Raw genomic sequence first — 55,248 nt, 5'->3', positions numbered from 1 at the left:
GAACCAGCGAGCGGCCGGCTTCGACGGCAATGCCGGCAAGTCCGGCGGCATGCGTCGCCTCGATCGTCTGTGGGCCGATGGAGGGCAGGTCCGCGCGCAACTCCTGGCCGGGCTTGGCGCATTTGACCAGGACGCCGCGCGTTCTGCCGGCAAGTCTGCCATGGCCGCGCAACTGCCTTGTTCGATCAAGCAATCCATCGGTGCCCTCGACGCCCTCCAGCGCGATGGCGCGGCCGCCGATCGCGACAGCTGCCTGGCCGATATCCAGCGCACCGATGGCCTTTGCCGCCGCATGTGCCGCTTCGATGTCGCGCCAGTCGGATTTGCGCGGCGCTGCCTTGGTCAGCGTCCCTTCGGCCGCGACCAGTTCCGGCACGATCTCATGGGCGCCGACGACCTTGACCCCACGCGCCTCCAGAGCCCGCGTCAAAACCTTCAACAGACCGTCGTCACCACGGGCAAGCGCCATGACCACCGACGGCGCCACAGCCAGCAAGCCGAGGCTCGGGCGCATGTCGATCAGTCTCGGCCGGCGCCTGATCTCGCCGGCAAGGACGAGATGGCTGATCCGTCGACGCCTCAGTAACGAAGCCAGCGAACCGATGTCTTCCAGAGCGAGGCTCTCATGCTCGTAGCCGCTGAGGTCGGACTTGCGGTCGACTTCGCCCTCGATCAGGATAATGACGGGCGGGTAGCCTTGTCCGGCCAGGCTGATCGCAACTTCGACCGGCAAACTGCCGCCGCCGGCGATGATGCCTACCCTGGCATCTGGCGCAAGATCAAGGCCCGTCCGGGTGGCCTCAATCTTCGTCATCTGCATCGTCGCCGTCGCCACCCCTAAGCGACGGGACGGCATAGTGCCGTTTGCCGCGACTGGCGATGAAATCGATGATTTTCATGGCGGTCGGTGACGAGGCGAATTCCGCCTTGGCGAACTCGACGTTTTCGCCGACGGTTCGGGAGCGATCGAAGATCGTCCTGTAGGCCTTTCGCAGCGTATGGATCTCGGAGCGCGGCAGGCCGGCGCGCTTCAGGCCGATGATGTTGAGGCCGCGAAGTTTGGCGCGATTGCCGACGGCGATGGCGTAGGGAATGACATCGCCTACGATTGCCGAGCAACCGCCGAGAAAGGCGTTGTCGCCGACGCGGACAAACTGATGAACGGCGGTGAGGCCACCGATATAGACGTTGTCGCCGATCTCGCAATGGCCGCCCAACGTCGCTCCATTGGCGAAGGTGGCGTTATTGCCGACGATGCAGTCATGGGCGATGTGGGCGTAGGCAAGGAAGTTGCCATTGTCGCCGATCGTCGTCTCGCCGCGGCTGGAATCGGTGCCGAGATGCATGGTCACGCCTTCGCGGATCGTGCAGTTCTCACCGATGACCAGCGTGGTGCGGCCGCCCTTGTGCTTGGTGTTCTGCGGCGGCGCGCCCAGTGTCGCCATCGGATAGACCTTGGTCGACGCGCCGACGGTGGTCGCGCCCATTACCGAGATATGGCTGACCAGTTCGACGCGGTCGCCGATCACTGCGTCGGCGCTGATGTGGCAGAACGGCCCGATGCGGACGCCTTCGCCGATTTTAGCGCCTGCCTCGATGACCGAAGATGGATGGATCACTGTCTGGATTTTCATAAGCATTCGATCGTCAGTCGCTCGTAACCATCATCGCCGAGATCTCGGCTTCCGCGGCCTTGACGCCGTCGACCAGAGCCTCGCAGGCGAATTTGAGAAGGTTGCCGCGTTTCTTGATTTTCTTCACATGGATCTTCAACTGGTCGCCGGGAACGACCGGTTTGCGGAATTTGGCGTTGTCGATGGTCAGGAAATAGACCAGCGACGGTTTTTCGGTGCCAAGGCTGCGGATGCAGATGGCGCCGGCCGTCTGCGCCATCGCCTCAACGATCAGCACGCCGGGCATAACCGGCTGGTCCGGGAAATGACCCTGAAAATGCGGCTCGTTTATGGTCACGTTCTTGATGCCGATAGCGGACTCGTCGCCATCGATGTCGATAATGCGGTCGATCATCAGGAACGGATAGCGATGCGGCAGGAGCTTCATCAGCCCCAATATGTCGACCGCCTCGAGCGTCGTCGCCGCCACCATCTCAGCTATTCCCTCCGTCGCCGGATTTGCGCGCCCTGGCCAGTCTTCGCAGGGCCGCGATCTCCCGCATGGCTTCCGCCATCGGCTGTGCCGGATACCCTCCCCAAATCTCGCCCGCAGGGACGTTGCTCATGAACCCGCTTCTTGCGGCAAGCTTGGCCCCTGTCCCTATGGTCAGGTGATCCGCAAGGCCGACACCGCCACCCATGGTGACGTTGTCGCCCACCGTTACGGAACCGGAAATACCCGAAAGGCCGGCGATTATGCAATTGCGGCCGATGCGGACGTTATGGGCGATCTGCACCAGATTGTCGATCTTGGTGCCCTGGCCGATGATCGTGTCGGACATGGCGCCACGATCGACCGTGGTGTTCGAGCCGATCTCGACATCGTCCTGGATAACGACCCGGCCGATTTGCGGGACGCGCTCCGGGCCCTTGGCGCCGGCCACGAAGCCAAAACCGTCCTGACCGATGCGGGCGCCGCCATGGATGATGACGCGGTTGCCGATCAGGGCGTATTGGATGCTGGCGCCCGGACCGACATAGCCATCGCGGCCGAACTGGCAGGAGGGGCCGATAACGGCATGAGGAGCAATGACGCTTCCGCTGCCGATAGAAGCGCGGGGGCCGATGATCGCGCCGGCCTCGATGATCGCGCCGGCCTCAATGTGCGCCGAAGGATCGATATGGGCATGCGGTGAGATACCGGTTTCACCGGTCATCGGCGCCGGTGTCGCGGCAGCCGGGAAGAGAAGACGTCCGACCATCGCGAAAGCCTGTTGCGGGCGCGGATGGACCAGAACCGCGATGCCCGCCGGCGCCTTGCCGGCAAATTCGGCGGGACAGAGGACCGCCGCCGCCCGCAGCGATTGCATCAGCGCGAAGTTGCGTCTGCCGTCGACGAAGACAAGGGCATGCTCGCCGCCTTCGCTCGCCGGCGCCAAGGCTTCGATCGATATGTCGGACTGGCCGGAATCGACAAGCACCGAGCCGGTCAGATTCGCGACTTCGCCAGCCGTATACCGGCGTGAGGGCGCGAAGAACACCGGATCGGTCATTCCAGAAGCTATATCCAGCTAGCGCATGACCCGGAAAATCGGAATCGATTTTCGCTGGGGATCATGCGCAAAATCAAAGTGCTACAGCGTTCTTTGCGCGTCCAAGAGGACGCGCGGCGCTGTAGTGTCGGATCACTCTCTTCCGGGCCCCAACGGCCCGGAAGCATCGTTGCCGCCGATCAGAAGCGGGTCGATATGCCGAAGTTGAATTCCTGCACGTCGTCGGTGTCTTCCTTGAGGACCGGGATCGCATAGTCGATGCGGATCGGGCCGAACGGCGACGCCCACATCAGACCAACGCCGACCGAGGCGCGCCACTGCATGTCGGTTGTCGATTGATCGACCAAATCAGCACTGACCTTGCTGCCATAGAGCGTTGCCGCATCGGCGAAGACCGCGCCGCGCAGGCCGAAGCTCTCCGGAATGACCGGCATTGGGAACTGGGCTTCCGCCGAGGCGTTGAAATAGGTGGTGCCGCCGAGATGGTCATCAAATCCGTCCGAGTCGACGGGGCCGATGCCGCCATAGGCAAAGCCGCGGATCATGCGGTCACTGCTCTGGAAATGATCGAAGATGCGCAGATCGCCGCCGCCGAAGCCTTGGACGTGGCCTGCCCCGCCCGAAACCAAGCCGACCAGATCAAGCTGCTCCGACAATGTCTGGTAGACGCTGCCACGCGCCGTCACCTTGACGAACTTGGCGTCACCGCCGAGCCCGGCCACCTCCGTGGTGACATTGGCGTAGATGCCCTCATGCGGGTTCTTCATGTCGTCGATGGTGTTGTAGACCAGGCCGAGACTGACCGACGACTTGAGCCACGGGCTTTCCTGAATACCTTCAAAGATTGCCTCAGAGACGTCGCAGCCGGCGTCGGGCTCGCCATCATTGTCAACATCGCAGTCGTCATCGAGCTTATACTTCTCCTGCGAGATATTATACGCAAGCTGCGTCGAGATGTTGTCGGTGATCGGCAGGCCGAAGCGCACTGTCGCGCCTATCGTCTCGCTCTCGTATTCGTCGTAGTTCCTGGTCCGGTTGAAGACATCGAAACCGGCAGCGATACGCCGCCCAAGGAAATAGGGTTCGGTGAAGGAGAAGCTGTAGTCGCGCGAATTCTTGCCGCCGCCCGCCGACAACTTGATGAACTGGCCGCGTCCGAGGAAGTTGCGCTCGGTGATCGAGCCTTCGATGGATGGGCCTGACGTGTCGCCGCCGGTCGAATAGCCGGCGCCAACCGAGAACTCGCCGGTCGATTTCTCGACCACGTCGACCACGAGCACCACTTGGTCTGGCTCAGAGCCGGGCACGGTGGAAACCTCGACTTTTTCAAAGTAATCGAGCGCTTCCAGCCGCTTCTTCGCGCGCTGGATGAGAACCTGGTTGAAGGCATCGCCCTCACTGACGTCGAATTCGCGACGAATGACATAGTCGCGTGTCCGGTCGTTGCCGCGAATCTCGATGCGTTCGACATAGGCCTTGGTGCCTTGGTCGATCGTATAGACCACCGAAATGGTGTGGTTCTCGAAATTGCGGTCGCCGCGCGGCGTCACCTGAGCGAAGGCATAGCCGGAACCGGCAACCTTCTCGGTCAGCGCGATGATGGTGTCTTCAACGTTCTTGGCGTTGTAGACATCGCCCTTGTGGGTCTCGACCACCGACTGCAGCGACGCACCGTCGACCTCGGGAATCGTGCTCTCGACGCTGACGTCGCCGAATGTGTAGCGATCGCCCTCCTGCACGGTGATGGTCACCGTATATTTGTTGGTGGTCTCGTCGAGTTCGCCGACCGCGGAAACCACCTGGAAATCGGCATAGCCGTGATTGTAATAGAAACGGCGCAGCAGCTCCTGATCGGCGCGCAGCTTGTCGTCGTCATAGACGTCGTCGCGCAGCACGAACGAGAGGAAGGTCGAGCGCTTGGTCGAGATGACGTCGGACAGGCGACGGCTTGAATAGGCGCTGTTACCGACGAAATTGACCGCGGCGATCTGCGTGCGGCCGCCTTCGTTGATGTTGAAGACCACGTTCACGCGGTTGTCGCCGAGATCCATGATCTGGGTGGTCACGGCGGCGTCGTCGCGACCGATACGCCTGTAGGCGGCCTTGACCGCCTCGACATCGGCATCGAGCGCCTGCTGCGAGAATGTTCCGCGCGGCTTCAACTGAACCGCGGCCGCAAGGGCGTTGTCCTTGAGCTTCTTGTTGCCTTGGAACAGCACCTGGTTCACGACCTGATATTCGGAAACCTTGACGACCAGCGACGAACCGACCTGGTTGATCTGGACGTCCGAGAACAGCCCGGTGCCGAACAGCGCCTTGACCGCATCGTCGATATCGGCGCTGGAAAAGGCCTTGCCGGGCTTGATTGTGATGTAGTTGCGGATCGTGTCGGCGTCGACACGCTGATTGCCGCTGACTTCAACTCTTGAGACAACAGCGGCCTCGGCCGCCGATGTGGCAACGAATTGCACTGCGAGCGCACCTGGCACGACCAGAGCGGCGGACAGGGCCACCGCGGACGCGGCGCTCAAAAACTTGGATGCTGCCTTCATCGGGCTTTTGTACCTTTTCTCGAAGTCCCCACGGCGAGAAAACCGGACGTGCGGTAATTTCCCCTACCGTATTAACCGGATTTTCCCTACACGCAAGGCTCCTGGTTAATTTGTATTTACTTAACCCTGTTGCGTGGCTTTCGCGTCACGCATATCCCCACGCATGGTAAACGGCGTCTCAACGTTGGCTGTGCCGAAGCCAAATTTCTTCATGATTTCAGCACCCAAACAGATCGTTCCAGAAAACGAACCCCATGAAGCCCAACACGAGCATGAAGCCAGCCCTATAGCCCATCTCCATCATCCGCTCCGACACCGGTCGCCGAATGACGGCCTCCACGCCGTAGAATAGGAGATGGCCGCCGTCGAGGGGGGGAATCGGCAAAAGGTTGAGAATGCCGATGCCGACCGACAGCAGCGCGACAAGTTGCACAAGCCAGTCGAAGCCCAATTTCGCCGCCTGCCCCGACATCTTTGCGATCTTGATTGGGCCGCCCAGCTGGCATTTGTCTTCGCGCCCGACGACGAAACGCTGCAGGAACTGACCGGTGCGCTGAATGATGTATCCCGTCTCCTCGACCGCCGCCCCTACCGCTTCGATCGGGTTGTAAGTGACTAGCCTGGGTTGGCCGAATTCCTGATTGTTGACGACGCCGATCACGGCCACTTTGACCTTGTTGCCCAGCCCATCTTGCTGCTCCATCAGCTCCGGCGTCGCCGTGGCGGTGATCTCCTTGCCGTCGCGCAGCATGACGAAGGTGATAGCATCGCCGCCGCGGCCCGAAACCAGGCGCTGGACGTCGGAGAACGTCTGGACCTTGCTGCCGTTGACGCTGACGAATCGGTCACCGGGCAGGATGCCAGCCCTGGCGGCCGGACTGCCGGCGGTGACTTCAGCCACCATTGGCTCCATCACAGGGCGGCCATAGGCGGAAAACAGCACCGCAAAGACGGCAATCGTCAGCAGGAAATTGAACAGCGGGCCGGCCACCACAGTCGCCGCGCGCTTCCAGACCGGCTGCGTGTGAAAGGCAATCTTGCGTTCGGCAGTGGTCAGCGATTCGAGCTCCTCCGAGCTGGGCTGGCTCGATGTGGCATTCATGTCGCCGACGAATTTGACATAGCCGCCAAGCGGAATGGCGCAGAGTTTCCAGCGTGTGCCATGGCTGTCATTGAAGCCGAAGAGTTCCGGGCCGAAGCCAATCGAAAAGGCCTTTACGCCGATGCCGCACCAGCGGCCGACGAGGTAATGGCCCATCTCGTGGACGAACACGACCACGGTCAGCACGAACAGGAAAGGCACCAGCGTGCCGAGGAAAAAGCCCTCCGTGCTGAAAACCGCGTGAAGAATCTCGTTCAACTCATGTCCTCAAAACTCGTCCGCAGCACGGGCGTACCGCGACTGTGACATCAATCCAGGCGAATCCATGGCGCATCCTGCGCAAGTCAAGACACAATGCCGATCAAGCTGGAAACAGCCCCTGCGCCGGATGGTCGGCGGTCGCCGAAATCCAGCCGATGACGTACAGGGCGAAGGCCGCCGCGACAAGCCCGTCGACCCGGTCCATGACACCGCCATGGCCAGGTATCAGCGTGCCCGAATCCTTGCGGTCGTGGCGGCGCTTCACCCATGATTCGAAAAGGTCGCCGGCCTGGGCGACGATCGAAAGCACGAGCGCAACGACGCCAAGCACTGCGAGATTGCCGGCTCCGGCCGCGGCGGCCAAAAGCAGTCCGGCAACCACGCCGCCGACCGCGCCGCCGAGTGCCCCGCTCTGCGTCTTGCCGGGCGAGATCGACGGCGCCAGTTTCGGGCCGCCAACAGCGCGGCCGACGAAATAGGCTGATATGTCGGTCGCCCAAACCACCGCGAACAGGAAAAGAATGGCGACGAGGCCGGGATGATCGCCGTCGCGCAAAAGAGCAAGCGACAGGCCAGAAATGGCGGCATAGGCAAGGCCTGACGGGTCCCACTGTCCCGTTTGGCGCATCGAACCCACGACCACGGTGACAACGACCATCACTGCTCCAAGAAGCAGCAGCCAGGACGCAGGCAGGCCGGCAACCAAGGCGACGACGAAGACCAGAAGCAGCGCATCCGGCAGAAGACCAAGACCCGTGGCGGCGACCGGGCGGCACATTCGCGTCCATTCATAGAAGATCAGGATCGACATGGCGGCGCAAAGCAACCGGAAAGGCAGTCCGCCGAGCCAGGTCAGACCAAGCGTGACGACGGCAAGCACGATGGCGGAAATAACACGAAGCTGGAGGTTGCTCATCCCTTGGCCGTCACGGCGACGTCTTGAGAGCCAAGCCCGCCGAAACGGCGCTCGCGGCCAGCGAAATCGCGCAATGCGTCGGCCAAATGCTCGCGGCTGAAATCGGGCCAGTAGCAAGGCAGGAAGACGAGCTCGCTATAGGCCGCCTGCCACAGAAGAAAATTCGACAGCCTGAGTTCGCCGCTGGTGCGGATGACCAGTTCAGGGTCCGGAATACCCTGGGTATCGAGAGAGCCGGCAAAGGATTCGGCCGTGATCGCCTCGCTGTCGAGCTCGCCGCGCGCCACCGCCGAGGCAAGCTTGCGCGCCGTGCGCACGATCTCGTCACGCCCGCCATAGTTGAAGGCGATGACCAGGGTCAGCGCCTCGTTGCGCATGGTCAGCGTTTCGGCCTCTTCAAGCAGGGTCCTGATATCAGGCTGCAACCCTGCCCTGTCGCCGATGATCCTGACCCGCACGCCGCTCTGGTGCAGTTCGGCGAGATCGCGGCGGATGAAGATTTTCAAGAGGCCCATCAGGTCGCTGACTTCGGACTTCGGTCGCGACCAGTTTTCCGACGAGAAAGCGTAGACGGTCAGGAAGGAGATGCCGAGGCCAGGAGCGGCGCGCACCGTGTTGCGCAGCGCCTCGACGCCGGCACGATGCCCGGCAAGCCGCGGCATGCCGCGCGCTTTGGCCCAGCGTCCGTTTCCGTCCATGATGATCGCGACATGCGCGGGGCTTGTCATAGTTTCGCTTTCGGGTCGGACCCTTAAACCTGCATGATTTCGGCTTCCTTATCGGAAAGCAGATGGTCGATGGTGCCGATCATCTCGTCGGTGAGCTTCTGGACCTGGTCGGACCGCTTGCGCTGATCGTCCTCGCTGATATCGCCGTCCTTTTCCGCCTTTTTGAGAAACTCCATGCCGTCCCGGCGCACGTGGCGCACGGCGATGCGGGCATTCTCGGCATAACCATGCGAGATCTTGACCAGCTCCTTGCGGCGCTGCTCGTTGAGCTCGGGCAGCGGAATTCTAAGATTGGTGCCGTCGACGATCGGATTGAAGCCGAGATTGGATTCGCGGATGGCGCGATCGACCGCGCCGACCATCGACTTGTCCCAGACCGAAACCGAAATCATGCGCGGCTCCGGCACCGACACGTTCGCCACCTGGTTGATAGGCATGGTGGTGCCATAGGCCTGCACCTGGATTGCGTCGAGCAGGTTGCTCGAGGCGCGGCCGGTCCGCAGCGAAGCCAGATCGTGCTTGAACGCAGCGATCGCCCCGTCCATACGCCGTTTGAGATCATCGTATTCGCCACTCATCATCGTCTCCTCGACCCGTTAGCCCGGGTTCACTGTTCAGGGATAACCCCGTGTTCGAGCCTCAATCCGAAACCGGCTCCCGCTTTTCGCTTACGCGGACCCTCGGTTCGGGATAGTGCTCCCGATCAGTCGTCCGCGACGACCGTGCAACGGCCGCCGCCCCTCAGAATATCACCGAAACCACCCTTCTCGTGGATCGAATAGACGATTATCGGAATGTTGTTTTCGCGCGCAAGTGCAATCGCGGCTGTATCCATGATCGAAAGACCGCGTTTTATGACTTCGCCATGGCTGATGCGCTCGAAGCGTGTAGCATTCGGGTCCTTCTTGGGATCGGCCGAATAGACGCCGTCGACCTGCGTGCCCTTGAACAGCGCATCGGCGCCGATTTCCGCCGCGCGAAGCGCCGCGGCCGAATCGGTGGTGAAGAACGGATTGCCGGTGCCGCCGGCAAAAATGACGACCTTGCCCTGGTTCATGTAGGCGGTCGCCTGGCGCTGCGAAAAGCTCTCGCAAAGCTCTGGCATGGCGATTGCCGACAGCACCACTGCGTCGACGCCGATCTTGTTCAGCGAAGTGCGCAGCGCCAGCGAGTTGATGACGGTGGCGAGCATGCCCATGTGGTCGCCGGTGACCCGGTCACCGCCCTTGGACGCAACCGCCACGCCGCGAAAGATGTTGCCGCCGCCGATGACGACGCCGACCTCGATGCCCAGGGCGCGGGCCTCGGCGATGTCGGCAGCGATGCGATCGACCACCGATACGTCGATGCCGAAATGCTGTTCACCCATCAGCGCTTCGCCCGAAGCTTTCAGCAAGACACGTCGATAGAGGGGCTTCACCGTCATCTGGTCCTCATCATTATGCGTGTGACGCGTCTGGGGCGGCTTCCCCGCGCAGGCGCTGCCCCGAAACATTGGCGTTCCGATACACGAAGGGCGCCGCGATGTCACGCGGCGCCCGAGCCGGAAAACTCTCTTCCCCTCTTAGCTTACGCCAGCAAAAGCACCTTGCATGAGCAGATCCGGCAGATAGCCAGCCGGCTTATCGCCGACCGCCTGGCCTCCCGTAAGGCCGCCCTGTATTTCCGAGCCGAAGAACGAATACGGAAAGGGTGTGATTGGTCGGCTCACCGCATCGAGCCGTGCCCGAAGCTCCTGCGGAATGTCGAAATCGAGCGCGCCGAGATTGTCCTTGAGTTGATCCAGCTTCGTCGCACCGATGATCACCGACGCAATGCCGGGCTGGGTCGCGGCCCAGTTCAAGGCGACCTGAGCCATGCTGCGGCCGAGCTGACTTGCGACCTTTTCCAGCTCGGCGACGATCTCCCAGTTGCGATCGTTGAATTTCTGAAACCCAGGATTGGTCGAGCCGCGCATCGTCTCCAGCCTGCCGCCTGCCTCATTCACTGTATCGGAACGATATTTCCCGCTGAGCAGACCGCTGGCCAACGGGCTCCAGACCATTATACCCGCACCGTAGCGCGTGCCGAATGGCACGAACTCATGTTCGATGTTGCGCTCCGCCAGCGAATATTCGAGCTGAAGCGCCGAAACCGGTTCATAGCCGCGATGCTCGGCAACCGACTGGGCCCGGCTTGCGTACCACGCCGGCACGTCCGACAGGCCGACATGGCGGATCTTTCCGGCGCGGACCAGATCATCCAGCGTCCGCATCACCTCCTCCGGAGGCGTCAGCCTGTCCCAGGCATGCAGGATGTAGAGATCGATATAATCGGTGCCGAGGCGCTTCAACGAGCCTTCGACCGCGCGGATGATGTTCTTGCGGCCGTTGCCTCCGGCATTCGGATTACCTTCTTCGAGGTTCATGCTGAATTTGGTGCTGATCACCGCCTTGTCGCGCAGCCCACGCTCGGCGATGAATTCGCCAAGCCAGGTTTCGGATGTGCCTCCGGTGTAGGCGTCGGCCGTATCGAAGAAATTGCCGCCTGCCTCGACATAGGCATCGACCATCGCGCGGGCCGTTTCCTTTTCGGTGCCCCAGCCCCATTCCGTGCCGAAGGTCATAGTGCCGAACGCGAGTCGGGTGACACGCAGCCCGCTGTTGCCGAGCGTGTAATAGGACATGGTCATTGGTCGTCTCCTTGCTGCTTACAGAATTGGTGTTCAATGCAGCCTAGATGCGCCTCCTCTGTCCGATTGATAAGTTTGCATTATTAGCATGGACTATGCGATATTGTTCATGAATGGATCGAGACCTGCTCAGCCATCTTCCTGTCGTCGTCGCTGTGGCGCGGCGCGGCGGCTTTGCCTTGGCCGCCGCCGAACTCGGCATGAGTCCGTCGGCAGTCAGCCATGCGGTGCGGCTGGTGGAGGAGCGGATCGGCCAACCGCTGTTTGCCCGCACCACGCGCAGTGTCGCTCTGACTGAGGCCGGCGAGGCGCTTGTCGCGGCAGCGGAGCCGGCGCTGGAAGACATCGCGGACCGGATGGAGCGTATCCGCTCGGTCAAAGGCAGAGCGAGCGGGCTGCTCAGGATCAACGCGCCGCGCATTGCGCTGCCTCTGGCCCTGATGCCCATCCTGTCGGCAATGGCGGAGCGTTATCCCGACGTGACGGTGGAGATCGTCACCGACGAACGCTTGAGCGACATCGTCGGCGAAGGTTTCGACGCTGGCATCCGGCTTGGCGAGATGATCGCCGAGGACATGGTGACGGTGCGGCTGACCCAGCCTTTCCGCACCATCGTCGTCGCCTCTCCGGCCTATGTCGGCCGTCATGGGCAGCCACGGACGCTGGCCGATCTCTCGGCGCACAACTGCATCGGATACAGGCTCCTGCGATCGCGTGCTCTCTACCGCTGGGACCTGAACGACCAGGGCAAGGATATCAGCGTCGAGACGCGCGGCAGCGTCGTCCTCACCGATCCGCTTTCGGCGCGAGATATGGCGCTGGCCGGCATCGGCCTCGCCTATCTGTTCGAGCCGCTTGTCCGGGCTGACGTAGAGGCCGGCCGGCTGGTAGAAGTCCTGCGCGACACCTCGATCGATGAACCGGGGCTGTTCCTCTATTTTCCACGCCGGGCGGCGATGGCGCCGAAGCTCAGGGCCTTCATCGACACCGCGCAAGAAATCGGCCGGGCATCCTCGCGGACACCCGGCCGTAAAGTCTTTTCAGAAAGATAGAGTGCGGTTTACTTCTTGACCGCTGCCGCGACTTCCGCCGCGAAATCGGTCTCTTCCTTCTCGATGCCCTCGCCGAGCGCGAAGCGCAGATAGGCAGTGATCTTGGCCGGTGCGCCGATTTCCTTTTCGGCGTCCGTCAGCGCCTTCTCGACGGTGATGTCGGGATTGAGCACGAAAGCCTGCTTGAGCAGCACGACCTCTTCGTAGAACTTGCGCAGACGGCCCTCGACCATCTTCTCGATGATCGCCTCTGGCTTGCCGGACTGGCGCGCCTGGTCGGCGAAGATCGCCTTCTCGCGCTCGACCGCGGCCGGATCGAGCTGTTCCGTCGTCAGCGCCATCGGGTTGGTGGCGGCGACATGCATGGCGACTTGGCGGGCAAAAGCGTTGGCTGCCTGCGCGTTGCCTGTTGTTTCGATGGCGACCAGCACGCCGAGCTTGCCAAGGCCGTCGGCAACCGCATTGTGGACGTAGGTCGCAACAGCGCCGTGTTCGACGGTGAGCTTGGCCGAACGGCGGAAACCAAGATTCTCGCCGATCGTGCCGACAGCGTCCTTGATGGTCTCGGTGACCGACTTGTCCGAACCCGGATACGGCGCGGCTGCGACGGCCTCGGTCTTGCCGCCATAGGCGAGCGCGACCTTGGCGACCTTGGCGACGATCTCCTGGAAGGCAGCGTTGCGGGCAACGAAGTCGGTCTCGGAATTGACCTCGACGACTGCCGCCTCGCGGATACCGGAATCGACGCCGATGAGTCCCTCGGCCGCGGTACGGCCGGCCTTCTTGTCGGCCTTGGAGATGCCCTTCTTGCGCAGCCAGTCGACGGCCTCTTCCATGTTGCCGTTGGTCTCGTTCAACGCCGCCTTGCAATCCATCATGCCCGCGCCGGTCAAGTCGCGGAGTTCTTTGACCTGTGCAGCCGAAATGCTCATTGTCGCCTCTTTGTTTTAAAATGCACCGACGCACCACCGGTCCTCGATGATGCGCCTGGCGCCAGCGCTCAGCGCGCCAAAATATGAGAAAGATGAAGGCCGAAACCGGCCTTCGCTGTTACGCTTCCGGTGTCTGGGCAGCCGGTGTCTCGGCGGCCGGCGTCGGCTCGAGCGCCGGCTCGACCGGAGCCTCGGCCAAAGCGCCGACATCGACGCCGAGCGCGCCCTGCTGGCGGGCGATGCCGTCGATTGCAGCCTTGGCGATCAGATCGCAATAGAGCTGGATGGCGCGGGCAGCGTCGTCATTGCCCGGAATCGGGAAATCGATCTTGTCCGGGTCGCAGTTGGAATCGATGATGGCGACGACCGGGATGCCGAGACGCTTGGCCTCGAGGATGGCGATCGCTTCCTTGTTGGTGTCGATCACGAACATCAGGTCGGGCGTCGAGCCCATGTCCTTGATGCCGCCCAGCGCCTTGTCGAGTTTCTCGCGCTCGCGATCAAGGTTGAGGCGCTCCTTCTTGGTGAGCCCCTGGGCCTCGCCTGCCAGCATCTCGTCGAGCTTGCGCAAGCGCTGGATGGAATTCGAGATCGTCTTCCAGTTGGTCATCATGCCGCCGAGCCAGCGGGAGTTGACATAGTACTGGGCCGAGCGCTGCGCGGCGTCGGCGACGATGTCGGACGCCTGACGCTTGGTGCCGACGAACAGCACGCGGCCACCCTTGGCGACGGTGTCGGAAACCTGCTTCAGCGCCTGGTGCAGCAGCGGCACCGTCTGTGAGAGGTCGATGATGTGGATGTTGTTGCGGGCGCCATAGATATAGGGCGCCATCTTCGGGTTCCAGCGGTGGGTCTGGTGGCCGAAGTGAATGCCAGCTTCCAAAAGCTGACGCATGCTGAAATCAGGCAGAGCCATTCTCGAGTATCCTTTCCGGTTAGCCTCCACGGACACAGGCATTTCTGGACTTTGTCCTCGAACGCCACCGGAGGTTTCAGCCGGATTTCTCCCGGGCAGACACCAAAGTCCGTGTGTGGAATGAGCGCGCATATAGAGGGGATGCGCGACAAACGCAAGCGCTGCGGTGTCTTGCGGCTCAGCGTGCGGCGATCAGCGCACCGGTGCCGATCATGGCGCCGCCAGCAAACCTGTTCATCAAGCGCATCCGCCTCGGCGTTTTGAACCAGCTCGAAGCCTGCCCGGCAAGCACCGCATAGACGCCCATGGTGATAATGTTGACGCCGATCACGACCGCAACCACGAGCAGCCCCTCAGCGAGGCTCATCGTGTTGAGATCGAGGATCAGCGGCATAATCGAGGCGTGGAACAGGATCGCCTTGGGATTGCCCAGAGCAATGGAGATGCCGAGGAAAAACGATCGAGACAATCTTGCCTGCGTTGCCTGCAGTCCGCTCGATCCCGCCGAAGCCGATCGCCACATCCTGATGCCAAGAAACATCAGATAGGCAGCACCCGCATATTTCAGGATGAGAAAAACCCATTCGAAGGTCTGTGCCAGTGCCACGAGACCGAGCAGCGCCAAAGTCACCAGCACCGCGTCGCCGGCGGCGATGCCGAGACCAGCCAGGAAAGCGCGAACGAACCCACGCGAGACGCCGTTGGCGATAACCGTGAATACCGCGGGGCCAGGCGTGGCGGCGGCAAATGTGATCGCGGCGCAGTAAGCCAGAAATACCGTCAATGTCATGGCCGTATCTTCCCCTTCGGCACGCGGACACGCCGGAAAACAGCAACGATCTCCTCGCGGCTGCATTCGATGGCGCCTAACCGCACCGCGCGGTCGCGCTCGAAGCCGGTTATGTCATAATGCGGCGCCGATGTCTTCGGCGGCCCCTGATAGGACGAACGCTTGACGCCGAGCTGTGCTGCAAAACGGTGCAGCTCGTCGGTGTCGTCGGCCAGCAGGTGACACCAGCGGTGGCCGACCCATTTCCAGATCGCCGCGTCGACATAGACCGCCATGAGGCTTGCCGCACTCCTTCATCTTGCGCCCCAGCGGAGCTGGCTCACATGGAGCCAAGATCCGATGTTAGCGATGATAGAAGGGATTCGGATAGAAAATGAAGCCGCCAGCGGCTTCGAGCTCGGTCACGGTCCTGGTGACGGCCTCCTGCATGCGGCCGTGCAACTCCGCAAGCGCGTCGATCGAGCCCGGAAAGGCGTGCAATCCCAACGGCTCCGGCACCCGGATATGAGCGCAGCGCGGCCCGGCCGGTTGCGGCACGAAGCGGTTGATCGTGTCGCGCAGCGTGCCCTTGCAATAGTCGTTGCGAATGCGCTTCAGATGTTCCGCGATCTCCTCCTGCGTGATGCGCGGGTTGGCTGAGGCCCACGGTCCGACGCGTTGGAGACGCTGGATCGTGTCCGCCAGCGCTCGGACCTGTTTTTGCCGTTCGGTGTCGCCGGTGTCTTCCCGCAGCCAGCGGCGCGACCTGCGCAAAAGCTCGGCGATCTCGTTGGCGCCGGGATCGGCCGAAATACCCTCCCCCAGGCGCCGGCTCAATTCGAGCAGCAGTTGCTTCTGACGCGCGGCATACGAAGCCCGTTCGTCGGGCACCATGCCACAGGCAATCTCATCGCGTGACAGCAGCGCCGCATAGATATGGTGGACGCGCTCCGGCAGCGTATCGGCGGCACGGCGTTCGATCTTCAGGCTTTTCTCGACATAGGCGCATTCCTGCGCCAGCGCCGGCTCGACATTTTTGGTGAAGGCGAGCTTCCAGACAACCGGCGCGATCCAAACCTTGGAATCCTGATCCGTGGAGCGACCGCGCTTGAGCGCTTCGAACCCCATCTCGACAGCGCCTGGAAGAAGCGGACCGACGACATTGGCATGCCAGCCGACGCCGCCTTCGGGATGCAAGAGCACACCATGCCCTTTCAGCGCCCAGGCGATCGAGTGTTCCTTGGCAGCCCCGCTGTTGCCGGGAATCTGGGCGATCAGATTGTTGGCCAGCCAGAATTTCTGCATGATCCGGCCGAGGCCGTTGACGACGCCATGCGTGGCCCAGGATGCCGCGAGTGGACTGACCTGCGAGACGATCTCCTTGTCGATCATCCAGTCGGTAAAGAATTCCGGATGGTTGGGCGTGACGAACGTTGCCTTGCCTGCGCCGCAACAGGCCTTCAGCCGCTGCCGGTCGTCGTCGGGAAAGTCGATATGGCGAACATTGGCGACGCCGCGCAATCCGGCCAGGCGGTTGAACGGCAACAGATCGCGAAACCCGGGAATGCCGTGCAGCATGACAACCCGGTTGACGACGGTCATGATCCTGATCAGCGCCGGATTAGGCCTCGGCGCCACGAACACATCGATTCTGCTCAACCCACCCCCCGATCGACCCGTCGGCGTAGAGGTTGAGACGCAAATGCGGCGTGTTCAAGTCATTCGTCGCCGCCTTGCGGCGTGGTTGACCTGAAGCCTTATTTCGGCGGACAGGCCTTCGACTGATCGAACAACGACAAATTGACCAGCTTGCCGGTCATCGAGAACTCGCCGTAGTCCATGACGAGGTCGCGCGTGATGCCGTTCTCATGCAGCTTGAAGCTGATCCGGTACTCCGGCACCTCCTCGCCTGTCTTGTCGGTGCCGTCGAAATAGGCGATGTCGACTGGCCAGTATTTGTCGGCGGCGAGTTTCGCCAGTGCCGGCGCTTCCGGATCGGTCTTGTCGGCTTCGGCTTTCTTGCCGACGACAACGGTGGTGGTCATCACCTTGTCTGCATCTTCCGAGCCGTCGAACAGGTTGGTTTCGTAGAAATTTTCGCCCTTTTCGGCCTTGTCGATCAGTTCGACCAGATGCTGGGTCGGAAACTGGGTGGCGGCCAGTTCGAGGCTGTTCTTCTCCGGTTTGTCGATGTCGACCTTGAGGCCCTTCGTCTCCTTCGTCGCCGTGCCCTTGACCTCCTTGTCGAGGTTCTGGTCGACGAAGGATTTTGTCACGAACGAGAAGGTCTTGCCTTCGGCGTCCTCGAAAGTGGTCGTCTGCTGGTCGGTCAGCTTTGTTGTATTGTCATTGGTGGCGATCTGGGTGACGAAACGGAACTTCACCGTGTATCCTTCGCAAGGCGAGCCGTTGAACTCATAGACCATGCGGCCGGAAATGCCGGTGATGCCCGAGCGATCGGAAGCCTTGTCCAGGCTCAGATCGTAAACCGCGCGATGCGCCTGCAGTGCCGGTACGGCAAAAGCCGGCGCCATCGAGAACACCGCTGGCAGCAGGACTGCATGGAATGCGAGGCGTGTTGCGCGCATGAGGGGCTCCGATCATCGCGCCTGATGGCAGGCCGCAGGGAAAGATGGTCCAGCTTAAAAAAAGTCGTGGCGGAAGCGAGGCAAAAATAGCAATTTCGGCCCGACCTGCGCGACGTCATCAAGCAATAGGGAAATACCATGAATGAAACAATCGAAAAGCGGCTAAGCGATCTAGGCGTGACGCTTCCGATCGCCGCCGCGCCCGCCGCCAACTACGTGCCCTATTCCAGGTCAGGCAATCTGCTGTTCACCGCCGGACAGCTGCCGCTCAAGGATGGCAAGCTGCAGGCGAGCGGACTGCTCGGCCACGACGTAGACACTGCAACCGGCAAGGAAGCAGCAAAATACTGCGCGATCAACATATTGGCGCAGGCCAAGGCAGCACTTGGCGATCTTGAGAAAATCCGCCGCCTCGTGAAGATCACCGTCTTCGTCGCCTCGGCGCCGGATTTTGTCGAGCAGCATCTGGTTGCCAACGGCGCCTCGGATTTTCTAGTTGCAGTGCTCGGCGATCACGGCAAACATGCCCGCTCCGCCGTCGGCGCCGCCTCCCTGCCGCTTAATGCCGCAGTGGAAATCGAAGCCATCTTCGAAGTCGAATGAGCCAGACATGACCGACCTTTCTTGGCTGACCGCCCGACCCGTCGCCCATCGCGGCCTCCACGACATGAACAAGACGCGCTGGGAGAACACGCTTTCCGCCTTCGCCGCTGCAGCCGAACGCGGCTATGCGATCGAATGCGACGTGCATCTGTCGTCTGATCGCATCCCGGTCGTCATCCACGATGGCGATCTGAAGCGGCTGACCGGCCGGGAGGGTTTCGTCTGGCAGCGCACCGCAGCCGAGATGACGGCACTCAAGATCGGCGGCACATCGGACCATCTGCCAACACTGGAGCAGGCACTCGATCTGGTCGACGGCCGCGTGCCGATAGTGGTCGAGCTGAAAGGGGCTCCCGGACATGACGAAGGCCTGGTGGAAAACGTCGGCAAGATGCTCAAGCGCTACAAGGGCAAGGCGGCGATCATGTCGTTCGACCATTGGCTGATCCGCGATTTCCCGAAACACGCGCCCGGCATTCCGGGCGGGCTGACCGCCTATGGCAAAGACACACCCCTGATCGAGGCGCATTTCGCCATGCTGGCGCATGACATCGCCTTCACCTCCTATGCCGCCGGCGACCTGCCGAACCGGTTCGTCTCCTTCGTGCGCGAAAGGCTCAAAATGCCGGTAATCACCTGGACCGTGCTCGACCAACCGGCGGTCGACCTGACCTTCAGATATGCCGATCAGATGACGTTCGAAGGATTCGAACCCGATCTTATACAGGTCGCTTGAACCGGGCTTGCATGGACCGGCATGGAGCTTAAATAAGCCCAATGGATCAAGGCGATGAAGGCGACGGGCAAACGGCGAATGGAGAGTATGCGATCCGGGTTGCCTCCGGCATCGGAGCCTTTACCTGCGCGGAATGGGATGGCCTCGGCGGCACCACCCGCAGCGATACAGAAAACGGCTACAACCCACTCGTTTCATTCGCTTTTCTGAGTGCACTCGAGGATTCCGGCTGCGCCGTGCGGCGCACCGGCTGGCAGGGCCATCATCTCAGGCTGGAGACGGCGCAGGGAAAACTGCTCGGTGCCGTTCCCTGCTACCTGAAATCGCACAGCCAGGGCGAATATGTTTTCGACCACGGCTGGTCGGACGCGTTTGAGCGCGCCGGCGGGCGCTATTATCCAAAACTGCAATGCGCCGTGCCGTTCACGCCGGTCACCGGCCCTCGCCTGCTGGCCAACAAGGGCGAGGACAGTTGCGCAGTGAAAGCCGGCTTGGCAGCAGGCCTGAAGGCGGTGACGGAAAAGCTCGGCGTGTCTTCCGCGCACGTGACCTTCGCGCAGGAAAAAGATGTTGGGGCATTGGAAGCGGCGGGCTTCCTGCACCGCACCGACCAGCAGTTCCACTTCTTCAATGAAGGTTTTTCGACCTACGACGATTTTCTCGCCACTCTGGCATCGCGTAAGCGCAAGGCGTTGAAGAAGGAGCGGCGCGAGGCGCTCGCTCACGGCATCTCGATCGACTGGCTGACCGGCAAGGATCTGACCGAAAGGGTCTGGGACGACTTCTTTGCCTTCTACATGGATACCGGCAGCAGGAAATGGGGGCGGCCCTATCTCAGCCGCGAGTTCTTCTCGATGATCGGCGAGCGCATGGCCGACGACATCCTGCTGGTGATGGCCAAGCGCAATGGGCGCTACATTGCCGGCGCCATCAATTTCATCGGTTCCGATGCGCTCTACGGGCGCAACTGGGGCTGCATCGAAGACCATCCTTTCCTGCATTTCGAGGTCTGTTATCATCAGGCGATCGACTTCGCGATCGACCGTAAGCTGAAAGTGGTCGAGGCGGGCGCGCAAGGCGAGCACAAGCTGGCGCGCGGCTATAGGCCGGTGACCATGCATTCGGCGCATTACATCGCGCATCCCGGCTTGCGCAATGCGGTCGCCGACTATCTCAGACGCGAGCGGCGCGAGGTCGAGCGGATGGGCGACTATCTCGAAGAACACACTCCGTTCCGCAAGGATCTGGCGGACGATTAGAGCGACGTGCATCCAATTGGACGCACAAAGTACGCTCTAACACTTTGAACCTCCTCATCGTACTTTCCGAAAGTCGATTCCGATTTTCGGGTCGATGCGGTAGAGCAAGGCACAATCGGGAGCGCACGCCATGGCCGACCCCACCTACGACAGCAACAATATCTTCGCGAAAATCCTGCTCGGTGAAATTCCGTCGCATCGCGTCTATGAAGATGACGCAGTTGTCGCCTTCATGGATGTAATGCCGCAGGGGCCGGGTCATACACTGGTTGTGCCGAAGGCGCAGTCGCGCAACCTGCTTGACGCGGACCCGGCAGTGTTCGGCCCGCTCTTCGCAAATGTCCAGAAAGTTGCGCGGGCAGTGAAAAAGGCCTTCGATGCCGATGGCGTCACCATCATGCAGTTCAACGAGCCTGCTTCAGGCCAGACCGTCTTTCACCTCCATGTCCATGTCATTCCACGCTTCGAGGGCACCCCTTTGAAGCCGCATAGCGGGCAGATGGAGAAGCCGGAAGTGCTGGCTGAGAATGCTGGCAAGATACGAACCGCGCTGGGAAGCTGAAGCCGAGCGGCGCGCACAACGCCTTCGGCCACTCTTTATCCAACAAAAAAGCCCCGTTCCGGGGCTTTTTTCAGCTTTCAGGGCCATCACGCCTTGCGGGGCAGTTGCGGCACCAGGCTGCGCTTACTGCCATCCTTGCTCTTAGGCCCCGCCTTCTGCGCTATCGCCTTTTTCGCGACGGGCTTCTTGGCGGCAGCCTTCTTGGGCTTCGGCGTGTCGTCCGGTTCTTCCTTCTTCGGCTTGACCGGCGCCTCGTCGGCGAGCGACTCGAGCTTCAGGCCGGTCTCGCCGGTCTCCTTCTTCTCGACGGTGACACGCACCGTGCCGCCCTTCTTGAGCTTGCCGAACAGCACCTCGTCCGCCAGCGGCTTCTTGATGTGCTCCTGGATGACGCGGCCGAGCGGCCGTGCTCCCATGCGCTCATCATAGCCCTTCTCGGCCAGCCAGGCGATCGCCTCCTGCGACAGGTCGAAGGTGACGCCACGCTCGGAAAGCTGGGCCTCAAGCTGCATGACGAACTTCTGCACCACCTGGTGGATGACCGGAACCGGCAGCGAGCCGAATGGGATGATCGCATCGAGACGGTTGCGGAATTCCGGCGTGAACAGCCGGTTGATCGCCTCGACGTCGTCGCCTTCGCGCTTGGTCGAGCCGAAACCGATCGCCGCGCGCTGCGCATCCGAGGCGCCCGCATTGGTGGTCATGATCAAGATGACATTGCGGAAGTCGATCTGCTTGCCGTTGTGGTCGGTCAGCTTGCCATGGTCCATGACCTGCAACAGGATGTTGAACAGGTCCGGATGCGCCTTCTCGACCTCATCCAGCAACAGCACGCAATGCGGATGCTGGTCGACGCCGTCGGTCAACAGGCCGCCCTGGTCGAAGCCGACATAGCCGGGAGGCGCGCCGATCAGCCGCGAGACGGTGTGGCGTTCCATATATTCTGACATGTCGAAGCGGATCAGCTCGACACCGAGCGAAGCGGCGAGCTGCTTTGCCACTTCGGTCTTGCCGACGCCGGTCGGTCCCGAGAACAGATAGGAGCCGATCGGCTTCTCCGGCTCGCGCAGGCCCGCCCGGGCCAGCTTGATCGCCGAGGTCAACGCCGTGATCGCGGTATCCTGACCGTAGACGACGCGCTTCAGCTCAACATCGAGACCGGCCAGCACCTTCTCGTCGTCGGCGGAAACCGTCTTCGGCGGAATGCGGGCGATAGTGGCGATCGTCGCTTCGATCTCCTTGATGCCGATGGTCTTCTTGCGCTTGGCCTCTGGCACCAGCATTTGCGAGGCGCCGGTCTCGTCGATCACGTCGATCGCCTTGTCCGGCAGCTTGCGGTCGTTGATGTAGCGCGCCGACAATTCGACCGAAGCCTTGATCGCCTCAGCCGTATAGCGAACCTTGTGGAACTCCTCGAAATACGGCTTCAGGCCCTTCATGATCTCGATGGCGTCCTCGATGGTCGGCTCGTTGACGTCGATCTTCTGGAAGCGCCGCACCAGGGCGCGATCCTTCTCGAAGAACTGGCGGAATTCCTTGTAGGTGGTCGAGCCGATGCAGCGGATCGCGCCGGACGACAGCGCCGGCTTCAACAGATTCGACGCATCCATGGCGCCACCTGACGTCGCCCCTGCCCCGATCACCGTGTGGATCTCATCGATGAACAGGACCGCGCCCGGATAATCCTCGAGTTCCTTGACGACCTGCTTCAGCCGCTCCTCGAAATCGCCGCGATAGCGCGTGCCGGCCAGCAATGTTCCCATGTCGAGCGCGAAGATGGTGGCGTTGTGCAGCACTTCCGGCACGTCGCCCTCAACGATGCGTTTGGCAAGGCCTTCGGCGATCGCCGTCTTGCCGACGCCGGGGTCGCCGACGTAGAGCGGATTGTTCTTGGAGCGGCGGCACAGCACCTGGATGGTGCGGTTGATCTCGGACTCGCGGCCGATCAGCGGATCGATCTTGCCGGCCTTGGCCTTGTTGTTCAGGTTGACGCAATAGGCGGTAAGCGCGTCCTGCTGCTGCTTTTTCTTGCCGCCTTCCTCCTGCGGCTCGGCGCCGTTCTGACCGCCCTGCTCGTCATCGGCACCGCGCGGCGACCGCGTCTCGGATGCGCCGGGGCGCTTGGCGATGCCGTGCGAGATGTAGTTGACCGCGTCATAGCGGGTCATCTGCTGTTCCTGCAGGAAATAGGCGGCATGGCTCTCACGCTCGGCGAAGATGGCAACGAGCACGTTCGCGCCAGACACTTCCTCGCGGCCGGACGACTGAACATGGATCACCGCGCGCTGGATGACGCGCTGGAAACCGGCCGTCGGCTTGGAATCCTCGTCGTATCCGGTGACGAGATTGTCGAGCTCGGTGTCGATATAGGTGAGAACCGTATGCTTCAGCTCGTCGAGATCGACGTTGCAGGCGCGCATGACCGCGGCCGCCTCGGTATCATCGATGAGGGCGAGCAGCAAATGTTCAAGGGTTGCGTATTCGTGGTGCCGCTCGTTGGCGAGCGTCAGCGCCTGGTGAAGCGCCTTTTCCAGGCCTTGGGAGAAAGCCGGCATGTTACCTCACTTCTTCTCCATCACGCATTGCAGCGGATGCTGATTCTGTCGGGCGAAATCCATGACCTGAGACACTTTGGTCTCGGCCACCTCGAATGTATAGACCCCGCACTCGCCAACTCCATGATTGTGAACATGTAGCATGATGCGTGTGGCGGCTTCACGGTCCTTCTGGAAAAAACGCTCTAGCACGTGAACCACGAATTCCATGGGTGTGTAGTCGTCGTTGAGAATGAGGACCCGATAAAGGCTAGGCTTCTTGGTCTTGGTTTTAGTGCGCGTGATAACAGCCGTGCCGCGACCGGCCTCGTTGCCGTCGCTGCCGTTTTGCATACGCACCACATCTCCTGTGGCAGTCAAACCTGTAGTCACGTAGTCCTGCCTTTTTCGAATCCCCAAGCGAGTTCGACATGTAGGTGTTCGATGGACGATTTTAAGCCCTTCTGTTTAGCTGACAATATGGCTAGGTGGCCAAACTTGGCCGATTTTCGAAATCGTGAAGGCGGCAGAGCCCCTAATTTCAAATTGCCACGAAAAAACCCGGCCGCGCGTTCGCGACCGGGTCTGTCTTGCAGGCCCGAGGGCCATCTTCACATTTTATAGCGAGATTACTTCGCTTTTGCGACGATTGATTCGAACGGCTTGTAGGCTTCTTTGGCGAGCTCGGCATAGAGATCGCCGATCTTCGTCGCTTCGGTGACGAAGGATTCGTAGGACTGCTTGGCAAAATCGGACTGGATCTCGATCGCCTTCTCCAGCGACTTGGCCGACAAAAGTTTCTCTGCTGCTGCACTGCCGGCTTCGAAGCTCTTCTTGGTGTACTCGCCCGCCTCGGTGGCGATGGCCTGCGCACCCTTGGAAAGGGATGCGAAGCTCTTCAAGCCGGTGTCGGCAAACTCCTTGCCGTATTTGCTGAAATCTTCATAGGTCTGGGTCATTTCACGCTCCCTTGACGGTTGCCCTTGAACGGCGGACGCGCCCTGTCCGGGCCGCGTTGTGCAATGCAAGCAATATATTGTGCAATGCACAAAAAGTCAATGTTCGCCGAGTGCGACGCCAGCACGCCGGCCCGGCACATCGACCCGGTCGCCGGCCCAGGCACTAGCGGTGGCTAAAATTCGAATAAAGAGAAGCTCAAACCCGAAGAAAATGGTGAACGTGGCGGTTACCATAAACGGATTGGTAACGCTGACCGCGATAGCTTGGCTGGAAGTGAGGCAGGAACCTTTGCCGCCTCCAGGGCAACAAAAAATCCAAAGGAACCATCGGTGCGTCAGGCGTTGTCGGGCATTCTCTCCAAATCCTCTTTGAAAACGATCATGATCCTCGCTTTGGCGATGACATTCGTCGTCGCCGACGCTGCTTCGTCCATGGCGGCGAGGTCGGCGGCCATCGTCATCGACGCCAAGACCGGCAAGGTGCTTTATTCTTCGAATGCGGATGGTCGGCGCTATCCCGCCTCGCTCACCAAGATGATGACGCTTTACATGGCCTTCGAGGCCATGGCGAAGGGCAAGATCAGCAAGAACTCCCGGGTCGTCTTCTCGGCCAATGCTGCTGCCGAACCGCCGACGAAACTCGGCGTCAGACCGGGCGGCGCGATCACGGTCGAGACCGCGATCCTGTCGATGGTGACCAAGTCGGCAAACGACTCGGCAACGGCGCTCGGCGAGCTTCTCGGCGGCAACGAAGCCAATTTCGCCCACATGATGACAGCCAAGGCGCGTGCACTGGGCATGAAGGGGACCGTTTTCCGCAACGCCCACGGCTTGCCAAATCCCGGTCAGTTCACGACCGCGCGCGACATGGCGGTGCTCGGCATCGCGCTACGGGAGCATTTTCCCCAATACTACGGCTATTTCTCACAACGTTCATTTCTCTACGGCCGCAAGCGCATCAACGGCCATAACCGCCTGCTTGGGCGCATCAAGGGGGTCGACGGCATCAAGACGGGTTACACCCGCGCCTCCGGCTACAATCTCGTCTCCTCGGTCGACGACGGCGATCGCCGCATCGTAGCAGTTGTCATAGGCGGGAAATCCGGCGGCAGCCGCGACAACCAGATGGCCGAATTGATCAACACCTACATGCCGAAGGCGTCGTCGCGCGGCAGCGGCATGCTGATCGCCAAGGCAGGCGGCGGCAATCCGATCACCGCGCTGGCAAAAGTGTTCCTGCCCAAGCGCGATGCGCCGACGCCGGACAGCAGGCCGGACGACGACGTCATTGCCTCCCTTGTTGAGGAAAGCGAGCCGGTCGTCGAAGAAACCACCCCCGTCGTTGAGACCAGGAAGGTCAAGACAGTGGCCGTGGCCACGGCGGACGATGTGGCGACCGCACGGGTCGCAGCAGCCTACGCCGAACCCGCGGCGGTCGACCCCGTCAACACGGCATCGGTGCCGTCCGGCTGGGCAGTCCAGGTCGCCTCTTCGCCAAAACAGTCCGAAGCTCAGGCTCTCCTGGACGAGACTAGCAAGCAGGCGCCTTCGATCCTCGCCGATGCCACAGGTTTCACCGTCGCCTTCGAAAAGGACGGCGTCACCTACTACCGCGCCCGGTTCGGCTTTGGTTCAAAGACTGCCGCCTGGAAAGCCTGCAACGCCCTGAAGAAAAAGAAAATCGAGTGCTACGCCGTCCAGCAGTAGACGACGTCGAAAACATCTCCCGGAAAAATTCTGCGTCGAAGGAGAACTAGTTGTGATTGGAGAGCAAGACGTCCTTGGCTTCATTGATCCGCGCCGCCAGAAAAGACGTGCCGCCGATATCGGGGTGCAGGCGCTGCATCAGGCGGCGGTGCGCCTTGCGGACATCCGCCGCGGCGGCCCCCGCTTCAAGACCAAGGATCTTGTAGGCCTCCTCCTTAGTCATGGCGCCCGAACCTGGCGAAACACCCAGCCCTTCGCCACCATTCGCCTCAGCGTCTTTGCGCCAGATGGGAAATCTGCCGTCAAGATACGTCTCTAGCAGCTGGCGGCTCTCCGGGTCGCCGGCGAGTTCGCGATAAAGCTGCTGCAATTCCGCAAGGCTCATGGTGCCGAGCATCTTGCCTTCATGCCGGCCGGCAAGCACCAGCCCCTCCAGACTGCCGGTATCGTGATCAAGCTCCATCTCAAGTGCCGCGGTACGCACCGTCGAATGCTTGCCCGGCTCCAGTTTCGCCGTCGGCCGCTTCATCCGCATGGAGCCATACCAGGCGAGCGCCGCCGACAGGATCAAGCCGCCGATGCCTTCGCGTCCGACCAGGAGCACGGCGACGCCGATCAGCGCCAACAGGACGGGCCCAAGCGTCCTCATTCCGCTGGCGAGTTTGGCAGGGTCGGCGCGGAGAAAGACCGTGACCACGCCGAGCAGCACCAAAAGCAACGCCACGAATGCGATAATCGCGCCCATCATTTCCTGCCGCCCCGCAGATGCTCGATCATCAGCCGGTCTTCCGCCCTGCCCCTGGCCTCCAGTGCCTTCAGCCCGCCGGTCGCAAACACGGCGACCGCCGAGAGCAGGCTGGCCAAGGTTGCGCCAGCCCGTCGATCAAATCGGAACCAAGCTCCTTTGGACAGCCGCGCAATTTCCTTGAACGCCTTTTCTGCGCCGGAATCATGGCCCTCCTGAAAGACGAAGACAGGAACGCCGTGCAGGCCCAGGCTGCCGGCCTTTTCCGCCAGATCGTCTATATTTTCTTCCATCGCATCGCCGATATAGACCAACGCGTTGACCTTGGCCGCAGCAGTCTGTTTCAGCGTATGGGCGAGGACCTTGCCGATCTGGGTGTGTCCGCTGCGGCAATCGATCCTCGTCATCAACTGTTTCAGCGCCTCCGTATCGCTGACGAATGCGGATGAGCGGCACTCGCCAAGGCCCCGAAAATAGACCAGTTGAACCTTGAGCGCTCCGGCCTTGCCGACCGCGTCGAACATCTCGCCCTGCAGCGCACAGGCGAGATCCCAGGTCGGCTGACGGCTCATCGTCGCGTCGAGTGACAGAATGAGCCTGCCAGAACCGGTCGCGGATGCTGCGAGCGTTTTTGCCTGACGGATAAAGGCGTCGATCTCGCCGGTGCTCGATTGGGGCTCGACCGGCGCAGGATTGGCCTTGGCGGGCACGGGCTGCTTCTTGTCGCTCATGACATTCAAGATGTGGCGTTGTCGCACAGCTTGCAAGCCCAGATGAGGCGACCTGGAGGGCCAGCGGCAGCTTTGAATTTGGGCCTTCCTAGAGAAGGCCGAGATCGGCAAGCTCGCGCCTGAGTTTCGGCGGCATCTCGACCAGCCCCGCTTTGCCCTTACCGAGATCGGCCGGTGCGTCCGACGGTTTCAGGTAGCGCCAGCCTTGAAAGGCCCGGCGCGGCTGCCAGTCGGTGCGCACGACCACAGGATCGAGCATCAGGTGACAGCGGCCAATGCCGTCATCATCGGTGAAAGGGCGGATTTCGGTGATCAACTGGCGGCACTGCACATTGCCCTTGATCACCCAGTAGAGGGAACCGCCATCGGTGACCTCGGCGCCGCGCGTCGGCATCATGCGTGTGGTGTGGTAATGCTCGGCCGGCTCGCCGGCGCGCCGCCGTTCGTCGAGGCGGAAGGCGATCCACTCTTCGAGATCTTCGACGCTGTCGCAGCCGACACAGAGCTTTATGATATTGAGAGACATGGATTAAGGTTTAGTCCTGCGCGCGAAGGCGTCAACGGCCTGGTCGACTTTCTCCACAGTGCCAATCCACGGTGCAAGGTTGGCTCAGCACTCCACGATATTGACGGCCAGTCCGCCGAGGCTGGTTTCCTTGTATTTCTCGTTCATGTCGAGGCCGGTCTGGCGCATGGTCTCGATCGCGGCATCAAGCGGCACGAAATGAACGCCGTCGCCCTTGATGGCCAGCGACGCGGCAGTCACCGCCTTGACGGCACCGAGCGCATTGCGCTCGATGCAAGGCACCTGCACCAGTCCGCCAACCGGATCGCAGGTCATGCCGAGATGATGTTCGAGCGCGATCTCGGCGGCGTTCTCGACCTGCTCCGGCGTGCCGCCCATGACGGCGCACAGCCCCGCCGCCGCCATCGCCGAGGCCGAACCGACCTCGCCCTGGCAGCCGACTTCGGCGCCTGAGATCGAAGCGTTGGTCTTGATGATGCCGCCGATCGCCGCCGCGGTCAGCAGGAAATCGCGGATACTTGGTTGGTCGGCCTCGGGATGGAAATGCAGCCAGTAGCGCAGCACCGCGGGCAGCGTGCCTGCAGCACCATTGGTCGGCGCGGTGACGACGCGCCCGCCGGCGGCGTTCTCCTCGTTCACCGCCATGGCATAGATCGACAGCCAGTCATTCGCGAGCAGCGGGTTGGGCCGGTTCTGCCGCCACTGCTCTTGCAGCTTGTCATGCAATTGCCGCGCGCGTCGGCGCACCTTCAGTCCGCCCGGCATGATGCCGTCCTGCGACAGGCCGCGTTCGATGCAGCTCTTCATGGCGCTCCAGATGCCGTCAAGACCGGCGTCGAGCTCCTCGCGCGACATCTGCGTCTCTTCGTTGACGCGCTTCATGTCGGCGATGGAAAGGCCGCTTTTCGCAGCCATCGACAGCATCTCGACGGCATTCTTGAAGGGGTATGGAACCTTCTTGCCTTCCGTCGTCACCGAGCCCTTCGCCTTCATACGCTGCAGCTCCTCCTCCGAAACCACGAAGCCGCCGCCGATCGAATAATAGATACGCTTGAGCAGCAGCCGGTCGTCGGCATCATAGGCGGAGAAAGCCATGCCGTTGGCATGGCCGGAAAGCGGCGTCTTGCGATCCAGCACCAGATCCGTTGCCGGGTCGAAGCGGTAGGAGGGATGGCCGGGCGGTGAAATCCGCTTCTCGGCAGCGATGCTGGCGACGATTCCATCCGCCTGATCGGGGTCCACCGTCTGGGGCGTCTGGCCGGCAAGGCCGAGCACAACGGCACGGTCGGAACCATGGCCGATGCCGGTATAGGCGAGCGAGCCGTGCAGGCTGGCGGCGATGCGGTCGACCCGGGCGCCGGCCGGGCGCGGCCAGTCATCTCCCGCGATCTCGTCGAGGAAACGCCGCGCAGCCGTCATCGGTCCCATCGTGTGCGAACTCGATGGTCCAATACCGATCTTGAACAGGTCGAAAACCGAAAGGAACACGCGCCGCTCTCTCCTATTGGAATTTACATATAGGAATTCCTGTGATGTTTCCGCTCTTTCGAAGATCGCGGCGCTGCACCTGCCGACCTTGTTTGCTCCGGCAGCGACATCGTTGCGCTCCGCCATCGAAGCGGCACCACCGCTTGTGGTAAAAGGGTCGCATGGGCGATTCCTTCCATTTGTCGACGGCAGACCTCGTGGCGCTGGCCTTCTTCCTTTTCGTATGGGTGCTGCATACGCTCGCCTCCGACGGAAAGCTGGTCAGCCGCATGTCGCTGACGACGGCGATGAACGTGCAGCGTGAAGCCTGGATGCGGACCATGGCCGAACGCGAGATTCGCATTGTCGACACCGCCATCATGGCAGGTCTTCAACAGGGAACCGCCTTTTTCGCCTCCAGCTCGCTGATTGCGATCGGCGGCTGTTTCGCCCTGCTCGGTGCCTCCGATCAGGTTGTTTCGGTGCTGAGCAACCTGCCGCTCGGCGCGACATCATCCCGCTCCGCCTTTCAGATGAAGGTGTTCGGATTGGTGCTGATCCTGGCCTATTCCTTCTTCAAGTTCGGCTGGGCCTACCGGCTGTTCAACTACTGCTCGATTCTGATCGGCGCGGTGCCGATCCCGCATGGCGAAGCCTCACGCAACCCGATCAGCGAGACGGCGGTATGGCGGGCGGCGCGCATGAACATGCTGGCCGGAAAACACTTCAATTCCGGCATGCGCGGTGTGTTCTTCTCGATCGGCTATCTCGGCTGGTTCGTCGATCCAAGTGTGTTCGTGCTGTCGACGCTGTTGTTGCTGGCGGTTCTGGTACGTCGCCAGTTCTTCTCAGCGGCGCGGCAAGCCGTGATCGGTCAGCCGCCCGAACCGACACCAGGTCCGGGGAAAAGCCGATCGATGCGGCCCGACAGCCAATAGGTGACGAGCCCTATCCATTCACGGACCGCCGTGGTGGTGACCTCCAACCCGTTGTAAGGGGGAAGCGTGGCTATGTTTTCCTTACCGGAGGTCATGTAGTCGACCGGCCACGCAACGGTCGGAAAACCTGCTTTGTCGAACAGCGCCGTGGCCCGCGGCATGTGGAAGGCCGAGGTCACCAGCAGCCAGGTCTCGCCCGGTTTCGGCGTCACCAATTCCCTGGTGAAGATTGCGTTCTCGTAGGTGTTGCGGGATTTGTTCTCTAGGACCAGCCGATCGGCCGTCACGCCAAGCGCAGTGAGCAGGCGCGGGCCTGTGTCCGCATCGCCCTCACCTGCGGTCATCATCTCAACGGTGCCGCCGGAGATGACGATTTTCGCAGTCGGAAAACGCCGTGCCAGTACGGCCGCCTCGACGATCCGGTCGCCAGCGCCATTGATTTCATAGCCGCCACGCACGGCATTGATGGGGCTCTCCAGACCGCCGCCCAGCACAATGATACCATCAACCTTTTCCGGCAGCGGCGGCTTGGGGAAGCGATCTTCCAGCGGACTGATCATTATTGCGCCGAGCTCCGTCCATGTCGAAAGCGCAAGAATGAGAACGGCAAGGACGGTGCCGGCGGTCGCCCATCGCCGCCGTCCGAACATCGCCGCCACCAGCCCCGCCAGCAACAGGAAGATTGCAAAATTCAACGGCTGGACAAAGAACCAGAGCAATTTGGAAAGATAGAAGAACATCCCTCACCCCCACATCGGCCCAAATCGGAATCGATTCTCGGAAAGCACGATGCGCAGATTCAACGTGCTAGAGCGTACTTTGTGCGTCCAAGTGGACGCACGTCGCTCTAATGCATACCGCTCCATAAGCACGTGGCGCTTTTAGAGTAACAACATGCATAAACCAGGACCAAAGCGCCCCGCATCATTCAAATGCGATGCCTAAGGGACGACACTACCACCACTTTTCCGGCTGGAACGTACCCGCCGCCTGTTCGATGACGTGGGCGGTCTGGAACAAGGTTTCCTCATCGAAGGGCCGGCCGATGAGCTGCAGGCCGAGCGGCAGGCCCTTGGCGTCAAGCCCTGCGGGCACGGCGATACCCGGCAGTCCGGCCATGTTCACCGTCACCGTAAAGATGTCATTGAGGTACATTTTGACTGGGTCGGCGGCCATGTCCTCGTCGGCGATGCCAAAAGCCGCCGACGGCGTCGCCGGCGTCAGGATGACGTCGACGCCCGCCGCGAATGCATTTTCGAAATCCCGCTTGATGAGGTTCCGCACCTTCTGCGCCTGCAGATAGTAGGCATCGTAGTAGCCGGCGGAGAGCACATAAGTGCCGATCATGATGCGGCGCTTGACCTCGCGGCCGAAGCCGGCGGCGCGGGTCCTCTCGTACATGTCGACGATGTCCTTGCCCGGCACCCGCAACCCGTAGCGGACGCCGTCATAGCGGGCGAGGTTCGACGAGGCTTCGGCAGGCGCAACGATGTAATAGGCCGGCAGCGCATATTTCGTATGCGGGAGCGAAATGTCGACGATCTCGGCGCCGGCATCTTTCAGCCAGGCAATACCCTTCTGCCACAGCGCCTCGATCTCCTCGGGCATGCCGTCGACGCGGTATTCCCTGGGGATGCCGATCTTCATGCCCTTGATCGGCTTGCCGATCGCCGCCTCGTAATCCGGCACCGGCCGGTCGACCGAGGTGGTGTCCTTCGGATCGACCGAGGCCATGGATTTCAAGAGGATCGCGGCATCACGCACATCGCGGGCGATCGGTCCGGCCTGGTCGAGCGACGAAGCGAAGGCGACGATGCCCCAGCGCGAGCAGCGGCCGTAGGTCGGCTTGATGCCGACCGTGCCGGTGAAGGCGGCGGGCTGGCGGATCGAGCCGCCGGTGTCGGTGGCCGTGGCGCCGGCACATAGAAACGCGGAGACAGCCGAGGCCGAGCCGCCTGACGAACCGCCCGGCACCAGCTGGGCGTTGTCCAGCGTGCGCGCGGTCCTGGTGCCGCCGGCCGAGACGAAACCGCCATCGCCCTGATGCGTGGTCGGCATCACCACCGTATCGAGCCGCGAACGCCGCCACGGATTGACCACGGGGCCGTAATAGGAGGTCTCGTTGGACGAGCCCATGGCGAACTCGTCCATGTTGAGCTTGCCGAGCATCACGGCGCCGTCGGCCCACAGATTGGCGGTGACGGTCGATTCGTAGTGCGGCTTGAACCCATCCAGCACATGGCTGCAGGCCTGGGTGTGAATGCCTTCGGTGCCGAACAGGTCCTTGATCCCGAGCGGAATGCCTTCGAGCGACCCGCCCTCGCCCTTCGCCAGCTTGGCGTCCGAGGCCCTGGCCATGTCGCGCGCCTTGTCGTCGGTGACGACGACATAGGCGTTGAGCGCCGGATTGGCCCGCTCGATCGCCTGGAGATAGGCTTCGGTGATCTCGGTTGCGGTGATTTCCTTGGCGCGCAGCTTGGCGCGGGCCTGCGAAATCGTGAGTTGCGTCAGGTCGCTCATCAGGCAAGGCTCTTTTCGTAAAACACCGACCACTCGGTATCGGGATAGTCCAGCACCGGGCCGCAGCGCGAGAATCCGGCGCGTTCATAAAGGGTCCACGCAGCCGGATGGCGGTCGCCCGTTTCCAGCACCAGACGCTTCAGCCCTTCATTGCGCGCCAACGCCTCGACCCGCTCGACGATCCTGGCGCCGATCTTCTGTCCACGATGCGACGGCCGCGTGTACATGCGCTTGACCTCGCCGATGGTGCCATCGTGGCGCTTGAGCGCGCCGCAGCCGATGGCAAGGCCGTTGTCACGGGCGATGAAGACAGTCGTGTCGTTGTCGGCCGTCTGTTCGACGGTCATGTGGTAGCAGTGCTCCGGCGGCGTCAATTCCAGCAGCGTGGCGTTGAGCTCCTTAACCAGCCCGCGCACATCGTCCTGCAGCGGCGTCTCGATGGCGATCTCGATTGCCATCGGCCCGCTACTCCACGACCTTCGGAACGAGGAAGAAATTCTCTTCGGTCGCCGGCGCGTTGGCGACGATGTCGGCCGCCTTGCTGCCGTCGGTGACGACGTCCTGGCGCTTCTTCATCTCCATCGGGGTGACCGAAGTCATTGGCTCGACGCCGGAAACGTCGACCTCGTTCAGCTGCTCGACAAAGCCCAGAATGGCATTCAACTCACCGGTCATGCGCTCGGCATCCTCCTCGCTCACCGCAATGCGGGCGAGACGCGCGACGCGCTTCACAGTCTGAAGATCAACGGACATATTTGTTTGTGCCTCGGGAAAACCAGTCCGCGCTATAGCGGCGCGGCGCGTGCCGCGCAACATGCATCGTGCCGAGAACCGGGCCCATAGGTCTATGGCAGGGCCACGCCGTCGCAGAGGAAATAGCTGCCGCTGTTGCTGCCCCCTTCGCTTTCGTCTTCCGCAGGCCGGACCGAAACCAGATCGACCTGCTTCGCGTTCATTTGCGTTACGGAGAGAACGTCCGGAAAGACGTGGCCGGGCTCCTGGCATATGGCTGTCACCGCCCAGCTCGGCGAGAGCGTCGCCTTGGTGATCTGAAGGAACTCGCAATCGTATTCGACGCTTTGCAGGCCACGCGCCGAGAGCACAATGTTGCCAGCGTCGATCAGCGACTGCAGTGTGTCCTTCCTGGCCTGCGCACAAAGATCCTCGGACTGGAGATAGACGCCTTCGATGAAGTCCTCCGCGGCGGACGCCGGGGAAGCCACAGAAACAGAAATGAAAAGAAAGCCCCTCAAAACCATGTTTTCACTCCATTTTGACGCCTTATACCTAGCGTCTTCCTACAAGCTAATCGTCTCGCCGATCTTCGGCAATGCCACTTTCACGTCCGATCCACCCACCCCCGCCACGAACTTTTCGGCAGTCTGATCGATGATCGGGAACGTGCCGAAGTGACTGGGGATGACAGTCTCGAACTGAAAGAAGCGCCGGCAGGCAAGGGCTGCTACCGCGCCACCCATGGTGAAGCGGTCACCGACCGGCACGATCCCGATCTTCGGCTCGTGCAACTCGTTGATCAGCGCCATGTCCGAAAAGATGTCGGTGTCGCCCATGTGATAGAGCGTCTTGTCTTCCGGGAAATGCAGAACGAGCCCGCCCGGATTGCCGAGGTAGGTGTTCTGGCCATTGTCGCGTGGAAACGACGATGAATGGAGCGCCTGGACGAAGGTGGTGGTGAAACCGCCGCAATCCACGGTGCCGCCGATATTGCCGGGATTGATCTTCTTGTCGCTGGCGCCCTGGCCGACCAGATACATGCAAAGCTCGAAATTGGCGACCAGCATGGCGCCGCTTTTCCCAAGCACTTCCAGCGCACCGCTGATGTGGTCGCTATGGCCGTGGGTCAAAAGGACATGCGTGACCCCTTCCGCCGGTCCTTCCCAGCCGCCCGTCCATGACGGATTGCCGACCAGATAGGGATCGATGAGGATTTTCGCGTCGGCGGTTTCGACGCAAAATGCGGAATGTCCGTACCAGGTCAGTTTCATGAATGCTTTCCTCGATTTTTGCTTCGGCAAAGGATAGAACGCCGGCACTAAAATTAAAGTCCCACAGCGTCCTTTGCGACGTGTAATCCAAGGAAAGCCGTTGAGCATCATCACCATCGAAGAGTTGCCGGCGCGGCTCAGCGGCGGCAAGACGCTGGCCGGGCTCGACCTCGGCGACAAGACCATTGGCGTGGCGGTTTCCGACCGGGGCTTTGCCTTCGCCCATCCGCGCCCCGTCATCATGCGCAGGAAATTCTCGCTGGATGCAGCTGTGCTGCTCGCCTTGCTGCAGAAAGAGAATGTCGGCGCCGTGGTGCTCGGCCTGCCGATCAACATGGACGGGTCAGAAGGTCCGCGTGCCCAGAAATCCCGCGCCTTCGCCCGCAACATGGCTGGTATGACCGACCTGCCCTTCGTTTTATGGGACGAGCGACTGTCGACGGTGGCGGCTGAGCGGACATTGATCGAGATGGATTTTTCGCGCCGCAAACGCGCCGGCAAGATCGATTCGGCCGCGGCAGCGTTTATCCTGCAGGGCGTTCTCGACCGGCTTCAGGCGCTCGGCGTCGATGCCTGGTCGAAATAACGGTCGCGCATTATCCTGATCCAGCCACCGATCACCCGGCGGCGGCGAAACGCCCAAAACGCCATCAGCAGCAGACTGTCGAGGATGCAGGCCTTTGCCACCATGCCAGGAATGAGCGCCGGATCAATGCCAAGCATTTCCCCATAGAGCTGGAAAACCAGGTCATGCAATTGGCGGCTCAGCATGACATAGCCGAAATTGATGTCGTTGAGCGACAGGAAGAACCAGCCCCAGAACAGAGCGAGCGGTGCCGCCCATAGCGCGAACAAGGTGCGCATCAGCGGCCATCCCTCAAGTTCGTGTCCGGCCTCAAGTTTGTGTCCGGCCGGCCGGAAATGCGCGAAAGCGCCGAGTTGTGCGCCGCCGCCTTCGCCATCACATGCGCTGCGGCACGGATTTCGCCGGTGCCCGGATCCGCTGCGGCAAAAGCCGACCGCCGCTCTGCGAGCATGGCGACATAGGAAGCCAGCAATGCCGCCAGCTGCACCGCGACGACCATGAACAGCCCGTTGATGCCTTGCGCGGCGCCGCCGACCACGATCAGCGACAGCACGCCGGAAGCGGAGATGAAGGCGACCCGCACAACGCTGTCGGTGGCGTCCGGATTTGTCGGGACGCTGAATAGAGACTCGACAAAAGCCCAGCAGAACAGCACCGCGACGACAAGCAGCGCCACGGCAAGCGGCGCCACCACGATGGCATTTTCGAGGTCGACGAAGCGGGTGTCCTGGACGGCAACGCCGAGCACGCCAAGCGCTGCAGCAACACCGCGATTTCCGTCGATGCAGATGAACGCCAGCAGGGCGAAAACGACCGCCCAGTGCAAGGCCAGAAAGGAGCTCAATATGTGCCGCATGGCGTTCCTGCTTCAGTAAACAGGACAGTGGGCTTTGCGGCTTGCGACCGCAATGGAAACCATTTGTTAAGGTTAACGGCTTTCCACAGAGCGGCGATCGACGAGGAAAATCCGTCCCCGAAGCCTTCTCAGGTGACCGGCGGATAGAGCGTGTCGATGATCATGCGCGCGTCATGGCGCGAATCGAGCATGCCATAGGTGTTGCGCCACTGGCCGGCGAGGCGCGTCTCGACGAAGGCGTCGGCGATCCGCCCTGCCCCCAGCCTGCGAAGCTCCGCCGCTGCCGCCGACAGTGCCAGTTGTTCGGTGAGCAGACGAGCCGAGCCCTCATCGGTTGCCGCGACCTGCATTGCCGCCTTGAGCACACCGACGGTGCCGCGTCCGCCGGCGCCGAGATCGCGGTCGATGCCGGCCAGCACCTCCTCGAACAGGCCGGGCGCACGCCCCAGCACGCGCAGCACGTCGAGCGCCATGACGTTGCCGGACCCCTCCCAGATCGCGTTGACCGGAGCTTCGCGATAGTAGCGGGCGAGCGGCCCCTCCTCGACATAGCCGTTGCCGCCGAGGCACTCCATCGCTTCATAGAGCAGCGGCGGCGCGATCTTGCAAACCCAGTATTTGACGACCGGCGTCATGGCGCGCGCGAAGGCCGCCTCGCCACGGTCGCCGGCCGCCTCGTCGAAGGAGCGCGCCAGCCGGAACGACAGTGCGGTGGCGGCAGCAACGTCGAGCGCCATGTCGGCCAGCACGCGCTGCATCAGCGGCTGCTCGATCAGATTGGTCCCAAACACCTGGCGGTGACGGGCGTGGTGGACGGCCTCGGCCAGCCCGGCACGCATGATCGCCGACGAGGCGATCGCGCAGTCGAGCCGGGTCAGCGTCACCATGTCCATGATCGTCTTCACACCCGCCCCGGGCTCGCCGATCATCTCGCCGATGGCGTTGACGAACTCCACTTCCGACGAGGCGTTGGAGCGGTTGCCGAGCTTGTCCTTCAGCCGCTGGAAGCGGAAGCCGTTGCCCGAACCATCGCCGAGAATACGAGGAACGAGGAAGCACGAAAGCCCTTCCGGCGCCTGTCCAAGTACCAGGAATGCATCCGACATCGGCGCCGACATGAACCATTTGTGGCCGGTCAGCCGATAGAAGCCGCTGCCGGCGCGCTCGGCCCGGGTGACGTTGGCGCGGACGTCGGTGCCGCCTTGCTTCTCGGTCATGCCCATGCCGAGCGTCAGCCCGGCCTTTTCGACCGGCGGCTTCTGGCTCTGGTCGTATTTGCGTGTCGTCACGCGCGGCGCCCATTCGCGAAACAGCTTCGGGCTTGCCATCAGCGCTGCCAGCGATGCGCTGGTCATGGTGATGGGACAGAGATGCCCGGTTTCGAGCTCGGCCGTCAGGTAGAAACGGGCGGCGCGCACCTGATGACGGCGGCCGATCTCGGCGTCGCCATTTTCCCATACCGACGAATGCAGCCCGTTCGCCACCGACCGGCGCATCAGCGCATGATAGGCTGGATGGAACTCGACCAGGTCGATGCGCCGGCCCTGCCGGTCATGGGTTCTGAGCTTCGGCGTCTCGACATTGGCGAGGCGGGCCAGCTCCTGCGCCTCCTGCGTCAGCACGAAACGGCCGAGCCCATCGAGATCCTTGCGCACCGGATCGGAAAAACGCTCGGCAAGCTGGATCAGCAACGGATCGCCCCGCCAGGCGTTGCCGCCTGCCAGCGGCGGCGGCTGGTTCGTCACGTCGTCGGTCACGCCCAATCCTTCTATCGGCAGAAAGGCCTTATCATCACAAGGCCACGAATCCGAAGCCATCAGCTAGATATAGCCCAAGCCGCGCAACGCGCGCGACGAAAATACCGGGGAGAAAGGCCGCAATCCAAAGCTGGTGCTTGCAGCCAAAGGTCCTCCACCCTATAGCAGCGCCTTGAGATGACCGACGCTTCGTCCCTGCCACTCTATCCCCACCGCCATCTTCTGGGCATCCGCGATCTTTCCCCCGCCGACATCGAGCTTTTGCTGGACCGGGCGGACCGAGCGGTCGCGATCTCGCGGCAGTCGGAGAAGAAGACCTCGACGCTGCGCGGCCGCACCCAGATCAACCTTTTCTACGAAGCGTCGACCCGCACGCAATCATCGTTCGAGCTGGCGGGAAAACGGCTCGGCGCCGACGTCATGAACATGTCGGTGGCCAGTTCTTCGGTGAAGAAGGGCGAGACGCTGATCGACACGGCGATGACGCTGAATGCCATGCGCCCAGACATACTGATCATCCGCCACCAGTCGGCCGGGGCTGCGGCGCTGCTGGCGCAAAAGGTCGGCTGCTCGGTGATCAATGCCGGCGACGGCGCCCATGAGCATCCGACGCAGGCGCTGCTCGACGCGCTGACCATCCGCCGCGCCAGGGGTCCGCTGTCGAAGCTGATCGTGGCGATCTGCGGCGATATCCTGCATTCGCGCGTGGCGCGCTCCAACATCATGCTGCTCAACGCGCTCGGCGCCCAGGTCCGCGTCGTGGCGCCGTCGACGCTTCTGCCCGCCGGCATCGAGAAAATGGGCGTGATCGTCACTCGTTCGATGGCCGAAGGGCTCAAGGACGCGGATGTGGTGATGATGCTGCGCCTGCAGCGCGAGCGGATGGAAGGCGCCTTCGTGCCTTCGGTGCGGGAATATTTCCGCTATTTCGGCCTCGATGCCGAGAAGCTGAAGGCGGCCAAGGACGGCGCTCTGGTCATGCATCCCGGCCCCATGAACCGCGGCGTCGAGATCGCCTCGGAAATCGCCGACGGTCCGCAGAGCGTCATCCAGGAACAGGTGGAGATGGGCGTTGCCGTGCGCATGGCGGTGATGGAAGCGCTGCTCGATCCTCGCCGCAATCGCGAGGTTGCATGATGAGCACGACGGTCTTCAGCCAGGCCCGCATCGTCGACCCATCGCGCGGCATCGATGAGGTCGGCACGGTCATTGTCGAAGGCCGCAAGATCGTCGCTGCCGGCAAGGCCGCCTTGAACCAGGGCGCTCCGCAAGACGCTACGGTCATCGACTGCGCCGGCAAGGCTGTTATCCCCGGCCTGATCGATGCGTGCGTCTTCATCGGCGAGCCCGGCGGCGAGCACCGCGAAACCATCGCCTCGGCCAGCGTCGCTGCGGCCGCCGGCGGCGTCACTTCCATCGTCATGATGCCCGACACCGACCCAGTGATCGACAATGTCGCGCTGGTCGAATTCGTGCTGCGTACCGCCAAGGACACGGCCATCGTCAACATTTTTCCGGCTGCGGCGATCACCAAGGGCCTCGAAGGCCGCGAGATGACCGAATTCGGCCTGCTGCGCGAGGCCGGCGCGGTCGCCTTCACCGACGGACGGCACACCATATCAAGCGCGCTGGTGATGCGCCGCGCGCTGACTTACGCGCGCGATTTCGGCGGCGTGATCGCCCATGAAACCCAAGACGCCGACCTCGCTTCGTCCGGCGTCATGAATGAAGGCCTCTATGCCAGCTGGCTCGGCCTTGCCGGCATCCCGCGCGAGGCCGAGTCCATTCCGCTGGAGCGCGATCTGGCGTTGGCGCGGCTGACCGGCGGCGCCTATCACGCGGCCAAGATTTCGACGGCGATGGCGGCAAACGCGGTAACGCGGGCGAAAGCCGACGGCGCGAATGTCACATCAGGCGTCTCAATCCACAACCTGTCGCTCAACGAGAACGATGTCGGCGAATACCGCACCTTCTTCCGGCTGACGCCGCCGCTGCGCGCCGAGGAAGACCGGCTGGCGATGATCGAGGCGGTCAAGGACGGCACGATCGACCTCATCGTCTCCTCGCATGACCCGCAGGACGTCGATACCAAGCGCCTGCCCTTTGCCGATGCCGCGGCCGGCGCCATCGGGCTCGAAACGCTGCTGGGCGCGGCGCTGCGGCTCTATCACAATGGCGACGTGACACTACTTAGATTGATTGAGACCTTGTCCACCGCGCCGGCAAGGCTGTTCGGCCTGCCCGGCGGCACGCTGAAGCCGGGCACTGTCGCCGATCTTGCGCTGATCGATCTCGACGAACCGTGGATCGTCAGCGAAAGCGGAATCCGTTCACGCTCGAAAAACACCTGTTTCGAAGGCGCGCGGCTGCAGGGCAAGGTCTTGCAAACAATGGTGGCGGGCCGCACAGTGTTTTCAGCCTAGGGAGTGTCGATATTCAGGTGATGCCGGCCTGCGAACGGCGGTTTTCTGCGCTTCCGGTACTCACGTACCCAAAAGTACGCTGCGTTCCGGTTCTCGGAAACCACCATTCTCGACTCGGCCTGACCTGAATCTCGACACTCCCTAAAGCCGGCAGTTGGAGTTCAGGGGGAACAATGGCTTACGACATCGTCTTGGCGCTGGTGTTCGGCTATCTGCTTGGCTCGATCCCTTTCGGGCTTCTGATCACCCGCGCCGCCGGCCTTGGCGACGTCCGCAACATCGGCTCCGGCAATATCGGCGCTACCAATGTGCTGCGCACCGGCAACAAGGGCCTGGCCGCCGCCACGCTGTTGCTCGACGCGCTGAAAGGCACGGCGGCTGTGCTGATCGCCGGTCACTTTGCACCGGAGCTCGGGCCTTGGGCCGGCCTTGGCGCCTTTCTCGGCCATCTCTTTCCGGTCTGGCTCGGCTTCAAGGGCGGCAAGGGTGTCGCCACCTATCTCGGCGTGCTGATCGCCCTTGCCTGGCAGGTGGCGCTGATCTTCGCCGTCGTCTGGCTGGCCGTTGCTTTCCTATTCCGTTTCTCCTCGCTGGCGGCGCTGACGGCAGCAGTCGTCGTGCCGATCGCGCTCTATGTCCTCAGCACGCCTGAGATTGCCGGGCTGTTCGCGCTGATGAGCCTGATCGTCATCATAAAACACCGGGCCAATATCGCGCGGCTGCTGGCCGGCACCGAGGGCAAGATCGGGACCAAAGAGTGAGCCAGCGCGCCGCCGGGCCGCGGCTCAGCGACAGGCAGCGGTTGAGCTGGCTTCGTTTGATCCGCACGCCGAATGTCGGCCCGGCCACCTTTCGCGACCTGATCAACCGCTTCGGCTCGGCCGAGACGGCGCTCGAGATGCTGCCCGAGCTGATGATTTCGGGCGGCGCCAGAAAGATCGTCCGCATCCCGTCGATTGCCGAGGCCGAGGCGGAGCTGGAAGCAGCCCGCCGGGCCGGCGCCCGCTTCATCGGGATTGGCGAGGCCGACTATCCGCCGCTGATGAAAAGCATGGACCATCCGCCGCCGCTGCTCGCGGTCAAGGGCGAAGGCGCGGTGTTCCGGCTGCCGGCAATCGCCATCGTCGGCGCCCGCAACGCTTCGCTGGCCGGCATCAAGATGGCGCGAACGCTCGCCGCCGAACTCGGCCGCGACGGCTACGGCATCGTCTCCGGCCTGGCGCGCGGCATCGACACGGCAGCACATCAAGGCAGCCTTGCGTCAGGCACGATCGGTGTGCTGGCCGGCGGCCTCGACCTGCCCTACCCGCCTGAGAATGCCGGACTATGCAACGAGATTGCCGAGCGCGGCGGCGCCATCATTTCGGAGATGCCGTTCGGCTGGCAGCCACGCGCCCAGGATTTTCCGCGCCGCAACCGCCTTGTCGCCGGCGCAGCATTGGGGCTGGTCGTGGTCGAGGCGGCGCACCGCTCCGGCTCGCTGATCAGCGCCAGGCTTGCCGGCGAGATGGGCCGGCTGGTCTTTGCCGTCCCCGGCTCGCCGCTCGATCCGCGCGCCGCCGGCACCAACGCCTTGCTCAAGGACGGCGCCACCCTGGTCACCGAGGCATCGGACGTTACCAGTGCGATCGCGCCGCTGGTCGGCGCACTGGCACCAAGGACGGCTCCACTTGGCGAGCCGCCCGACTTTTCGGCAACGCCACCGCCCGGCGAGGACGACCGCGCCCGCGTCGTCGAAGCCCTCGGCCCGACGCCCGTAGCGATCGACGAGATCATCCGCCACACCGGCCTGCATCCCGCTCAGGTTTTCATGGTGCTGCTGGAACTCGACCTCGCCGGCCGCCTGGAGCGCCACGCCGGCGGGAACGTGTCGCTGGTTTTTGGGGATATTTAGCAGGGTCGGTAGCCGGAAGCATCGCGTGATTGCGAGAAAATGTTCTCGCATGGCCTCGCATTTTCTCGCACGTTCCGGCGCTGTTCCAGACGCTAAAGCGCTAACTTACTGATTTCTCGCACGAAACAATGGTGAGCGCGCAGGGATTCGAACCCTGGACCTACTGATTAAAAGTCAGTTGCTCTACCGGCTGAGCTACGCGCTCCCGCGGGCTCAGAATGCCGCCCTCGAAATTGCGCGGAACATAGGGAGAGTGCCTCGACCGGTCAACCGGAAAAAGAGGGCGCGCAAGTCGGGCTTTTCCACGCACTTGCAGCGCCTCGCACATCGCGTCAGCAAAGGGCGGAACGGCCTTTGACAGACAAGCCCAATACCGGCTTTTCGTCGAGGCCGAGCAGGAGAGAGAACGTTACAGATCAGCAGCTTGCTACTTTGACGGAACAATTGCGCAGCCTGCCCGTTTTTGTCGCTACAAGGGACGACGCTTTCAAGGAGAAGATCATGAACAGGATCATGTCGGGCCTGCTGGCGACCGCGTTGTCAGCGTCATTCGCTGTAGCGGAGATCGTGCCCGTCAACGCCCAGCCCACCTACGTGCCGCTTGGTCAGAACGTTTCGTCGGATGTCCAGACTGTCGACCACAGGCGGTGGAGGCGTAGTTTCAACCGCGATCGCGATTTTTCCCGCCGCGATTTTCGTCGCGGTTTCGCGCGTGACGACGGCAGGTATTGGCGCGGCCATCGCGGTTATCGCTATTATCGTCGCGGCTATCGCCGTCACGGCGACTTCTGGTTCCCGTTGGCTGCCTTTGCGACCGGCGCGCTGATCACCGGTGCGATCGTCAACCAGAACCGCCGCGTCTATCGAGGCGATTCGCACGTGGAGTGGTGCTACAGCCGCTACAGATCTTACCGGGCATATGACAACACGTACCAGCCTTACTATGGCCCGCGCCGGCAGTGCATCTCGCCCTATTGATAAAGCTCGGGCGGAGCTGAGTAAGAGTTATTGAAGAGCCTGCGCCGGCAACGGCGCGGGCTTCCGTGGTGACATCTTGCTCGAAGAACTTATTGCACGCTCAGCGTCCTGCGCACAGCATCGCGCCAGCCCGCCAGCTTGGCGGAACGGGCGGACGCATTCATCTCCGGCTTGAACCGCCGCTCGAGCGCCCAGCTCTTGGCGAAGTCTCTCGCCTTCGGCCAGACGCCCGCTTTAGAGCCGGCCAGCCATGCCGCGCCGAGCGCCGTCGTCTCCAGGATCGTCGGGCGGTCTACCGGCGCATCGAGGATGTCGGCAAGCCGCTGCATGGTCCAGTCCGAGGCCACCATGCCACCATCGACCCTGAGAACGGTCTTTACTGACGCGCCCTTCCAGTCCTTGCGCATCGCGTCGAGCAGGTCGCGGGTCTGGAAAGCCACAGATTCCAGTGCGGCGCGGGCAAATTCCGCCGGGCCCGAATTGCGGGTCAGCCCGAAGATGGCGCCGCGCGCTTCGGCATCCCAGTGCGGCGCGCCAAGCCCGACAAAAGCCGGCACCAGATAGACTTCCTGCGTCGGGTCGGCGCCCGCCGCCAGCATGCCGCTCTGCTCCGCCTTGCCGATCACCTTGATGCCGTCGCGCAGCCACTGCACGGCTGCACCGGCGATGAAGATCGACCCTTCCAGAGCATAAGTGGTCTTTCCGTTCAGCCTGTAGGCAATGGTCGTCAACAACCGGTTCTTCGAGCGCACCAGATCGCTTCCGGTGTTGAGCAGCGCGAAGCACCCCGTGCCATAGGTGGATTTCATCATGCCCGGCTCGAAACAGGCCTGGCCGATGGCCGCTGCGTGCTGATCGCCAGCCACGCCGAGGATTTTTATCTCTGCGCCGAACAGGCTTTCCTCTGTGATTCCATAGTCGTCAGCGCAATCCTTCACCTGCGGCAGCATTTTTGCCGGTATGCCGAGAATCGCCAGAAGCTCGTCGTCCCAGGTATTCTTTTCGATGTTGTAGACCAGCGTGCGCGAGGCATTGGTGGCGTCGGTGGCGTGAACCTTGCCGCCGGTCAGCCGCCAGATCAGAAAGCTGTCGATCGTGCCGGCCAGCAATTCGCCCTTCTCGGCACGTTTTCTGGCACCCTTCACCTTGTCCAGCATCCAGGCGATCTTGGTGCCGGAGAAGTAGGGATCGAGCAGCAAGCCGGTCTTTCTGGTGAACTTCTTCTCCAGCCCCTGCTTCTTCAATTTCTGGCACAGCGGCGCGGTGCGGCGATCCTGCCAGACAATCGCGTTGTGGATCGGCTTGCCGGTCGCCCTGTCCCAGATGACGACGGTCTCGCGCTGGTTGGTGATGCCGATCGCCGCGACATCCGACGCATGGCGGCCGGCGCTCTTCAGCGCAGCCTTCACCGTCGCCACGACGCTCGACCAGATCTCCTCGGGATCATGCTCGACCCAGCCGGAGGCCGGATAATGCTGGGTGAATTCCTTCTGCCCGCTGCCCACCATCTTCATCTCACGGTCGAACAGGATCGCCCGGCTCGATGTCGTTCCCTGGTCGATTGCAAGGATAAAGCTGTTCATTTCCATTCCCCTCGGCGCAAACAGGGGAGACGGCAAGATGCCGCCTCCCCCGATTGTCGCGATGCGGGCGCGAACGCCCGGATCGATGCTCAGTTGCTCCAGCTCTTGACCAGCTCGTCGTAGTTGATGGTCTGCGCCTTATCCTTCTCCGGCTCGATCTTCAGCTGCGGCGCGAGATTGCCCTTGGCGACGGCATCGGCGTTCCACTCTTCGAGGGTCTTTTCCTCGGCGAGTTTCGGTCCGATGTCGCCCTGCACGCCGGCGCGCTCAAGGCGCTCAAGCACCTTTTCCTGCTCGGCGCAGAGCGAGTCCATCGCCTCCTGCGGGGTTTTGGCACCCGACGAAGCATCGCCGATCGCCTGCCACCAGAGCTGTGCCAGCTTCGGATAGTCAGGAACGTTCGTACCCGTCGGCGACCACTGGACGCGGGCCGGCGAGCGGTAGAACTCGATCAGGCCGCCGAGCTTCGGGGCGCGGTCCGTGAAGCTCTTGTGCTGGATCGTGCTCTCGCGGATCAGCGTCAGGCCAACGTGGCTTTTCTTCACGTCGACTGTCTTCGAGGTGACGAACTGCGCGTAGAGCCAGGCTGCCTTGGCGCGATCGTCAGGCGTCGACTTGAGAAGCGTCCAGGAACCCACGTCCTGGTAGCCGAGCTTCATGCCGTCCTTCCAGTAGACGCCGTGCGGCGACGGAGCGAAGCGCCATTTCGGCGTACCGTCCTCGTTCACGACGGGAAGGCCGTCCTTCACCATGTCGGCGGTGAAGGCCGTGTACATGAACATCTGCTGGGCAATTTCGCCCTGCGCCGGTACCGGTCCGGATTCCGAGAAGGTCATGCCCTGGGCCGCGGCCGGAGCGTAGGCCTTCATCCAGTCGAGATATTTCTGGATGGCGTAGACCGACGCCGGACCGTTGGTGTCGCCGCCCCGAGCCACGCAGGAGCCGACAGGCCGCGACTTCTCGTCGACCTTGATGCCCCATTCGTCGACCGGAAGACCGTTCGGCAGTCCCTTGTCGCCATTGCCGGCCATCGAAAGCCAGGCATCGGTGAAGCGCCAGCCGAGCGAAGGGTCCTTCTTGCCGTAGTCCATGTGGCCGTAGACCTTCTTGCCGTCGATCTCGCGGCCGGTGAAGAATTCGGCGATATCCTCATAGGCTGACCAGTTGACCGGCACGCCGAGGTCGTAGCCGTACTTCGCTTTGAAGTCCGCCTTGTTCTTCTCGTCGTTGAACCAGTCGTAGCGGAACCAGTAGAGGTTCGCGAACTGCTGGTCGGGCAGCTGATAAAGATCGCCGTCCGGAGCCGTCGTGAACTTGGTGCCGATGAAGTCTGCGAGGTCGAGGTTCGGGTTGGTGACGTCCTTGCCCTCGTTCGCCATCCAGTCGGTCAGGCTGCGCGCCTGCTGGTAGCGCCAATGGGTGCCGATCAGGTCGGAGTCGTTGACATAGGCGTCGTAGACGTTTTCGCCCGACTGCATCTGCGTTTGCAGCTTCTCGACGACATCGCCTTCGCCGATCAGATCATGGGTGATCTTGATGCCCGTAATGTCGGCGAACGCCTTGGCCAGCGTCTTCGATTCATACTCGTGCGTCGTGATGGTTTCCGAGACGACCTTGATGTCCATGCCCGCAAAGGGTTTTGCAGCATCGATGAACCATTGCATCTCGGCTTCCTGGGCAGCGCGATCGAGCGTCGACATGTCCTTGATCTCGGCGTCGAGAAACGCCTTGGCTTCGTCCATCCCGGCATAGGCATTGCCTGCCCCGAGCAATAGGACAAGCGCTGTCGTTGATGTCAAAAATTGCCGTCTCATGTGTTTCCTCCACTGTTTCAGTTTCAAGTGCGATCGGAGCAGCCGCCGGCACGCGGCCGCTCCAACAGTTTCCCCCTCTATACGTAGCGGAACACGCCAATGGCGTAGACCACGGAGAGAGCGAGAGCCCACCACAGGTTGGGTCCGACAAGACCCAGCCAAGCGAGATGGATAAAGGCGCTGCCAAGCAGCGATAGGAAGAGACGGTCGCCGCGCGTCGTCTCGAACCGCAGCACGCCAACCCGCGGATTGCCGCCCGGCGAGGCGTATTCCCAGATCGCCATGCCGCAGAGCAGCACCAGGATCGTGATGAAAAAGATCGCCGTCGGTAGCGTCCATGCCATCCAGGTAAGGTTCATGGTCATACCCTCCCCAAGGCAAAGCCTTTGGCGATGGTGTTGCGTATGAACTCTTGCGTTCGTTTCATCACACCCTCCCCAGGGCAAAGCCTTTGGCGATGTAGTTGCGGACGAACCAGATCACGAGCGCGCCTGGAAGGATGGTGAGCACGCCGGCGGCGGCCAGAACGCCCCAGTCGAGGCCCGAGGCCGAGACCGTGCGCGTCATGATCGCGGCGATCGGCTTGGCGGCGGTCGTGGTCAACGTTCGTGCGATCAGCAGCTCGACCCACGAGAACATGAAGCAGAAGAAGCAGGCCACGCCTACACCGCTCGCGATCAGCGGCATGAATATCCTGAGGAAGAAACGCGGGAAGGAATAGCCGTCAATATAGGCGGTCTCGTCGATTTCCTTCGGCACGCCCGACATGAAGCCTTCGAGAATCCAGACCGCCAGCGGGACGTTGAATAGGCAGTGCGCCAGCGCCACCGCGATATGCGTGTCGATCAGGCCAAATGCCGAATAAAGCTGGAAGAACGGCAGCGCGAACACCGCCGGTGGCGCCATGCGGTTGGTCAGGAGCCAGAAAAACAGGTGCTTGTCGCCAAGGAAGCGGTAGCGCGAGAAGGCATAGGCTGCCGGAAGCGCCACGGCGACGGAAATCACCGTGTTCATAACCACATAGATGATCGAGTTGATGTAACCCTTGTACCAGGACGGGTCGGTAAAGATCACCATGTAATTGGCGATCGTCGGGTTCCTCGGCCACAGCGAGAAGGCGCCGAGTATCTCCTGGTTGGTCTTGAAGCTCATATTGACCAGCCAGTAGATCGGCAGCATCAGGAAGATGATGTAGATGGTCGGCACCAGCCACCAGAACCGCGACTCCTCGCCCCGTCGCCGCATCTTGCGGGCCAGCGTGGCGTTCGCTATCTGCGCTTCCGCGCTAGCGGGGGTTTGCCGCATCAGCGTTCGTCCGTCGGCCGTGCTTTCCTCGAGTCGCGCCATCTCACTGCTCCGCGTCGTAGGCTGTCATGACGGTGTAGAACACCCAGGACAGGAGCATGATGATCAAGAAATAGACGATCGACATGGCCGCTGCCTCACCGAGGTTGAACTCTCCGATGGCCAGCTTCACCAGATCGATCGACAGGAAAGTGGTGGTGTTGCCGGGCCCGCCGCCGGTGACGACGAACGGCTCGGTGTAGATCATGAAACTATCCATGAAGCGCAGCAGAACCGCGATCAGCAGCACGCGGTTCATCTTAGGCAGCTGGATATAGCGGAAGATCGCCCAGCGCGACGCACCGTCGATCTTCGCCGCCTGGTAATAGGCGTCGGGGATCGAGACCAATCCCGCGTAGCAGAGCAAGACCACGAGGCTCGTCCAGTGCCAGACGTCCATGACGATAACGGTGATCCAGGCGTCGAACGGGTCGTTGACATAGTTGTAGTTGAAGCCGAGCGCCCGCAGCGTATATCCGAGCAGGCCGATATCGACGCGGCCGAACACTTGCCAGATCGTGCCGACGACGTTCCAAGGAATGAGCAGCGGCAGCGCCATCAGCACCAGGCAGACCGGAACGCCCCAGCCCTTCTTCGGCATGTTGAGCGCAATGAAGATGCCGAGCGGAATCTCGATGATCAGGATGATGGCCGAGAAGGCCAGGTTGCGGGCCATCGCTTCCCAAAAACGGTCGGAATGCAGGATTTCCTCGAACCATTCCGAGCCCGCCCAGAAGAAGACGTTGTTGCCGAAAGTGTCCTGCACCGAATAATTCACGACCGTCATCAGCGGGATGATCGCCGAGAAAGCCACCAGCAAGAGCACCGGCAGCACCATGAACCAGGCCTTGTTGTTCCAGGTCCTTTCCATGCTCAGCCTCCCATCTCGACGCGCCAGGAATCGGCATAGATGTTGATGCCGGCCGGGTCGAAAGCGATCTTCGGATCGGCGGGAATGTCCTCATCCTCGCCGACGATCGCCGCGATGTCGCGGCCTTCGAAACTGGCGCGCACCACCTTGTGGCGGCCGATATCCTCGACCTTTCGGATTGAAACCGGCATGCCGGTAGCGCCAAGCCTGACATATTCGGGGCGGATACCAAGTTCGATCACGCCTGAGGTTCCAGCCTTGGGCGCGCCCGGCAATTCGATCGTCTGGCTGCCGAGCCGCGCGCTCCTGCCTTCGACCGCGACCGGCATGACGTTCATGCCCGGCGAGCCGATGAAATAGCCGACGAATGTATGCTTGGGGCGCTCGAACAATTCGGCCGGAGAGCCGATCTGCACGATCTCGCCCTCATACATGACGACGACGTTCTCGGCGAAGGTGAGCGCCTCGGTCTGGTCGTGCGTGACATACACCATGGTGAAACCAAAGCGCCTGTGCAGCTGCTTCAGCTGCGAGCGCAGCACCCACTTCATATGCGGGTCGATGACGGTCAGCGGCTCGTCGAACAGGATCGCGTTGACATCGGAACGCACCAGCCCGCGCCCGAGCGAGATCTTCTGTTTCTGGTCGGCAGTCAGCCCCCTCGCCTTTCTCCGGGCCATGTCGGCCAATCCCGTCATTTCCAGCGTCTCGCGCACCTTGCGATCGACGTCGGGTTCCGGAACGCCGCGGTTGCGCAGCGGGAAGGCCAGATTGTCGTAGACGGTCATGGTGTCGTAGATGACCGGGAACTGGAACACCTGCGCGATGTTGCGCTCCTGCGTCGACAGATTGGTCACATCCTTGCCGTCGAACAGAAGCTCGCCATGCGACGGGTACAACAGCCCGGAAATGATGTTGAGCAGCGTGGTCTTGCCGCAGCCCGACGGCCCCAGCAGCGCATAGGCGCCGCCATCCTCGAAAGCGTGATGCACCTCCTTCAGCGCATAGTCCTTGTCCGACTTCGGATGCGGCCCGTAGGCGTGGCGGATGTGGTTGCAGTCGATGCGCGCCATGTGCCCTCCTCCCTCAAGCCGCCAGCATCTGTGGCGGCGCGGCCGAGCGGCCGTTCGCGTCGAAAACCATGATGTGCCGCGGATCGATGAACACCTCGATGGTCTGGTCCGGCTCAAACACCAGGATGCCGTGCTCCAGCATCACCCAGCGGACATCGGCGAAGTCGAGATGCACAAAGCTCTCCGAACCGGTGATCTCGGTGACCGAGACCTTGGCTCTCACCGGAACCGCTGACGCGCTCGGCCGAGTAAGAGAGAGATGGTGGGGCTGGAAGCCGATCGTGTAACTCGTATCGGCAATACCGGCGAGCTCAGCCGGCACCGGGAGGTTCACCCCACCATCAAGAAGGAAGCTCGAGCCGCTCTTCTTCAGCACAATCGTGTTGAGCGGCGGATCCGCGAAAGTCTTGGCCGTGACGAGGTCGTTCGGCCTGCGAAAGACGTCGATCGTGGGGCCGAACTGAGTGATGCGGCCTTCGGAAAGCGTCGCCGTGTTGCCGCCGAGCAGCAAAGCTTCGTGCGGCTCCGTCGTGGCGTAGACGAAGATGGTGCCGCTCGCCGCGAAGATTTTCGGCAATTCCGCACGCAGCTCCTCGCGCAGCTTGTAATCGAGATTGGCGAGCGGCTCGTCGAGCAGCACGAGGCTGGCGTTCTTGACGATGGCGCGCGCCAGCGCGGTGCGCTGCTGCTGGCCGCCCGAGAGGCTGAGCGGCGTGCGGTCGAGAAAGGGCGTCAGCTTGAGCAGGGCTGCAGCATTGCGCACCTCCTTGTCGATCTTTGCCCGCTCGGTCCCGGCCACCCTCAGCGGCGAGGCGATGTTCTCGTAAACGGTCATCGCCGGATAGTTGATGAACTGCTGGTAGACCATGGCGACGTTGCGCTTCTGCACCGGGATACCGGTGACATCCTTGCCGTCGAACCAGACCGAACCGGATGTCGGAACATCAAGGCCGGCCATCAGCCGCATCAGGCTGGTCTTGCCGGAGAGCGTCGGTCCGAGAAGGACGTTGAGCGAGCCGTGCTGAAGCGTCAGGGACACGTCGCGTATATGCTCCGTCGCGCCGACCGTCTTCGTCACGTTTCTCAGTTCCAGCATGATGCCTCCTCCCAGGCTTTCTGCATCAGTCAGACCCCACTATTCGGCAGCCGCGACATGGCGCCGGCTTATCCCGCGCATGAATTCGTCGAGCGCTGCCGCCTGCTCGCGGCCCAGATGCAGGCCGCGCTTGGTCCTGCGCCACAATACATCTTCGGCCGTCATCGCCCATTCATTTTGAACGAGGTACCGCACCTCGGCCTCGTAGAGATCGGCGCCGAAGTTCCGGCCAAGGTCGGCATTCGATCTCGCGAGGCCCAGCAGCATCCTTGCGCGAGTCCCGTAAAGCCGGGTCAGGCGGCGCGCCAGGCGCGCGTCGAGGAACGGATAGGCCGTTTTCAGTTTCGCCACTTCGGCATCGAAGCCGCTCGCCGGGAAATCGCCGCCCGGAAGCGGCGCGTTTGCCGTCCACGGCTTGCCGCGCTTGCCGAGAAAACCCTCGATTTTCTCGAGCATCGATTCCGACAGTCGGCGATAAGTGGTGATCTTGCCGCCAAAAGTGTTGACGATCGGTGCCGTGCCCTCGCCGCCGTCGGCCTTCAGCACATAGTCGCGGGTCGCTTCCTGCGCCTTGGAGGCGCCGTCGTCATAAAGCGGGCGCACGGCGGAATAAGTCCAGACGATGTCCGAACGCTTGACCGGTTTCGCGAAATATTCGCTCGCCGCAGCACAGAGGTAATCGATCTCTGCGTCGCTGATCTTCACGTCATGCGGGTCGCCAGGATAGTCCTGGTCGGTGGTGCCGATCAGCGTGAACTCTTCCTCGTAGGGAATCGCGAAAATAATGCGGCCGTCCTTGTTCTGAAAGAAATAGGCGCGCGGATCGTCGAACTTCTTGCCGATGACGATATGACTGCCCTGTACCAGCCGGACATTGTGCACGTCGTTCAAGCCGACCGTGGCGGACAGCACATGGTCGACCCATGGGCCGGCGGCGTTGACTAAAAGCCGCGCCTTGACCTCCTCGGTGTCCCCGGTCTGCGCATTTTCCAGCCTGACCGTCCAAAGCGCGCCTTCACGGCGTGCGCCGACGACTTTCGTGCGGGTTCGGATCGTTGCGCCGCGGTCGGCGGCGTCGCGGGCGTTCAACGCCACCAGCCGCGCATCGTTGACCCAGCCGTCGGAATACTCGAAGGCCTTTCGAAACAACGGCTTCAGCGGCTTGCCGGCCGGGTCCCTTGCCATGTCCAGCGTCTTGGTCGCCGGCAGCAACTTGCGTCCGCCAATGTGGTCGTAAAGGAAAAGGCCGAGCCTGATCAGCCAGGCCGGGCGCAGACCCTTGGCATAGGGCAGCACGAAGCGCATCGGCCAGATGATGTGCGGCGCGTTCCTCCACAGAATCTCGCGCTCCATCAGCGCCTCGCGCACCAGGCGGAACTCGTAGAACTCGAGGTAGCGCAAGCCGCCATGGATCAGTTTGGTCGAGCCGGAGGAGGTTCCGCTGGCCAGATCGTTCATTTCGGCAAGGAAGACCGAAAAGCCGCGCCCAACCGCATCGCGGGCAATGCCGCAGCCGTTGATACCGCCACCGATGACGAAAATGTCATGGATCGGGGGTGCGTCCACAAAAGTCCTCCCGGATTTCGCATTGCAGCATTTTTAGGTTTTTACGAAACCGTGAAGGGATTATTTCGAAATGAGAACGAATGTCAAACGAAATATAAACGGCGACAATTGCCGCAACGGCACCCTTAGGAGAGCGACGTTTCGATCAGTTGAACCTCTGCCTCCTGGCAGATTTTGCGCACCGACGGGATGTCGCAGCGATCGGTGATGAAGGTGTTGACCTGCGACAGGTGGCCGATCCGGACCGGCGCCGTCCGCTCGAACTTGGTCTGGTCGGAGACGAGGATCACATGCCGGGCATTGGCGATGATCGCCTGCGCCACCTTCACTTCACGAAAATCGAAATCGAGCAGCGCACCGTCATGGTCGATCGCCGAGGCGCCGATCACCGCGTAGTCGACCTTGAACTGCCTGATGAAATCGACCGCCGCCTCGCCGACCACGCCGCCGTCGGAACCACGCACGACGCCGCCGGCGATCACCACCTCGATCGAAGGATATATACGCATCCTGTTGGCAACATTGATGTTATTGGTGATGACCATCAGGCCACTATGATCAAGAAGCGCCTTGCTGACCGACTCAGTCGTGGTGCCGATATTGATGAACAGCGAGGCATTATCCGGGATCAGCCTGGCCGCCGCGCGACCGATCGCCTCCTTCTCGTCGGCGGCGATCTTGCGCCGTGCCTCATATTCCATGTTCTCGATGCCGGAGGGAAACAGCGCCCCGCCATGAATGCGCGACAGCAGCCGCTGGTCGCACAGATCGTTGAGATCCTTGCGGATGGTCTGCGGCGTCACGTTGAAATGCGTTGCCAGATCGTCGACCAGCACGCGGCCATGGTCCTTGGCCATCTGGATGATTTCGGAATGACGCGGCGACAGGTACATTGGGGAAGCTCCCGTTTTCGTTTTTCTTGTCTATAGAGGAAAACGAAAGCGATGAAAAGGCATAAGCCGGCTAACGAAATCACATGCGTCCAAAGACAAACCTCGGCGCAACTTTGCCGACCAATTCAACTCAACCCAGACCGCGGGCGATTTCGGTGATGACTTCGAAAGCGGTGTCGACATCCGCCGCCGTCGTATCGAACTGGCCGACCTGAAAGCGGATCGCCACCTGTCCGCCCACCCGTGTCTGGGTCAGGTAGATGCGGCCATCGTCGTTGATCGCGTTGACCAGCCGCAGATTGTGTTCGTCGATTCCGGCCGCCACCAGATGCCGGAACGAGAACAGCGACAGCATCGGCTCCGTGACAATCTCGAAATCCGGTTCCCCGGCCAGCCGCTCGGCAAGGCCTTCGCTCCAGGCGACATGGTTGCGGATCATGCTCCGGAGATTTTCAAGCCCGTGGGCGCGTAGCAGGAACCATAGTTTCAGTGCGCGAAAGCGCCGCCCGAGCGGCACCGACCATTCGGAATAGTTGATGATGCCGTCGCGCCCGTGCGTCTTCAGGTAATCCGGCTTGATGGCGAGCGTCCGCACCAGGTCTTCCGGCCGGCGGATAAACTGGACCGAGCAGTCGAATTGCGCACCCAGCCATTTGTGCGGGTTGAAGACGATAGAATCCGCGTGCTCCACGCCCGCCCAGAAATGCCGGTATTCCGGACATATCATCGCCGAACCGGCCCAGGCGGCATCGACATGCACATAGAGCCCCTGCCGCTTTGCCACCGCGGCGACGCCGGCGATATCATCGGTGCCGCCGGTGCTGGTGCCGCCCACACAGGCAATGATGCCGGCCGGCAGCATGCCCGCCTCCCGGTCGGCGACGATCGCCTCTTCCAGGGCTGCGACATCCATGGCGCGAAAGCGGCCGGCAACCGGAATGCGCACGAGGTTGTCCTCGCCGATGCCCGATACCCAGATCGCCCGGTCGATGGAGGTATGAACCTGGTCGGAAGAATAGACGCGCAATGTCGGCTGGCCTTGCAGGCCCTTCTCGTTGCCCTGCCAGTCGAGCGCGCGCTCGCGCATGGTCAATACGGCGGCGAGCGTCGCCGACGATGCCGAATCCTGCATGACGCCGGAAAACCCTTCCGGCAGACCAAGCGCCTGACGCATCCAGTCGACGACGCGCGTCTCGAGTTCGGTCGCTGCCGGCGAGGTCTGCCAGAGCATGCATTGCGCGGCCATCACCGAGACCAGATATTCGGCCACCACCGAAACCGGTGCGGCGTTGGCCGGGAAATAGGCGAAGAAGCGCGGATGCTGCCAATGCGTCATGCCCGGCAGGATCTTTTGCTCGAAGTCGGCGAAGATCTCATCCATCGGCTCCGCCGCTTCAGGCGGCGAAGTCTCTACGCTCTTGAAAATGCCACCCGGCTCGACCAGCGGCCGCACCGGTCTTTCGCGCAGCGAGTTGCGATAGTCGGCGCCCCAATCCGCAGCGCGCCTCGACCATTGCCGGAAATCGTCGTTGTTCATCGCACCTCCGGAAAGACGGGCCGTCTATTCG

General features: G+C 62.1%; 56 protein-coding genes, 1 tRNA gene and 1 pseudogene (2 of these 58 running past the window's edge). 13 read left to right on the top strand and 45 right to left on the bottom strand.

Annotation, left to right across the window (positions count from 1 at the left end):
• The 11 genes and pseudogenes from lpxI to EOC94_RS15975 all read right to left on the bottom strand — a co-directional run.
• Positions 1-814, bottom strand: the 5' portion of a protein-coding gene (lpxI, locus tag EOC94_RS16030) for a UDP-2,3-diacylglucosamine diphosphatase LpxI (protein WP_185928246.1). 89 nt of this gene lie to the left of the window's left edge; 814 of the gene's 903 nt are visible here — the first part of the coding sequence; it begins with the start codon at positions 812-814; the stop codon falls past the left edge of the window.
• Positions 801-1,634, bottom strand: coding sequence for an acyl-ACP--UDP-N-acetylglucosamine O-acyltransferase (lpxA, locus tag EOC94_RS16025; protein ID WP_126107484.1), 834 nt, complete (start codon positions 1,632-1,634; stop codon positions 801-803). The genes lpxI and lpxA overlap by 14 nt, the downstream gene beginning before the upstream one ends.
• Before the next feature lie 13 nt (positions 1,635-1,647).
• The gene (gene fabZ / locus EOC94_RS16020) at positions 1,648-2,115 is read right to left on the bottom strand and encodes a 3-hydroxyacyl-ACP dehydratase FabZ (RefSeq protein WP_095485245.1); all 468 of its coding nucleotides are present in this window, start codon (positions 2,113-2,115) and stop codon (positions 1,648-1,650) included.
• On the bottom strand, positions 2,108-3,166 hold the full coding sequence (lpxD, locus tag EOC94_RS16015; protein ID WP_095485246.1) for a UDP-3-O-(3-hydroxymyristoyl)glucosamine N-acyltransferase: 1,059 nt from the start codon (positions 3,164-3,166) through the stop codon (positions 2,108-2,110). The genes fabZ and lpxD overlap by 8 nt, the downstream gene beginning before the upstream one ends.
• A gap of 179 nt (positions 3,167-3,345) precedes the next feature.
• Positions 3,346-5,718 (bottom strand): outer membrane protein assembly factor BamA, encoded by a 2,373-nt coding sequence (gene bamA, locus EOC94_RS16005; RefSeq protein WP_126106483.1) that lies wholly within the window; start codon positions 5,716-5,718, stop codon positions 3,346-3,348.
• A 217-nt stretch (positions 5,719-5,935) separates the two neighbouring features.
• Positions 5,936-7,078 carry an RIP metalloprotease RseP gene (gene rseP, locus EOC94_RS16000; protein ID WP_095485249.1) on the bottom strand — a complete coding sequence of 381 codons (1,143 nt, stop codon included), beginning with the start codon at positions 7,076-7,078 and terminating at the stop codon, positions 5,936-5,938.
• 103 nt (positions 7,079-7,181) lie between these two features.
• Positions 7,182-7,997 (bottom strand): phosphatidate cytidylyltransferase, encoded by an 816-nt coding sequence (locus tag EOC94_RS15995; protein ID WP_095485250.1) that lies wholly within the window; start codon positions 7,995-7,997, stop codon positions 7,182-7,184.
• Positions 7,994-8,737, bottom strand: a pseudogene (locus EOC94_RS15990) (isoprenyl transferase); the annotation flags it as partial. The gene EOC94_RS15995 and the pseudogene EOC94_RS15990, both read right to left, overlap by 4 nt.
• Positions 8,738-8,748: 11 nt before the next feature.
• Complete coding sequence (gene frr / locus EOC94_RS15985) at positions 8,749-9,303, bottom strand: ribosome recycling factor (protein ID WP_095485252.1); 555 nt, start codon at positions 9,301-9,303, stop codon at positions 8,749-8,751.
• 125 nt (positions 9,304-9,428) lie between these two features.
• Positions 9,429-10,151, bottom strand: coding sequence for a UMP kinase (pyrH, locus tag EOC94_RS15980; protein WP_111546675.1), 723 nt, complete (start codon positions 10,149-10,151; stop codon positions 9,429-9,431).
• 138 nt (positions 10,152-10,289) lie between these two features.
• Positions 10,290-11,396 (bottom strand): aldo/keto reductase, encoded by a 1,107-nt coding sequence (locus EOC94_RS15975; protein ID WP_127291685.1) that lies wholly within the window; start codon positions 11,394-11,396, stop codon positions 10,290-10,292.
• 113 nt (positions 11,397-11,509) lie between these two features.
• On the opposite strand from EOC94_RS15975, the gene EOC94_RS15970 reads away from it, so the two are divergent.
• Positions 11,510-12,448 (top strand): LysR family transcriptional regulator, encoded by a 939-nt coding sequence (locus EOC94_RS15970; protein ID WP_127203836.1) that lies wholly within the window; start codon positions 11,510-11,512, stop codon positions 12,446-12,448.
• Between the two features lie 8 nt (positions 12,449-12,456).
• Here the strand turns inward: EOC94_RS15970 and tsf are convergent, their stop codons facing one another.
• The 6 genes from tsf to EOC94_RS15940 all read right to left on the bottom strand — a co-directional run bounded on the left by tsf (position 12,457) and on the right by EOC94_RS15940 (position 17,653).
• Complete coding sequence (tsf, locus tag EOC94_RS15965; RefSeq protein WP_095485255.1) at positions 12,457-13,380, bottom strand: translation elongation factor Ts; 924 nt, start codon at positions 13,378-13,380, stop codon at positions 12,457-12,459.
• Positions 13,381-13,498: 118 nt separating this feature from the next.
• The gene (gene rpsB, locus EOC94_RS15960; protein ID WP_095485256.1) at positions 13,499-14,296 is read right to left on the bottom strand and encodes a 30S ribosomal protein S2; all 798 of its coding nucleotides are present in this window, start codon (positions 14,294-14,296) and stop codon (positions 13,499-13,501) included.
• Between the two features lie 178 nt (positions 14,297-14,474).
• A complete protein-coding gene (locus tag EOC94_RS15955; RefSeq protein ID WP_127291682.1) occupies positions 14,475-15,086 on the bottom strand; it encodes a LysE family translocator in 612 nt (203 codons plus the stop codon).
• Positions 15,083-15,361, bottom strand: coding sequence for a DUF4031 domain-containing protein (locus EOC94_RS15950; protein WP_029352779.1), 279 nt, complete (start codon positions 15,359-15,361; stop codon positions 15,083-15,085). Before EOC94_RS15950 ends, EOC94_RS15955 begins: the two co-directional genes overlap by 4 nt.
• Positions 15,362-15,428: 67 nt before the next feature.
• Entirely contained in the window at positions 15,429-16,724 is a 1,296-nt protein-coding gene (locus EOC94_RS15945; protein ID WP_127291679.1) for a hypothetical protein, read from the bottom strand.
• A 98-nt stretch (positions 16,725-16,822) separates the two neighbouring features.
• A complete protein-coding gene (locus tag EOC94_RS15940; protein ID WP_127291676.1) occupies positions 16,823-17,653 on the bottom strand; it encodes a cell envelope integrity EipB family protein in 831 nt (276 codons plus the stop codon).
• Between the two features lie 138 nt (positions 17,654-17,791).
• Between EOC94_RS15940 and EOC94_RS15935 the strand changes: the two genes are divergently transcribed.
• The 4 genes from EOC94_RS15935 to EOC94_RS15920 all read left to right on the top strand — a co-directional run bounded on the left by EOC94_RS15935 (position 17,792) and on the right by EOC94_RS15920 (position 20,813).
• On the top strand, positions 17,792-18,256 hold the full coding sequence (locus EOC94_RS15935) for a RidA family protein (RefSeq protein WP_127203833.1): 465 nt from the start codon (positions 17,792-17,794) through the stop codon (positions 18,254-18,256).
• Between the two features lie 7 nt (positions 18,257-18,263).
• The gene (locus EOC94_RS15930; protein ID WP_127291673.1) at positions 18,264-18,992 is read left to right on the top strand and encodes a glycerophosphodiester phosphodiesterase; all 729 of its coding nucleotides are present in this window, start codon (positions 18,264-18,266) and stop codon (positions 18,990-18,992) included.
• Between the two features lie 41 nt (positions 18,993-19,033).
• Positions 19,034-20,251 (top strand): GNAT family N-acetyltransferase, encoded by a 1,218-nt coding sequence (locus tag EOC94_RS15925; protein WP_126106474.1) that lies wholly within the window; start codon positions 19,034-19,036, stop codon positions 20,249-20,251.
• 130 nt (positions 20,252-20,381) lie between these two features.
• Positions 20,382-20,813: an HIT family protein gene (locus EOC94_RS15920; protein WP_126106473.1), complete on the top strand. Its 432-nt coding sequence runs from the start codon at positions 20,382-20,384 to the stop codon at positions 20,811-20,813.
• Between the two features lie 86 nt (positions 20,814-20,899).
• On the opposite strand, the gene clpA is transcribed toward EOC94_RS15920, so the two are convergent.
• From clpA to EOC94_RS15905, 3 genes are all read right to left on the bottom strand, one after another.
• Positions 20,900-23,368, bottom strand: coding sequence for an ATP-dependent Clp protease ATP-binding subunit ClpA (gene clpA / locus EOC94_RS15915; protein ID WP_127291670.1), 2,469 nt, complete (start codon positions 23,366-23,368; stop codon positions 20,900-20,902).
• Between the two features lie 6 nt (positions 23,369-23,374).
• Entirely contained in the window at positions 23,375-23,701 is a 327-nt protein-coding gene (gene clpS, locus EOC94_RS15910; RefSeq protein ID WP_036241697.1) for an ATP-dependent Clp protease adapter ClpS, read from the bottom strand.
• A 275-nt stretch (positions 23,702-23,976) separates the two neighbouring features.
• Entirely contained in the window at positions 23,977-24,306 is a 330-nt protein-coding gene (locus EOC94_RS15905; RefSeq protein ID WP_127203828.1) for a phasin family protein, read from the bottom strand.
• A gap of 330 nt (positions 24,307-24,636) precedes the next feature.
• On the opposite strand from EOC94_RS15905, the gene EOC94_RS15900 reads away from it, so the two are divergent.
• A complete protein-coding gene (locus EOC94_RS15900) occupies positions 24,637-26,013 on the top strand; it encodes a D-alanyl-D-alanine carboxypeptidase (protein ID WP_127291668.1) in 1,377 nt (458 codons plus the stop codon).
• A 46-nt stretch (positions 26,014-26,059) separates the two neighbouring features.
• Here the strand turns inward: EOC94_RS15900 and EOC94_RS15895 are convergent, their stop codons facing one another.
• The 4 genes from EOC94_RS15895 to EOC94_RS15880 all read right to left on the bottom strand — a co-directional run bounded on the left by EOC94_RS15895 (position 26,060) and on the right by EOC94_RS15880 (position 29,503).
• Entirely contained in the window at positions 26,060-26,761 is a 702-nt protein-coding gene (locus EOC94_RS15895) for a DnaJ domain-containing protein (protein WP_185928245.1), read from the bottom strand.
• A complete protein-coding gene (locus EOC94_RS15890) occupies positions 26,758-27,489 on the bottom strand; it encodes a hypothetical protein (RefSeq protein WP_095485268.1) in 732 nt (243 codons plus the stop codon). Before EOC94_RS15890 ends, EOC94_RS15895 begins: the two co-directional genes overlap by 4 nt.
• Before the next feature lie 88 nt (positions 27,490-27,577).
• Entirely contained in the window at positions 27,578-28,015 is a 438-nt protein-coding gene (locus EOC94_RS15885; protein ID WP_095485269.1) for a DUF1489 family protein, read from the bottom strand.
• Positions 28,016-28,099: 84 nt separating this feature from the next.
• Complete coding sequence (locus EOC94_RS15880) at positions 28,100-29,503, bottom strand: L-serine ammonia-lyase (RefSeq protein WP_095485562.1); 1,404 nt, start codon at positions 29,501-29,503, stop codon at positions 28,100-28,102.
• Between the two features lie 161 nt (positions 29,504-29,664).
• Here EOC94_RS15880 and EOC94_RS15875 point away from each other — a divergent pair, with 161 nt between their 5' ends.
• Positions 29,665-30,420, top strand: a complete 756-nt coding sequence (locus EOC94_RS15875; RefSeq protein WP_127205639.1) for a DUF599 domain-containing protein — start codon at positions 29,665-29,667, stop codon at positions 30,418-30,420.
• On the opposite strand, the gene EOC94_RS15870 is transcribed toward EOC94_RS15875, so the two are convergent.
• From EOC94_RS15870 to EOC94_RS15845, 6 genes are all read right to left on the bottom strand, one after another.
• Positions 30,357-31,160 carry a YdcF family protein gene (locus EOC94_RS15870; RefSeq protein ID WP_127291665.1) on the bottom strand — a complete coding sequence of 268 codons (804 nt, stop codon included), beginning with the start codon at positions 31,158-31,160 and terminating at the stop codon, positions 30,357-30,359. The two genes, EOC94_RS15875 and EOC94_RS15870, sit on opposite strands and share 64 nt — an antisense overlap.
• Before the next feature lie 214 nt (positions 31,161-31,374).
• Complete coding sequence (locus EOC94_RS15865; RefSeq protein ID WP_127205641.1) at positions 31,375-32,940, bottom strand: amidase family protein; 1,566 nt, start codon at positions 32,938-32,940, stop codon at positions 31,375-31,377.
• A complete protein-coding gene (locus EOC94_RS15860) occupies positions 32,940-33,398 on the bottom strand; it encodes a GNAT family N-acetyltransferase (RefSeq protein WP_127291663.1) in 459 nt (152 codons plus the stop codon). Before EOC94_RS15860 ends, EOC94_RS15865 begins: the two co-directional genes overlap by 1 nt.
• Positions 33,399-33,405: 7 nt before the next feature.
• On the bottom strand, positions 33,406-33,693 hold the full coding sequence (gene gatC / locus EOC94_RS15855; protein ID WP_095793007.1) for an Asp-tRNA(Asn)/Glu-tRNA(Gln) amidotransferase subunit GatC: 288 nt from the start codon (positions 33,691-33,693) through the stop codon (positions 33,406-33,408).
• Between the two features lie 92 nt (positions 33,694-33,785).
• Positions 33,786-34,199, bottom strand: coding sequence for a hypothetical protein (locus EOC94_RS15850; RefSeq protein WP_127291660.1), 414 nt, complete (start codon positions 34,197-34,199; stop codon positions 33,786-33,788).
• Positions 34,200-34,238: 39 nt separating this feature from the next.
• Entirely contained in the window at positions 34,239-34,946 is a 708-nt protein-coding gene (locus EOC94_RS15845) for a metal-dependent hydrolase (protein ID WP_127291657.1), read from the bottom strand.
• A gap of 100 nt (positions 34,947-35,046) precedes the next feature.
• Between EOC94_RS15845 and ruvX the strand changes: the two genes are divergently transcribed.
• On the top strand, positions 35,047-35,532 hold the full coding sequence (gene ruvX / locus EOC94_RS15840) for a Holliday junction resolvase RuvX (protein ID WP_095485277.1): 486 nt from the start codon (positions 35,047-35,049) through the stop codon (positions 35,530-35,532).
• Here the strand turns inward: ruvX and EOC94_RS15835 are convergent.
• The 3 genes from EOC94_RS15835 to EOC94_RS15825 form a co-directional block, all read right to left on the bottom strand.
• Positions 35,499-35,810 carry a DUF6105 family protein gene (locus EOC94_RS15835; protein ID WP_077384057.1) on the bottom strand — a complete coding sequence of 104 codons (312 nt, stop codon included), beginning with the start codon at positions 35,808-35,810 and terminating at the stop codon, positions 35,499-35,501. The two genes, ruvX and EOC94_RS15835, sit on opposite strands and share 34 nt — an antisense overlap.
• Positions 35,810-36,388, bottom strand: a complete 579-nt coding sequence (locus EOC94_RS15830; protein ID WP_095485278.1) for a hypothetical protein — start codon at positions 36,386-36,388, stop codon at positions 35,810-35,812. The genes EOC94_RS15835 and EOC94_RS15830 overlap by 1 nt, the downstream gene beginning before the upstream one ends.
• Before the next feature lie 128 nt (positions 36,389-36,516).
• On the bottom strand, positions 36,517-38,145 hold the full coding sequence (locus EOC94_RS15825; protein WP_095485563.1) for a DNA alkylation response protein: 1,629 nt from the start codon (positions 38,143-38,145) through the stop codon (positions 36,517-36,519).
• Positions 38,146-38,322: 177 nt separating this feature from the next.
• Between EOC94_RS15825 and EOC94_RS15820 the strand changes: the two genes are divergently transcribed.
• From EOC94_RS15820 to dprA, 4 genes are all read left to right on the top strand, one after another.
• Positions 38,323-39,282: an aspartate carbamoyltransferase catalytic subunit gene (locus EOC94_RS15820; protein ID WP_095485279.1), complete on the top strand. Its 960-nt coding sequence runs from the start codon at positions 38,323-38,325 to the stop codon at positions 39,280-39,282.
• Positions 39,282-40,568, top strand: a complete 1,287-nt coding sequence (locus EOC94_RS15815; protein WP_095485280.1) for a dihydroorotase — start codon at positions 39,282-39,284, stop codon at positions 40,566-40,568. Before EOC94_RS15820 ends, EOC94_RS15815 begins: the two co-directional genes overlap by 1 nt.
• 173 nt (positions 40,569-40,741) lie before the next feature.
• Positions 40,742-41,329 carry a glycerol-3-phosphate 1-O-acyltransferase PlsY gene (gene plsY / locus EOC94_RS15810; RefSeq protein ID WP_095485281.1) on the top strand — a complete coding sequence of 196 codons (588 nt, stop codon included), beginning with the start codon at positions 40,742-40,744 and terminating at the stop codon, positions 41,327-41,329.
• Complete coding sequence (gene dprA / locus EOC94_RS15805) at positions 41,326-42,462, top strand: DNA-processing protein DprA (protein WP_127291654.1); 1,137 nt, start codon at positions 41,326-41,328, stop codon at positions 42,460-42,462. Before plsY ends, dprA begins: the two co-directional genes overlap by 4 nt.
• A 129-nt stretch (positions 42,463-42,591) precedes the next feature.
• Here the strand turns inward: dprA and EOC94_RS15800 are convergent.
• A tRNA-Lys gene (locus EOC94_RS15800) sits at positions 42,592-42,667 on the bottom strand.
• 296 nt (positions 42,668-42,963) lie between these two features.
• Between EOC94_RS15800 and EOC94_RS15795 the strand changes: the two genes are divergently transcribed.
• Entirely contained in the window at positions 42,964-43,440 is a 477-nt protein-coding gene (locus tag EOC94_RS15795; protein WP_095485564.1) for a BA14K family protein, read from the top strand.
• Between the two features lie 89 nt (positions 43,441-43,529).
• On the opposite strand, the gene glpK is transcribed toward EOC94_RS15795, so the two are convergent.
• The 11 genes from glpK to EOC94_RS15740 form a co-directional block, all read right to left on the bottom strand.
• A complete protein-coding gene (gene glpK / locus EOC94_RS15790) occupies positions 43,530-45,023 on the bottom strand; it encodes a glycerol kinase GlpK (RefSeq protein WP_095485565.1) in 1,494 nt (497 codons plus the stop codon).
• Between the two features lie 89 nt (positions 45,024-45,112).
• Positions 45,113-46,837, bottom strand: coding sequence for an ABC transporter substrate-binding protein (locus tag EOC94_RS15785; RefSeq protein WP_095485283.1), 1,725 nt, complete (start codon positions 46,835-46,837; stop codon positions 45,113-45,115).
• A 77-nt stretch (positions 46,838-46,914) separates the two neighbouring features.
• Entirely contained in the window at positions 46,915-47,196 is a 282-nt protein-coding gene (locus EOC94_RS15780) for a DUF2160 domain-containing protein (protein WP_164547197.1), read from the bottom strand.
• Between the two features lie 67 nt (positions 47,197-47,263).
• Positions 47,264-48,184, bottom strand: a complete 921-nt coding sequence (locus EOC94_RS15775) for a carbohydrate ABC transporter permease (RefSeq protein ID WP_185928244.1) — start codon at positions 48,182-48,184, stop codon at positions 47,264-47,266.
• Between the two features lies 1 nt (position 48,185).
• On the bottom strand, positions 48,186-49,052 hold the full coding sequence (locus tag EOC94_RS15770) for a sugar ABC transporter permease (protein WP_095485285.1): 867 nt from the start codon (positions 49,050-49,052) through the stop codon (positions 48,186-48,188).
• Between the two features lie 2 nt (positions 49,053-49,054).
• A complete protein-coding gene (locus tag EOC94_RS15765) occupies positions 49,055-50,125 on the bottom strand; it encodes an ABC transporter ATP-binding protein (protein ID WP_127205646.1) in 1,071 nt (356 codons plus the stop codon).
• Positions 50,126-50,138: 13 nt separating this feature from the next.
• Positions 50,139-51,221: an ABC transporter ATP-binding protein gene (locus EOC94_RS15760; protein ID WP_127205647.1), complete on the bottom strand. Its 1,083-nt coding sequence runs from the start codon at positions 51,219-51,221 to the stop codon at positions 50,139-50,141.
• A gap of 39 nt (positions 51,222-51,260) precedes the next feature.
• Complete coding sequence (gene glpD / locus EOC94_RS15755; RefSeq protein WP_127205648.1) at positions 51,261-52,787, bottom strand: glycerol-3-phosphate dehydrogenase; 1,527 nt, start codon at positions 52,785-52,787, stop codon at positions 51,261-51,263.
• A 125-nt stretch (positions 52,788-52,912) separates the two neighbouring features.
• Positions 52,913-53,680 (bottom strand): DeoR/GlpR family DNA-binding transcription regulator, encoded by a 768-nt coding sequence (locus EOC94_RS15750; RefSeq protein ID WP_095485289.1) that lies wholly within the window; start codon positions 53,678-53,680, stop codon positions 52,913-52,915.
• 130 nt (positions 53,681-53,810) lie between these two features.
• Positions 53,811-55,217, bottom strand: a complete 1,407-nt coding sequence (locus tag EOC94_RS15745) for a pyridoxal-dependent decarboxylase (RefSeq protein WP_127291652.1) — start codon at positions 55,215-55,217, stop codon at positions 53,811-53,813.
• Positions 55,218-55,241: 24 nt separating this feature from the next.
• Positions 55,242-55,248, bottom strand: partial view of a peptidase gene (locus EOC94_RS15740; RefSeq protein ID WP_095485291.1) — the 3' end only. 725 nt of this gene lie beyond the right edge of the window; 7 of the gene's 732 nt are visible here — the last part of the coding sequence; the start codon falls outside the window, past its right edge; it ends in the stop codon at positions 55,242-55,244.

Source organism: Mesorhizobium sp. M6A.T.Ce.TU.016.01.1.1 (assembly GCF_003997065.1).
GTDB classification, from domain to species: domain Bacteria; phylum Pseudomonadota; class Alphaproteobacteria; order Rhizobiales; family Rhizobiaceae; genus Mesorhizobium; species Mesorhizobium mediterraneum.
The sequence above is the reverse complement of the archived record's forward strand: the minus strand, read 5'-3'. Positions and strand labels throughout refer to the sequence as shown.

What these genes read in the sequence shown, in the direction of transcription:
- EOC94_RS15830 (WP_095485278.1), bottom strand. Translation starts at nt 36,388, where the DNA reads ATGCGGCACATATTGAGCTCCTTTCTGGCCTTGCACTGGGCGGTCGTT.
- EOC94_RS15760 (WP_127205647.1), bottom strand. Translation starts at nt 51,221, where the DNA reads ATGCTGGAACTGAGAAACGTGACGAAGACGGTCGGCGCGACGGAGCAT.
- EOC94_RS15935 (WP_127203833.1), top strand. Translation starts at nt 17,792, where the DNA reads ATGAATGAAACAATCGAAAAGCGGCTAAGCGATCTAGGCGTGACGCTT.
- rpsB (WP_095485256.1), bottom strand. Translation starts at nt 14,296, where the DNA reads ATGGCTCTGCCTGATTTCAGCATGCGTCAGCTTTTGGAAGCTGGCATT.
- EOC94_RS15820 (WP_095485279.1), top strand. Translation starts at nt 38,323, where the DNA reads ATGACCGACGCTTCGTCCCTGCCACTCTATCCCCACCGCCATCTTCTG.
- EOC94_RS15870 (WP_127291665.1), bottom strand. Translation starts at nt 31,160, where the DNA reads ATGTTCTTCTATCTTTCCAAATTGCTCTGGTTCTTTGTCCAGCCGTTG.
- EOC94_RS15765 (WP_127205646.1), bottom strand. Translation starts at nt 50,125, where the DNA reads ATGGCGCGCATCGACTGCAACCACATCCGCCACGCCTACGGGCCGCAT.
- EOC94_RS15890 (WP_095485268.1), bottom strand. Translation starts at nt 27,489, where the DNA reads ATGAGCGACAAGAAGCAGCCCGTGCCCGCCAAGGCCAATCCTGCGCCG.
- bamA (WP_126106483.1), bottom strand. Translation starts at nt 5,718, where the DNA reads ATGAAGGCAGCATCCAAGTTTTTGAGCGCCGCGTCCGCGGTGGCCCTG.
- EOC94_RS15860 (WP_127291663.1), bottom strand. Translation starts at nt 33,398, where the DNA reads ATGGCAATCGAGATCGCCATCGAGACGCCGCTGCAGGACGATGTGCGC.
- EOC94_RS15875 (WP_127205639.1), top strand. Translation starts at nt 29,665, where the DNA reads ATGGGCGATTCCTTCCATTTGTCGACGGCAGACCTCGTGGCGCTGGCC.
- plsY (WP_095485281.1), top strand. Translation starts at nt 40,742, where the DNA reads ATGGCTTACGACATCGTCTTGGCGCTGGTGTTCGGCTATCTGCTTGGC.
- EOC94_RS15970 (WP_127203836.1), top strand. Translation starts at nt 11,510, where the DNA reads ATGGATCGAGACCTGCTCAGCCATCTTCCTGTCGTCGTCGCTGTGGCG.
- EOC94_RS15745 (WP_127291652.1), bottom strand. Translation starts at nt 55,217, where the DNA reads ATGAACAACGACGATTTCCGGCAATGGTCGAGGCGCGCTGCGGATTGG.
- EOC94_RS15835 (WP_077384057.1), bottom strand. Translation starts at nt 35,810, where the DNA reads ATGCGCACCTTGTTCGCGCTATGGGCGGCACCGCTCGCTCTGTTCTGG.
- EOC94_RS15905 (WP_127203828.1), bottom strand. Translation starts at nt 24,306, where the DNA reads ATGACCCAGACCTATGAAGATTTCAGCAAATACGGCAAGGAGTTTGCC.
- EOC94_RS15895 (WP_185928245.1), bottom strand. Translation starts at nt 26,761, where the DNA reads ATGATGGGCGCGATTATCGCATTCGTGGCGTTGCTTTTGGTGCTGCTC.
- lpxD (WP_095485246.1), bottom strand. Translation starts at nt 3,166, where the DNA reads ATGACCGATCCGGTGTTCTTCGCGCCCTCACGCCGGTATACGGCTGGC.
- EOC94_RS15975 (WP_127291685.1), bottom strand. Translation starts at nt 11,396, where the DNA reads ATGACCATGTCCTATTACACGCTCGGCAACAGCGGGCTGCGTGTCACC.
- EOC94_RS15785 (WP_095485283.1), bottom strand. Translation starts at nt 46,837, where the DNA reads ATGAGACGGCAATTTTTGACATCAACGACAGCGCTTGTCCTATTGCTC.
- frr (WP_095485252.1), bottom strand. Translation starts at nt 9,303, where the DNA reads ATGAGTGGCGAATACGATGATCTCAAACGGCGTATGGACGGGGCGATC.
- EOC94_RS15885 (WP_095485269.1), bottom strand. Translation starts at nt 28,015, where the DNA reads ATGTCTCTCAATATCATAAAGCTCTGTGTCGGCTGCGACAGCGTCGAA.
- EOC94_RS15955 (WP_127291682.1), bottom strand. Translation starts at nt 15,086, where the DNA reads ATGACATTGACGGTATTTCTGGCTTACTGCGCCGCGATCACATTTGCC.
- EOC94_RS15920 (WP_126106473.1), top strand. Translation starts at nt 20,382, where the DNA reads ATGGCCGACCCCACCTACGACAGCAACAATATCTTCGCGAAAATCCTG.
- lpxA (WP_126107484.1), bottom strand. Translation starts at nt 1,634, where the DNA reads ATGAAAATCCAGACAGTGATCCATCCATCTTCGGTCATCGAGGCAGGC.
- EOC94_RS15770 (WP_095485285.1), bottom strand. Translation starts at nt 49,052, where the DNA reads ATGGAAAGGACCTGGAACAACAAGGCCTGGTTCATGGTGCTGCCGGTG.
- EOC94_RS15780 (WP_164547197.1), bottom strand. Translation starts at nt 47,196, where the DNA reads ATGAACCTTACCTGGATGGCATGGACGCTACCGACGGCGATCTTTTTC.
- gatC (WP_095793007.1), bottom strand. Translation starts at nt 33,693, where the DNA reads ATGTCCGTTGATCTTCAGACTGTGAAGCGCGTCGCGCGTCTCGCCCGC.
- EOC94_RS15925 (WP_126106474.1), top strand. Translation starts at nt 19,034, where the DNA reads ATGGATCAAGGCGATGAAGGCGACGGGCAAACGGCGAATGGAGAGTAT.
- EOC94_RS15795 (WP_095485564.1), top strand. Translation starts at nt 42,964, where the DNA reads ATGAACAGGATCATGTCGGGCCTGCTGGCGACCGCGTTGTCAGCGTCA.
- EOC94_RS15865 (WP_127205641.1), bottom strand. Translation starts at nt 32,940, where the DNA reads ATGAGCGACCTGACGCAACTCACGATTTCGCAGGCCCGCGCCAAGCTG.
- EOC94_RS15845 (WP_127291657.1), bottom strand. Translation starts at nt 34,946, where the DNA reads ATGAAACTGACCTGGTACGGACATTCCGCATTTTGCGTCGAAACCGCC.
- EOC94_RS15995 (WP_095485250.1), bottom strand. Translation starts at nt 7,997, where the DNA reads ATGAGCAACCTCCAGCTTCGTGTTATTTCCGCCATCGTGCTTGCCGTC.
- EOC94_RS15930 (WP_127291673.1), top strand. Translation starts at nt 18,264, where the DNA reads ATGACCGACCTTTCTTGGCTGACCGCCCGACCCGTCGCCCATCGCGGC.
- EOC94_RS15950 (WP_029352779.1), bottom strand. Translation starts at nt 15,361, where the DNA reads ATGGCGGTCTATGTCGACGCGGCGATCTGGAAATGGGTCGGCCACCGC.
- pyrH (WP_111546675.1), bottom strand. Translation starts at nt 10,151, where the DNA reads ATGACGGTGAAGCCCCTCTATCGACGTGTCTTGCTGAAAGCTTCGGGC.
- tsf (WP_095485255.1), bottom strand. Translation starts at nt 13,380, where the DNA reads ATGAGCATTTCGGCTGCACAGGTCAAAGAACTCCGCGACTTGACCGGC.
- EOC94_RS15850 (WP_127291660.1), bottom strand. Translation starts at nt 34,199, where the DNA reads ATGGTTTTGAGGGGCTTTCTTTTCATTTCTGTTTCTGTGGCTTCCCCG.
- EOC94_RS15750 (WP_095485289.1), bottom strand. Translation starts at nt 53,680, where the DNA reads ATGTACCTGTCGCCGCGTCATTCCGAAATCATCCAGATGGCCAAGGAC.
- clpS (WP_036241697.1), bottom strand. Translation starts at nt 23,701, where the DNA reads ATGCAAAACGGCAGCGACGGCAACGAGGCCGGTCGCGGCACGGCTGTT.
- clpA (WP_127291670.1), bottom strand. Translation starts at nt 23,368, where the DNA reads ATGCCGGCTTTCTCCCAAGGCCTGGAAAAGGCGCTTCACCAGGCGCTG.
- EOC94_RS15775 (WP_185928244.1), bottom strand. Translation starts at nt 48,184, where the DNA reads ATGGCGCGACTCGAGGAAAGCACGGCCGACGGACGAACGCTGATGCGG.
- EOC94_RS15815 (WP_095485280.1), top strand. Translation starts at nt 39,282, where the DNA reads ATGAGCACGACGGTCTTCAGCCAGGCCCGCATCGTCGACCCATCGCGC.
- glpK (WP_095485565.1), bottom strand. Translation starts at nt 45,023, where the DNA reads ATGAACAGCTTTATCCTTGCAATCGACCAGGGAACGACATCGAGCCGG.
- EOC94_RS15940 (WP_127291676.1), bottom strand. Translation starts at nt 17,653, where the DNA reads ATGCGCGCAACACGCCTCGCATTCCATGCAGTCCTGCTGCCAGCGGTG.